The following is a 56,624-nucleotide window of genomic DNA, read 5'->3' as shown; positions in this document are numbered from 1 at the left end:
GAGCGCGCGGTCCGACCCGGCCGCGCGCCCGCGCGTCGGCTTCGTCTCCGACAAGCGTTTCAGGAGGGGCGTGCGCCACGGCGCGGCGCCGACGACGAGCACCGCATCGGCCCGGCCGACCGCCTCAGCCGGCGTCGAGGTCATGGCACCCACACGGCTCAGCGCGCCGAGCTCGGCATAGGTACCGACCGCACCGGCGGTATCGATGGAGGCGCCGATGCTCCCCGCGAGATCGTAGGCCGCGCGGATCGCGGCGACATCGGCGCTGAGGCCGGCGATCACCGGCGCGCGCGCCTTGGCGAGCAAGGATACGGCCGCCTCGATGGCGGTGCCCGCGTCCGTCGCGCCACCCTTCACCCAGGCTGCCATGCTCCCTCACGCGACGTTCTTGTTTGGCTTCGGAGCGGGCGACGGCCGTAAGACCGGACGAAGCGGGTTCACTCCCACAGGAAGAGTCCCGCCGGATCGGAATGGCTCACCCGCCCGGCAGGTCCAGGCAGGCGGCAACTCGGCGCGCCGTCGCTGGCCTAGGTTTGCATTCATCCGGCCGCCGCGGCAAGGGGGGTCGGAGCACACGCCGACCGATCGGCCGTACGATCCCGTTGCTTCGGCCGCGTGCCGCGTGGGACAAGCGCGCCGGTCGGGCGGTTCGCCGGCGGGTTTCGGGGGCATGGGCGTGGGCGAGGTTCCCGGGCGGAACGAGGCGGGTACGGCGCAGGGCGCCGTCCGGGTCGAGGCGCCGGCCCGGCTCCATTTCGGATTCCTGGACCTGCATGGCGGCCTGGGCCGGCGCTTCGGCAGCGTCGGGCTCGCCATCGACGCGCCGTCTCTAGCGCTCACGGCCCGGCGGGCCGCGCATCTCTCTGTGACCGGCGACGAAGCCGATCGGGTCCAAAGCTACGCCCAGGCGGCTGCCGCCCATCTCGGAAACCCGGACGCGGTCGCCATCCATGTCGAGCGGACGATCCCCGCGCATGCCGGCTTCGGATCCGGCACGCAGCTCGCCCTCGCGGTGGCGGCGGCCGTGGCCCGGCTCAATGGGGCCGCGTTTTCCGCAAAAACCTTCTCCGCCAGCCTCGATCGGGGCAACCGCTCGGGCGTCGGCCTATCCGCCTTCACGGAGGGCGGCCTGATCGTCGATGGCGGCCGCGGTGACGACGGCGCCCCGCCGCCGGTCACGGCGCGGCTCGCCTATCCCGAAGCCTGGCGGATCGTCCTCATCCTGGACCAGAGCATGGCCGGCGTTCATGGCACGCGGGAGGTGGAGGCGTTCCGCGACCTCCCGCGCTTCCCCGAGGCGCAGGCCGCCGAGATCTGCCGGATCGTGCTGATGCAGGTCCTGCCGGCGGCGGCGCTCGCCGAGCCGCAGGGTTTTGGCGCCGGCATCACCCGGATCCAGGATCTGATCGGCGACCATTTCGCCCCGCACCAGGGCGGCCGCTACGCCAGCGCCGCGGTGGCGCAGGCTTTGGCGAACGCCGCCGCGCAGGGCGTGCCCGGCTACGGCCAGTCGTCCTGGGGGCCGACCGGATTCGTGCTGATGCCCTCCGAAGCGGAGGCGCAGGCCCTCGTGGCCAGCCTCGATCGCGGCGGGCCGCTCCGCTTCCTGATCGCCCGAGGCCGCAACACCGGCGCCACGATAACCACGGCAGGCTGAACCGGCGCCCCCGGGCTTGACCGCGGCGTCCGCAGGGCGTTTTGGACGGACAGCAGGCGCAGATCGACGCGCGCCGCACGGGATAGGACGCCATGGCCCGCTCGATCCTCCACATGCTGACGCCGCTCCGGCATATGAGCCCGTTCGACGTGAACATGGCCGTCGATGCCGGCTTCGAGACGGTGGTGACCTACACGGAGGTCAGCCTCGCCGACGTGGTCTCGCTGACCCAGGATTCGATCTTTTCCCGGGCGCCGGCCGACGGCACCCGCACGGGCCTCTTCATCGGCGGCAAGAACGCCGAGGACGCCCTCGACATGGTCGACCGCGCCAAGAAGGCGTTCGTGCCGCCTTTCGTGAACCATGTCTTCGCCGATCCCGCCGGCTCGTTCACCACGGGCGCCGCCATGGTCGCGCAGGTCTCCCGGGCGCTGCGGCAGAAGTTCAACACCGACCTGACCGGCAAGCGCATCGTGATCTTCGGGGGCGCCGGCGTGGTCGCCTACGTGGCCGCGGTGATCGGCGCCCTCCAGGGCGCGCAGACCGTCCTGGTCGGCCACGACGGCGAGGAGCGGGTCTCGAAGATCGCCTTCACGATGAAGTGGCGCTTCGGCATCGAGGTCGGCGCCGTCGACGGCACGACGCCGGAGGATCGCCGCCTCGCCATCCGCGACGCCGACGTCATTCTCTCGGCCGGTCCGGCCGGAATCCCGATCCTCTCGGCCGAGGATCTGAAATCGGCCCCGAAGCTGCTCGTCGCTTCCGACGTGAACGCCGTGCCGCCGGCCGGCATTGCCGGGATCGACGTCAACGCGGTCGACGTGCCCCTGCCGGCCGGCAAGGGCGTCGGCATCGGCGCCCTGGCGGTGGGCAACGTGAAGTACCAGACGCAGCGCCGCCTGTTCGACCGGATGCTCGCCTCCGACACGCCGCTCTGCCTCGATTTCCGCGACGCCTACACCCTGGCGGTCGAGATCGCCGGCTGAGCCGGGCACCGGCGCATTCCGGCATGGCCCAGGCGATCCTGATCGCCGCGCAGGCCGGGCGCGCCCTCGCCGAGGCGGCCCGACGAGCGGGCCTGCGCCCCTACGTGGCCGACCTGTTCGGCGATTCCGACACGCTGGCGCTGAGCGAAGCCTACCGGCCGCTCCCGGGCCGCTTCGGCAGCCCGATCGCCGCTGAGGCGACCCTGGCGGCCATCGACGCACTGGCCGATGCAGCCGGATCGCCGATGGGCATCGTCCTGGGCAGCGGCTTCGAGGACGCCCCCGGCCTCGTCGCCCGCATCGCGGAAAACCATCGGCTGATTGGCGCCGATGCCGGCGCCATCGCGGCGCTCAAGGACCCCTTCGCATTCGCCGCGCTCTGCGCCCGGCTTGGCGTCCCGCATCCGGCGATTACGACGGACCCGCCGCCCGAGCGGTCCGGCTGGCTGCTCAAGCGGATCGGCGGCAGCGGCGGCAGCCATATCCGGCCGGCCACACGCGGCCCCGCGCCGGAGGGCCACTATTGTCAGGTTCGGGTCACCGGCCGGCCCTACGCGCTGAATGTCCTCGCCGATGGGCGCACGATCCGGGTGCTCGCCTGCACCGAGCAATGGTGCGTGCCGTCGCCGATCCGGCCCTATCGCTACGGCGGCGCACTCGCGAGCGGCGCTGCGGAGGCCCCGCCTCTCCCCGACGCGTTGCTCGCGACGGTCGCGGAGGCCGTTGAGAAGTTAGCTGCGGCGACGGGCCTGCGCGGGCTCGCCAGCGCAGATTTTCTGGCTGACGAAGCCGGCTGGTGGCTCACCGAGATCAACCCGCGGCCCGGCGCGACCCTCGATGTCTTGGATCGGCGGAGCACGCCCCTGCTGGCCGCCCATATCGAGGCCAGCCTCGGCGCCATGCCGGCGCTCGGCGCGCAACCGGCGGATGCGGCAGCCGCGCAGATCTGTTACGCGGAGCGCGAGCATGCGCCCGTTCCGGACTTGTCCTGGCCGGATCACGTGCGCGACCGCCCGCGCCCCGGCACGGCGGTCCGCCGCGACGCGCCCCTCTGCACGGTGCTTGCCCTTGGGGCCGACCGGCAGGCGGCGCTCGACAGTCTGAACACGCGGACGGCGCAGCTGCGCGCTGCCCTGGCCGCAAAGAAAACGCACCCCGAGGAAGCCCTGTGATGAGTGCCAGCCAATCCTATCCCAGCGTCAACGCGCTGACGGCGCCGCTGATCGAGCGGTTCGTGGCCGACGCCGCGACCCTGCGCCTGTCGGTCTCGCAGGCCGCCGGCGGGGCCCGGATGGTCGATGCCGGCGCGCAGGCGCGGGGCTCGATCGAGGCCGGGCGGCGCATCGCCGAGATCTGCCTCGGCGGCCTCGGCACCGTCACCATCGCCCCGAGCGGCCCGATCGCCTCCTGGCCGTATTCCGTGATCGTCCATGCGGCCGATCCGGTGCTCGCTTGCCTCGGCAGCCAGTATGCCGGCTGGAGCCTCGCCGACGAGGCCGGCGATTCCGGCTTCTTCGCCCTCGGCTCGGGCCCGGGCCGCGCGGTCGCGGCCGTCGAGGATTTGTATCAGGAGCTGGGCTACCGGGATTCGGCCACCAAGACCGCCCTGGTCCTCGAAGCGGCTGGCGGACCGCCCGAGAGCGTCGTCGCCAAGGTTGCCGAGGCCGCCGGTCTGCGCCCGGAAGATCTCACCTTCATCTTCGCCCCTACCCAGAGCCTGGCCGGCTCGACCCAAGTGGTCGCCCGGGTGCTGGAAGTGGCCCTGCACAAGGCCCACACGGTCGGCTTCGACCTCCACGCCATCGTCGACGGCATCGGCTCGGCGCCGCTCTCGCCGCCGCACCCGGACTTCATCAAGGCGATGGGCCGGACCAACGACGCGATCATTTATGGCGGCCGGGTCCAGCTCTTCGTCGACGCCGACGATGCCGACGCCAAGCTGCTCGCCGAGCAGATCCCCTCCACCACGTCGAGCGACCACGGCGCCCCGTTCGCCGAGATCTTTTCGCGTGTGAACGGCGATTTCTACAAGATCGACGGCGCCCTGTTCTCGCCGGCCGAAGCGATCGTCACCTCGGTGCGCACCGGCGCCACCTATCGCGGCGGCCGCCTGGAGCCGACGCTGGTGGATGCGTCGTTCGCATAGGCAGATCGGATCCTTCTGGCTGTACCTCATGAAAGATTGCGGCGTAACCGTACTTACGTCGCCGACCGCATGAAGCGCGGGTCCCCTCTCCTGTGCGGGAGAGGGACAGGGTGAGGGGTGCGACCTCTCCGGAAAAACCTCGTCCCTCACCCCAACCCTCTCCCGCACGGGAGAGGGGGTGCGTCGTGGCAAGCTTCCGTGATCGCGCCTCGAAACCATAACGACCGAAGCCTTCCCCTGAGCGGGAGGGCGATCGAGAGACTTCCATCCATGCGCATCGCCCTGGCGGCCGATAACGGCAATTGGCACAAGGCCCGGCTCCTGGCGGCCCTGCGGGCGCAGGGGGTCGAGCCAGTGCTGTTCTCCCTCGCCGACGTGATCGTCGCCACCGGCGGCGGCGAGCCCCTCCGGGTCCCGGGCTTTTCCGGCGCGCTGCCCGGCGGTGTCCTGTTGCGGACCATCGCGGGCGGCACCTTCGAGGCCACCACCATGCGGCTCGGCGTGCTGCACGCCCTGGTCTCGGCCGGCGTCACCGTCTGGAACGCGCCGACCGCCATCGAGCGCTCGGTGGACAAGGCGGCGACCTCGCTCCTCATCGCCCGGGCCGGCCTGCCGACGCCGGAGACCTGGGTGGTCTCGAAGCGCGAGGCCGCCGCCGAGATCGTCGGGCGCGAAGGCCGCCCGGGCGCGCCGCTGGTCCTGAAGCCGCTGTTCGGCTCGCAAGGGGAGGGGCTCGCGCTGATCGAGCAGCCCGAGGACCTGCCCGACGAGGAGGCGGTGGCCCGGGTCTACTATCTCCAGCGCTACGTGCCCCGGCGCGACGGCTTGTGGCGGGATTACCGCGTGTTCGTCTGCGACGGCCGGGCCATCGCCGGCATGATCCGCGAGGGCGACGGCTGGATCACCAACGTCCATCGCGGCGGCCGGCCGCTGCCCTGGGCGATGCCGCCCGCCGCCGCCGAAATGGCCGAGGCCGCTGCCGCCGCGGTCGGGGTCGATTATTCCGGCGTCGATCTCGTCGAGGACGGGGAGGGCGGCTTCGCGATCCTCGAAGTCAATTCCATGCCGGCCTGGTCGGGCCTCCAGACCGTGTGCGAGACCGACATCGCCGCCGCCGTGGTGCGGGGCTTTCTCGCTGCCGTCCGGGGCGCCAGCGTTCCGCGGCTCGTGGTGGCATGAGCGCCCTTGAGCCAGGTCTGATCGGCACGCTCTACCGTGCCGCCTGCCTGGCGGAGCTCGACGCGCTGAAGCCCGGCAACGTCCATGCCTACGCCGCCGGCCACCGCATGGTGGTGGCGGATTTCGTCACCAGCGCCGATGTCTCGGCGCCGGAGCTGGCCCGGGCCGGGTCGGGCGTCGGCGAACGGGTCCGGGCCGGGATCGCCGCCACCCTGGCGGCGGTCGCCCAGAACACCAATCTCGGGATTCTCCTGCTCTGCGCGCCCCTCGCGGTCGCTGCCGAGCGGGGCCGGACCGTCCGCGCCGTGCTGGATAATCTCGACGCTGCGGATTCGGCCACGGTGTTCGCGGCGATCCGGATCGCCAACCCGGGCGGCCTCGGGCGGGCCGCAAAGCACGACGTCGCGGCGGAGGCCCCCGCCTCCCTGCGCGCCGCCATGGCGGAAGCGGCCGACCGGGACCGCATCGCCCGCGCCTACGGCACCGGCTTCTCGGACATCAGCGCGATCGGGCTGCCGGCGCTCGCCGAGGCGCGTGCCCAGGGCCTCGATCCGTCCTGGTGCACGACGGCGATCCATCTCGCTTATCTGCGCTCCGTTCCGGACAGCCACATCGCCCGCAAGGCTGGCGCGTCGGTGGCCGAGGGCGTTCGCCGGGAGGTGGAAGCCGCACTCTCCGGGCTCGACCTCGCCGCCCGGCCGGTTGAGGCGCTGCTGGCCCTCGACGCGTCACTCAAGGCCCGCGGGCTCAACCCCGGCACCAGCGCGGATTTCACGGTGGCGACGCTGTACTGGGATGCGCTTGCATCGGCTGGGGCCGCCCTGGCGTGAAAGGTCGAAAAGTTCCCGCATTTCGAGGCCCGGAGCCAAAGAAATTCCTCACCTTCAGGGCCTTGCGCGGGTTGTGAGCCGCTGGGCCTCACTGTAGGGTCCGGCGCGCTGTCCGGCCCAACCGGCTCGGCCCATCCGGCACGGCCGGAGGGACGGGCGCCGATAACAAGGATGGCTTCCCGGCCGCTGGCCTCGTCCGGCGCCGCGGCCCTATTTCGGAATCCAGGGAGAGACACCGAATGGCGAAGATCACCAAGGTTCAGGTTGGCGAAGCCCTCGTCGGCGACGGCAACGAAGTCGCTCACATCGACCTGATCATCGGACCGCGCGGCTCGCCCGCCGAGACGGCTTTCTGCAACGGCCTCGTGAACAACAAGCACGGCTTTACCAGCCTGCTCGCGGTCATCGCGCCGAACCTGCCCTGCAAGCCGAACACCCTGATGTTCAACAAGGTCACCATCAACGACGCCCGTCAGGCCGTCCAGATGTTCGGCCCGGCCCAGCACGGCGTTGCCAAGGCCGTCCAGGACGCCGTTGCCGAAGGCATCATCCCGGCCGATGAGGCCGACGACCTGTTCATCCTGGTCGGCGTGTTCATCCACTGGGAAGCGGCCGACGACGCCAAAATCCAGAAGTACAACTACGAGGCCACCAAGCTCTCGATCCAGCGCGCCGTGAACGGCGAGCCGAAGGCCGCGACCGTCACCGAGCAGCGCAACTCGGCTCAGCACCCCTTCGCCGCCAATTAGATCGGGGACGGTCCTGGGCAGAGTGAGCCTCCGCCCGCACCGCGGGGCCTGCTCCAGCGACTGGCCTCGATCTTCTTAGGTCGATAACGACACCTACCGACGGGACGGCGCAAGCCGTCCCGTTTTTGGTTTCGGGCGCCCTCAAACCTGCCGTCGAGGCGGTCCGGTTGACGCGCCAGGTGGCACGGCCTAGAGGCAGCCCACCATGCCAAGCTTGCTCCGCACCGGATCGTATTACCCGCCGCTCCCATAGCGGCGGCCTGCTTATCATGCCCAACCGCTGCGTCGTCGGCGGTTGCTCCTGTTCTTGATCCGCCGACCTCGCGCCTGCCCGAGGTCCCCGTGTCATCCTCCCACATCACTCAGCTCCGCCCGGCCATCGGGATCATCGGCTTCGGCGCCTTCGGTCGCCTGATCGCCCGGCACCTCGCGCCGCATGGGGCGTTGCGCGTCTACGATCCGCGCCCGGCTGAGCCCGATGCCGAGACCTACGGTGCCATGCGGACCGGCCTTGAAGCGGCGGCACGCTGCCCAATCGTCATCCTCGCCGTTCCGGTTTCCCGCTTGGCCGAGGTCGTGGCCGCGATAGCCCCGCATCTCCGGCCCGGAACGCTGGTGGTCGATGTCGGCTCGGTGAAGATGCTGCCCGTCGCGATCATGCGGGCGGGATTGCCGGCCGGCGTCGAGATCCTCGGCACCCATCCCCTGTTCGGACCCCAGAGTGCCGTCGACGGGATAGCCGGCCTGAAGATCGCCGTGTGTCCGGTCTCGGGACGGCGGGGGCGTCGTGCCGCGGCTTTCCTTCGGAAGGTGCTGAAGCTCAAGGTGATCGTCACGACGCCGGAAGCCCACGACCGCGAGGCCGCAGCCGTTCAGGGCCTGACCCATCTGATCGCGCGGGTGCTCGTCGCCATGGAGCCGCTTCCCACGCAGATGACCACACGAAGCTTTTCACTGCTCATGCAGGCGGTCGACATGGTCCGGCATGATGCGCCCGAAGTCTTCGAGGCGATCGAGCGGTCGAACCCGTTTGCCGCGGAAGTCCGCCAGCGCTTCTTCAAGCTTGCCGCGCAAGTCGAGGCCGATCTCGCCCGGGACGACGATGCCCTGGCCCCCAGACAGCCGTCCATGACGATCGCCCGGACTCACGCTGGAGCGTGAAAGGATCGGGCCGCCCAAAAGAAAAGGGGCCGCCTCGCGGCGACCCCCTTCCTCATCTTGACGAGTGGCTTGGACTTAGAAGTCCATGCCGCCCATGCCGCCGCCGCCCGGCATCGCGGGGGCGCCGCCATCCTTCTTCGGCGCGTCGGCGACCATGGCCTCGGTGGTCACCAGCAGGCCGGCGACCGAAGCCGCGTCCTGCAGGGCGGTGCGCACGACCTTGGCCGGGTCGACGATGCCGGCCTGGATCATGTCGACATATTCCTCGGTCTGGGCGTTGAAGCCGTAGGTCTCCGAGGAGGTGTTGTCGGTGATCTTGCCGACGACGATCGAGCCTTCCACGCCCGCGTTCTGGGCGATCTGACGGATCGGGGCCTCAAGCGCCTTCAGCACGATCTTGATGCCGGCCTGGACGTCCGGAACGTCGGACTTCAGCTCGGCGACCGCCTTCTTGGCGCGCAGCAGGGCGGTGCCGCCGCCCGGGACGATGCCCTCTTCCACCGCAGCGCGGGTGGCGTTGAGGGCGTCGTCGACGCGGTCCTTCTTCTCCTTGACCTCGACCTCGGTCGCGCCGCCGACGCGGATCACCGCGACGCCGCCCGCGAGCTTGGCCAGACGCTCCTGGAGCTTCTCGCGGTCGTAGTCCGAGGTGGTCTCCTCGATCTGCGCCTTGATCTGCGAGATCCGACCCTCGATGTCCGCCTTCTCGCCGACGCCGTCGATGATCGTGGTCGTCTCCTTCTCGATCCGGACGCGCTTGGCCCGGCCGAGCATCGGGAGCGTCACGTTCTCGAGCTTGATGCCGAGATCCTCGGCGATCATCTGGCCCTTCGTGAGGATCGCGATGTCTTCCAGCATCGCCTTGCGACGATCACCGAAGCCCGGCGCCTTGACGGCCGCGACCTTCAGGCCGCCGCGCAGCTTGTTCACCACCAGCGTGGCAAGGGCCTCGCCCTCGATGTCCTCGGCGATGATCAGCAGCGGCTTGCCGGTCTGGACCACGGCCTCGAGCACCGGCAGCATCGCCTGCAGCGACGACAGCTTCTTCTCGTGGATCAGGATGTAGGGGTCTTCCAACTCGGCGACCATCTTCTCCGCGTTGGTGATGAAGTACGGGGAGAGGTAGCCGCGGTCGAACTGCATGCCCTCGACGACGTCGAGTTCGGTCTCGGCGGTCTTGGCCTCCTCGACCGTGATCACGCCCTCGTTGCCGACCTTCTGCATGGCGTGGGCGATCATCTCGCCGATCTCCTTGTCGCCATTGGCGGAGATCGTGCCGACCTGAGCGACCTCGTCGGAGGTCGAGACCTTCTTGGCGCGCGCGACGATGTCCTTCACCGCGGCGGCGGTGGCGAGGTCGATGCCGCGCTTCAGGTCCATCGGGTTGATGCCGGCGGCGACGTACTTGGCGCCCTCGCGGACGATGGCCTGGGCCAGCACGGTCGCGGTGGTGGTGCCGTCACCCGCGATGTCGTTGGTCTTCGAGGCCACTTCGCGCACCATCTGGGCGCCCATGTTCTCGAACTTGTCGGCGAGCTCGATCTCCTTGGCGACGGTGACGCCGTCCTTGGTGATCCGCGGGGCGCCAAAACTCTTCTCGATCACGACGTTGCGGCCCTTGGGGCCCAGCGTCACCTTCACCGCATCGGCGAGGATGTCGACGCCGCGCAGCATCTTATCGCGGGCGTCGGCGGAGAAACGAACGTCTTTCGCTGCCATGGTTTGCCTCTTGTGGTTGGATTGAACCCCAAGGCCTCGGACGGCCTCAAAGGGCTGGGACGGGTGAACCGATCAGAGGGCGACGACGCCCATGATGTCGGATTCCTTCATGATCAGGAGGTCCTGACCGTCGATCTTGACCTCGGTGCCGGACCACTTGCCGAACAGGACGCGGTCGCCGGCCTTGACGTCGAGCGCGTTGACGCGGCCCTGCTCGTCGCGCGCGCCGGGACCGACGGCGACGATCTCGCCCTCTTGCGGCTTCTCCTTGGCGGTATCCGGAATGATGATGCCGCCCTTGGTCTTCTCCTCGCTCTCGATGCGACGGACGACCACGCGGTCGTGCAGCGGACGGAACTTCATGAGCTGCCCTCTTGCTTCAAGTCTGCAGTTGGCGTTGATGCGGCCGGCGAGGCCGCGTCCGAGCCGGACTGTTAGCACTCTGTCTTGGCGAGTGCCAATGACGGCGGCGAGATAGCCCTCGCGCGGTTTCGAGTCAATGCTGTCGCACCCGCCCGCGACCGTGCGATGACGTGGCATTGGCCCCATTCTCCCCCATGGATAACGCGCTTTCATGCTGAGCCTGCACGGACCCGAGGGCGCGGTGACGCTCGACCCGGGCGGCCCGATCCCCGGCAACGCCGTCTGGCTCGATCTCAATGATCCGAGTTCCGAGGAGGCCGCCGCCGTCGAAGCCGCGACGGGCCTGCGCGTGCCCTCCCGGGCCGCGCTGTCGGAGGTGGAATCGTCCAGCCGGCTGCGGCGGGTGAAGGGCGGCCTGTCGCTGTCGACGCCGATGATCACGTTCGAGCGCAGCGACTCGCAGCTGAAGCCGCTCGGTTTTCTCCTGTCGAAGGACCACCTCGTCACCATCCGGTTCCACGACCTGCGTGCGATCGACTCCTCCGAGAAGCGGATCGCCGACGGCGATGGCAGCGTGACCCCGAGCGAGATCTTCCTGGTGATCCTGGAAGAGCTGGTCGACAGCCTCGCCGACGCCCTGGAGGACATGGCCTCCGAACTCGACCAGCTCTCCACCCGAATCTTCGACTTCGACGTGCGCGGCGCGAACCGGCGACGGCTGGAGAGCCCGCCGCCGCGCCGCCGCGATCTGGCGCTGCGGCGGATCCTGCGCGGGATCAGCAACCGCGGAAAGGTCTTGGGTAAGATCCGCGCCAGCCTGCTCGGACTGGAGCGAATCGTGCCGTTCGTGTCGGCTGCCTGCGACGGCCTGGGGCTGCCCGAGGATGGACGCTTCGAGACGATCCGGCGCGACATCGACTCCCTCGACGAGTTCGAGACGCGGCTCGCGGAGAACGTCCAGTTCCTCCTCGACGCGACGCTGGGGCTCATCAACATCGAGCAGAACAACGTCTTTCGCGTGCTCACCGTGGTGTCGGTGGTGGGCGTGCCGCCGACGCTGATCGCGTCGATGTACGGCATGAATTTCAAGCACATGCCGGAGCTGGACTGGGCCTACGGCTATCCCTACGCCCTCGGCCTGATCTTGTTCAGCGCTCTGGCGCCGATCGTTTATTTCCGGATACGCGGATGGTTCTGATATTCGTCCATCAATACCGACTGATCCAAGTTGCTGAAAGGTCATCAGCCGAATACACGTTTCATCGGCTATAGATCTTCGGATTGAATATTTTTCTGCGTATTTGATATTGCGGACATTATCGAAACGCCGCCAAATTAGTCAAAAATTAACGCCATATCGGATACATGCTCAATCGAGCAGCGTGGGCACTAAAATGTTCAAAAGATCCGTATATAGCGAGTCTCAGGCCAAGCTGGACGCCCTGGATCGATCGCTGGCGATCATCGAATTTTCGATGGACGGCAAGGTCATCGCCGCAAACCAGAATTTTCTGGATCTGATGAAGTACTCCTTGGCGGATGTACACGACAAGCATCATCGTATTTTCGTCGACGCCGCTTATGCTCAGAGCGCCGACTACACGGAGTTCTGGGCGAAGCTGAAAGGCGGCCACTACGTCACCGGCGAGTTCCTGCGCCTCGGCAAGGACGGCGCGGAGGTCTGGCTGGAAGCGACCTACAATCCCATCCTCGACGCCCGCGGCCAGCCGGTGAAGGTGGTCAAGTTCGCCTCCGACATCTCGGCCAAGAAGAACCAGATCGACCGCCTGATGTCGATGATCGACAATATGCCGGTCGCGGTGATGACCGCCGATCCGCGCAACGAGTTCAAGATCAATTACCTGAATGCCACCTCGCGCCGGACCCTCGGGCCGCTCGAGCAGTATCTGCCGATCAAGGTCGATCAGATGCTCGACCATTCGTTCGACGTGTTCCACAAGAACCCGCACCATCAGCGCACCATGCTTGCCGATGCGAGCCGGCTGCCGCACCGGACTAAGATCAAGGTCGGCCCGGAGACGCTCGACCTGCAGGTCACGGCGGTCAACGATAGCAAGGGCAATTATATCGGGCCGATGCTGACCTGGGCCATCGTATCCGCCCAGGTGAACATGGCGACCGACGTGAGCCGCGTGGTCGATGCCGTCGGATCGGCCGTCCGGCAGATGCAGCACTCGGCAGAGGGGCTGACGCAGTCCGCCGATTCCGCCCGCCAGAAGGCCTCGTCGGTGGCGGTCAATTCCGAGCAGATGAACAGCGCCATCCAGGAGATTTCCGGCCAGGTCGGACGGGTCTCGGAGCGCGCCCGGCAGATCGCGGTCCAGGCCGAGACCACGGACGCCACGATGCGGCGGCTGGCCGAGAATGCCCGTGAGGTCGACGCGGTGGTCGGCATGATCAAGTCGATCGCCGGCCAGACCAACCTGCTGGCGCTCAACGCCACGATCGAAGCCGCCCGCGCCGGCGTCGCCGGTCGGGGCTTCGCGGTGGTCGCCAGCGAGGTCAAGGCCCTGGCCGAGCAGACCGCCAAGGCGACGGGCGACATCACCCAGCAGGTCGCGGCGATCCAGAGCGCCACCGGCGAGGCGGTCGGGGCGATCGAGATGATCACCGCCGCCGTCGCCGAGCTCTCGAACCTGACCCTGGCGATGGCGAGCGCCGTCGAGGAGCAGGCAGTGTCGACCCACGAGATGTCCGGCAATATCGGCGGCGTCTCGAACGCCGCCAACGCCACCGGCCAGCTCGCCGAGGCCGTGCTCGGCGTCGCCGAGAGCCTGGCTGGACACTCGTCGGACCTCTCGGAGAGCGTCCAGCGGTTCATGAAGTCCGCTTGATCCCGCGGCAGGCGCGACTCGGGGCCGTGAAACGCGCACGCGGCCTCGTGCGTATCCCCGATACGCAATCCAGCGGAGGAGTTGAGCCGATCCCCTATGCTTTCAGGATGTTCCGGCGGCCGGTCCTCGTCGCGCTCGCGTGCGGCGTCCCGGCTCTCGCCGAAGCCGAACCGGCGCCCCTGGCGCCGCCGCCCGGGAGCGCGCCGATCATCAGCCTCGCCGCCCGGGGCGTGCAGATCTATGCCTGCACCGCCGGGGAGGAAGCCCCGGCCTGGGGCGCGGCCAAGCCCGAAGCCGACCTTTCCCAGGCCGACGGACGCGTCGTCGGCCGCCATTTCGAGGGCCCGACCTGGGAATCGCAGGACGGCTCCCGCGTGGTCGGATCCGTGATCGACCAAGCACCGGCACCGCAGCCCCAGGCCGTTGCGTGGCTGCTGCTCTCGGGCCAGGCCACCGGAACCGGGATGCTCGCCGGAACGCGCTACGTCCTGCGCCGGGATACGGCTGGCGGGGAGAAGCCGCCCGGCGGATGCACGCCCGGCCAGACCATGCGCGTGCCCTACACCGCAACTTACACGTTCTATCGCTGAGCGCCGGTCAGTCCCGGGCGAGCTGCGCCCGGCCGATGGAAAAAACCCGCCCGTCCCCGAGCAGGTGGGCCGTGAACCCGTTCGGGAACAGGCCCTCGATCGCGCGGTCGCGGACGTTCAGCCCGCCCGCAAAGGCGCCGAAGGCCGGCATCACCAAGCGGGTGCCGTCGGAGACGAAGCAGCGCCGGCGGACCGCGCGGCCACGCATCGCGACCTTGCCGCAAGGATGGAGATGACCGGCGATCTCGCCGGGCACGAGTTCGGGGCTCGGCTCGTGGCGCAGGATGAGCCCGCCGAGGGCCAGCGCGTCGGCGTAGCGGCCGCCAACGCCCTCGCTCACCGCCGCATCGTGGTTGCCGGCGATCCAGACCCAGTCCCGGCCCTCTTGCAGGGCCGCCACCATGGCCCGGTCGCCCGGCTCCATGCGCTCCGGCCCCCGGTGATCGTGGAAGGAATCGCCGAGCGCGACCACCCGGGCCGGATCGTGCCGGATCACCGCCTCGTGCAGGCAGGCCAGGGTCTCGCGGGTGTCGTAGGGCGGCAGGAACTGGCCGGTCCGGGCGGCGTAGGACGAGCCCTTCTCCAGGTGGAGATCGGACACGATCAGGGTGCGATGCTCCGGCAGCCACACGCCGCCGCAGAGGTCGAGCATCAGGGTCTCGCCCGCGAGCAGCAGGGTCGGGTGCTTGTGAGTCTTCTCGAGTCTCAGGCCGGCCGCCAAGATCGCATCCTCGGTCTCAAAGGGGGAGGGCGGATCGCCGGTCAGGACAGAGCCTCCTGAAGAAGCTCGGCCTCTGCCTCGGCCAGGATCTCGTCGGCACCCTCGCCGTAGACCCGCTCGCGCCCGATCTCGAGCATCACGGATACGGAGAGCGGCGAGACCCGATCGAGAGCCCTGTGGATGATTCGCCCCTGGATGCGCTCTAGCATCATGCCGAGGCGCCTCACGTCGAGGAGTCCGGTTGCCGCATCCTGCCGTGCCGCCCGGAGCAGGAGGTGGTCCGGCTGGTGCTTGCGCAGCACGTCGTAGATCAGGTCCGTGGAGATCGTGACCTGCCGGCCCGACTTCTTCAGCCCCGGATGGTGGCGCTCGATCAGCCCAGCGATCACCGCGCATTGCCGGAAGGTGCGCTTCATCATCGCCGATTCGTCGAGCCACGCCTCCAGGTCGTCGCCCAGCATGTCGACCGCGAACAGATCGCCGATGAAGTCGGGATCGAGCGCCGCCCGCTCGGACACGTCGCGGGTGGTCCAGATCGCGATGCCGTAATCGTTCGCCGCGAAGCCGAGGGGACGCAGGCCGTCGCGTTCCAGCCGGCGGGTGAGCAGCATGCCGAGCGTCTGGTGCGCCAGCCGCCCCTCGAACGGGAAGGCGGTGAGGTAATGGCGCTTGCCCCGCGGGAAGGTCTCGACCAGCAGGTCGCGCTCGCCCGGCAGGACCGAGCGGCGACGCTGCTGCTGCAGGTAATCGCCGATCTGCTTCGGCAGCCGGTCCCATTCGAACGGGTCGGCGATGATCGCCCGGACCCGCTCGGCCAAAAAGGTCGAGAGCGGGAATTTCGCGCCGGCATAGGAGGGGATCGCCGGGTCGGTTCCGAGCGGCGCGCGCGTCACCAGGGCCTCGTCCTCGGCCAGCCCCTCGAAGCGCAGGGTCTCGCCGGCGAACAGGAAGGTGTCGCCGATCGTGAGCGTGTCGGCGAACTCGTCCTCGATCTCGCCGAGCACGCGGCCACCCTTCGGCAGGACCGCGCCGGGCTTGCCGCGCAGGGTCCGGCCGAGACGCACCCGCACCCGCGCCGCCTCGACGATGGTGCCGACATTCATCCGGTAGGCCTGGGCGGTGCGGGCATCCCGCACCCGCCACAGCCCATCGGGCCCGCGCAGGATCTTGGCGAAGCGCTCATAGGCGCGCAGGGCGTAGCCGCCGGTCGCCACGTAATCGACGACCTGCTCGAACGATTCCCAGGTCAGGCCGGTATAAGGCGAAGCGGAGACGATCTCGTCATAGAGGCCCAGCGGATCGAACGCGTCGGCGCAGGCCATTCCGAGCACGTGCTGGGCGAGCACGTCGAGGGCGCCGAGCCGCGCGTCGGGGGTGTCCTGCGCAGCCTCCTCGACGGCGTCGAGCGCCGCCTGGCACTCCAGCATCTCGAAGCGGTTGCCCGGCACCAGATAGGCCTTCGACGGCTCGTCCATGCGGTGGTTGGCCCGGCCGATCCGCTGCATGATCCGGCTCGCGCCCTTGGGCGCCCCGACATTGACCACGAGATCGACGTTGCCCCAGTCGATGCCGAGATCGAGGGTCGCGGTGCAGACGATCGCCCGCAGCTGGCCCGCCGCCATGGCGGCCTCGACCCGGCGGCGCTGCTGCGCGTCCAGCGAGCCGTGATGGATCGCGATCGGCAGCGCGTCGTCGTTGAGCCGCCACAGCTCCTGGAAGGTGTATTCGGCCTGGAGCCGGGTGTTGACGAAGACCAGGGTCGTGCGGTGCTCGCGGATCAGGTCGTAGATCGCCGGCATCGAGTGCCAGGCTGTGTGCCCCGCAATCGGCAGCGACCGGCCGAGATCGAGCATGCGCAGGTCAGCCTTGGCGCCGCCCTGGACTGTGACGAGGTCGGCCATGGGGGACTTCGCATTCCCTCCCCCCTCTGCGGGGAAGGGAGGGAGAGGCGCCTGGGTCGTGCGTGCGACGTCATCGAGCGCCGAGACCGCGACGCGCCCCCTCTCCCGTGCGGGAGAGGGTTGGGGTGAGGGACCAGGGTTTTCCGGAGAGGTCGCATCCCTCTCCCTGTCCCTCTCCCGCACGGGAGAGGGGACCTGCGCCTCGTTCGGGGATGTGTGGATCCGACCGCCCGCAGAGGCGGGACCCAGCACCTGCGGCACCAGATATTTTCGCAATTCGTCCGGCTCTCGGACGGTGGCGGACAGGCCGATCGCCGCCAGGTCCGGGCTCAGACGGTGCAGCCGGGCGAGCGCCAGGGAGAGCAGGTCGCCGCGCTTCGAGGTCACGAGGGCGTGCAGCTCGTCGAGGATGACGCAGCGCAGGCCGGAGAAGAATTCGGCGGCGTCGCGATGGGCGATCAGCAGCGCCAGCTGCTCGGGCGTGGTCAGCAGGATGTCGGGCGGACGGCTGATCTGGCGGGTGCGCTTGTGCGCCGGGGTGTCGCCGGTCCGGGTCTCGACCCGCACCGGCAGGTCAATCTGGGCGATCGGCGCATCGAGGTTGCGGGCGATGTCGACCGCCAGCGCCTTCAGCGGCGAGATGTAGAGGGTGTGCAACCCCTTCGCGGCCTTGGGAGCGGGTTTTGCGCCCGCCCGCTCCGACAGGGCAACGAGGCTCGGCAAGAAGCCTGCGAGCGTCTTGCCGGCTCCGGTCGGCGCCACCAGCAGGGCCGAGCGGCCGGCGCGGACGATCCGCAGGAGATCGATCTGGTGCGGCCGGGGCGTCCAGCCACGCGCGGCGAACCACGCCCGGAAGGCCGGCGGCAGGATCTCGGACGGGTCGCTCAGGCCAGGGCCATCAGGAAACGGTCGCTCAGCTCCAGGGCACGCTCGCTCATCGCGCTCGGGTACCGAGCGAAGACGTGGCAGCCGCCCGGATAGATCGCGGTGTGGCCGCCATTGCCCGCCGCTGCCCAGCGCGCCGACATGTACAGCGTATCGTCCAGCAGCGGGTCAGCGGTGCCGATGGTGAACAGGGCGGGCGGCAGGCCCTTGAGGTCGGCATAGATCGGCGACACGTCCGGGCGGCGGCGATCGATCCCGTCGCGGACATAGCCGTCGGCGAATTTGGTCAGATCGAGGGTGTTCACGACGAGCCGCTCATCGCCCCAGTTGCGCACCGAGGGGGTCAGACCGAGATCGTAGAAGCCGGCATTGAGATTGGCGCCGCGGAACGCCCGCGGCTGGTTGTGCAGGTCGCGCAGACGCAGCAGCACCATCACGGCGAGATGGGCACCGACCGACTCGCCGCCGATCGTCAGTGCATGGATGCCGAATTCGGTTCGGCCCGGGCCAGCGAGCCAGAGCGCCGCGGCCTCGCAATCGAGGAGGGCGGCCGGGTAGGGATGCTCGGGGGCAAGCCGGTACTCCACCGACAGCACCACGAAACCGCAGGCATCGGCGATGCGCTCCAGCCAGGGATCCTGCTCGTCAGCGGCGCCCCAGACCCAGCCGCCGCGGTGAATGTGCAGATAGGCGCCCCGCAGCTTTGCGGCGGCCTTCGGGCGGATCACCCGGAGCTTGAGCGGACCACCGGGGCCCTCGATCGTCAGCCATTCGGCCCGGGCACTGTGCGGCATCGCCGGCGCCGCCTTGGTTCCGGCGCGGCGGCGGGTGCGCACCTCGTCGATCGGCAGCGACCAGGGATCGGGCAGGGCGGCGTACGCCGCGACGATCTCGGCATTGAGCCGAAGCGTCTCGGGATCGATCGTCGCCGGGTCGAACAAGGCGTGGTCGATCATGCTGGGTCTCGTCCCCGTCGGCTTTGTCCCGCGGCCATTCCCGGCATCTTGGCGGGACGGGTCTCGCTTGCCATCTCGGGTCCGTGGGTGAAACCCGCTAACGTTCGATCCGGGATCCGGTTTCGAGGCGGTGTGGTGCGACGGCCACGGTTCCGCCGGTTTCGTCGCCGATCCGGACAGCCTCTGGTTTCATGAGGACGCGATGCTCGTCGATCACGACCGGCGCCGACACGGTGCCCCGCCGCCGAACGACGCCTATGGCGCTGAGGTGTACCCACCGCGCGCCTCGGCGCTGCGCCGATTCCTCGGCGGCTCGCCCGCCGGCGTGTTCCTGCGCCTGCTGTTCCTGTCGGTGCTGGTCGGCGCCTTCATGTCGATGCTCGGCCTGACGCCGGGCCGGCTGTTCTGGCACATCTACGATTCGGCCCGGGCGCTCCTGGAGATCGGCCTCGCTTCGCTGCACGATTTCGGCGGCTGGATCGTCGCGGGCGCGGTCGTGGTCATCCCGCTCTGGCTGATCTCGCGCCTGTTCGCCGCCTCGCGCTGACCGGACAGTTCACGAATCGTTCACATCTGTTTAGGTCGCGGCATGACGCATCCGCCTGCCGCCTCACCGGTCTTGCCGACGCATCGCCGCGTGTTGGCTCTGGCCCTGCCGATGACGCTGGCCAACGTCACGACGCCGATGCTCGGCTTCGTCGGCGCCGCCGTGATCGGCCGGCTCGGCGACGCGGCCCTGCTCGGCGCGGTGGCGCTGGGGGCCGTGATCTTCGACGTGATCTTCTGGTCCTTCGGGGCACTCCGCATGGCGACCGCGGGCCTGACCGCCCAGGCGGTCGGCGCCCAGGATGAACCAGAAGTCGACCGCATCCTGGCCCGGGCGCTGGCGGCGGGCGCCGTGATCGGCCTGAGCCTCGTCGCGCTGCAATGGCCGATCGCCGAGGCCGCGTTCGCGGTGAGCGGCGCGAGCGCGGCGGTGATCGACGGCCTCGCGACCTATTTCCACATCCGCATCCTGTCCGCCCCGTTCGTGCTGGCGAGCTACGGCGTGCTCGGCTCGGTGGTGGGGCGTGGGCGGACCGATCTCGGCCTGCTGCTCCAGGTGGCGATCAACCTGGTCAATGTCGGCCTGACCCTGGCCTTCGTCCTCGGCTTCGGGATGGGACTCGCCGGCGCGGCGCTGGCGGCCTTGTGCGCGGAGGTGGCCGGGCTCGGCCTCGGGCTGATCGTGCTGGCGCGGCTCGGCTCACGCCCGTTCCGGGTGCCCCTGCGCGACCTCCGGAACGCGGCCGCGCTCCGCCGGACGCTCAGCGTCAACCTCGACGTGATCCTGCGCACCCTGGCGTTGATCACCGCCATCGTGCTGTTCTCGGCGCTGGGTGCCCGACAGGGCGACGTGGTCCTGGCGGCCAATTCCGTCCTGTGGAATCTCTTTTTGATCGGCGGGTTCTTCCTCGACGGCTTCGCCACGGCGGCCGAGACCCTGTGCGGGCAGGCGGTGGGCGCCCGGGACGCGGACGCGTTCCGGAGGGCCTCCAGCTTGAGTCTGTGCTGGTGTCTGGGCTTCGGGATCGGGGTCAGCTTGATCGCCTACGCGGGCGGCGCGGGCTTCATCGACTTCGTCACCACCAGCGAGCCAGTGCGCGAGACCGCCAGAACCTATCTGCCGCTCGCCGCTCTGGCGCCGCTCGCTGCCGCCGCGCCATTCGCCTATGACGGGATCTATGTCGGCGCCACCTGGACCCGGGCGATGCGCAACCTGATGGCGGGCGCACTCGCAGCCTACGGCGCTGTTCTGGCGCTGGTCCAGGGTCTGGGTCTCGGCAATACCGGCCTGTGGCTGGCCTTCGTGGCCTTCCTGGGGGCGCGGGGCCTGTTCCAGGCGATCGCGTTTCCAGGACTGGCCCGCGCAACGTTTCAGCGTCCGACGCCGTCGGCCGGCCGGAAAACGGCGTCAGAATTCGCGTAGTCGTCGCCAAAAGTTCGGCGCGGCGTCGATCAGTGCGGATCCTTCCAGGCCGTGGCGGCCGGCGGCGCTGCGCGGGCGACCGTCCCGGTGGTCCGCGGCAGTTCGGCTTCGGCCCGCCGCTGCGGCGCCCGGCGGAGGCTGCCATAGCGCCGGCCCCGGCGGACATGGCGCCGCCCACGCTCGGTCGAGTTGCCGACAAACCCGCCGACCACGGCACCGGCCACAGCCCCGATCGGACCACCCACCAGGGCGCCGGCGACCGCGCCGGAGCCGACCCCAAGGGTCGTCCGGCTTTGGGCCCGGGCGGGATCGGGCGCCCCGGCCAGGACCAGGCCGGCCAGGACGAAGACGGTCGAGAACAGGCGCATGGTATCGGATCCCGGGATCCAAGGATTGGACTCGGGCCGCCTTTATCCGTGAGAACATGACCAAAGCGCGGCCGGATACGGCGCGGCGGCGAGTAGTATCAAACGTCGCAGGGACTCACCGATCGAGCGATCGAAGGTGTGGCCAGCCCAATCCCGTGCTCTAGGGTGCAGTGCAACGAAGACCGGCCGTGGAGCGGCCGCACCCGGGAGATGCTCATGGCCACGACGACCGACCTGCGCCTGCGCCGGAGCGTGCTCTACATGCCCGGCTCGAACCAGCGGGCGCTCGACAAGGCCAAGACCCTGCCGGTGGACAGCATCATCCTCGACCTCGAGGACGCGGTCGGCCCGGAGGAGAAGGAGATCGCCCGCGAGCAGGTCTGCGCCGCGGTCAAGAGCGGCGCATACGGCAGCCGCGAGCTGGTGATCCGGGTCAACGCTCCTCAGACCCCCTGGGGGGAGGCCGACCTCCACGCCGCCATCGAGGCCAAGCCCGACGCGATCCTGATGCCGAAGGTGTCGTCCCCGGCGGTGCTGGAGAGCATCGCCGATCGGCTCGAATCCCTCGACGCCCCCGAGAGCATTGCCGTCTGGGCGATGATCGAGACGCCGGCCTCGATCCTCAACATCCAGGAGATCGCCCGGGCCAAGCGCGATCCGCGCAAGCGCCTGACCTGCCTGGTGCTCGGCACCAACGACCTCGCCAAGGACACCTGGGCCAAGATCGTGCCAGGCCGGGTGCCGATGCTGCCCTGGATGATGATGGCGCTGGCCGCCGCCCGGGCCGAGGGCTTGGCGATCCTCGACGGCGTCTACAACGACATCGCCGATACGGAGGGCTGCCGCGACGAGTGCCGCCAGGCCCGCGACCTCGGCTTCGACGGCAAGACCCTGATCCACCCGACTCAGCTGGAGCCGGCCAACGCCTCGTTCGCACCGACCGAGGAGGAGGTGCGCCGGGCCAAGCTGGTGATCGAGGCGTTCGAGCGCCCGGAATACGCCAAGCGCGGCGCGATCAAGCTCGAAGGCCGCCTCTACGAGCGCCAGCATCTCGGGGTGAACCGCCGAGCCGTCACTTGGTCCGAGGCGATCAAGGCCAAGGGGTTCTGAGCGCCAGCAGCGCGGAGAAGATCATGCTCACCGGCGGATGCTACTGCGGCGCAATCCGCTACGAGGCCCGGGCTGAGCCGTTCCATGAAACGATCTGCCATTGCACTGATTGCCGGCGGATCGTCGGGGCGGCGCAGGTCGCGTGGTTCTCGGTACCGCGCTCCGCGTTCCGGTTCGTCGCCGGGACGCCCACCGCGTTCCGGTCCAGCCCGGCGGTCCTTCGCCGGTTCTGCGGCACCTGCGGCACCTCCCTGACCTACGAAGCCGAGTCCGCACCCGACGAGATCGACATCACGACGGCGAGCCTCGACGAACCGAGCCGGGTCCCGCCGCGGGACCATACATGGGTTAGCAGCAAGCTCGACTGGGACCCGATCAGCGACGGGCTGCCGGCATTTTCGGGGGCGCGAGACAGCGACAGACCCTCGGGCTGATCCGGCCGTGCTTGTCGATCGCGCGGTACAGGTAGCGCCACGGACCGCACATTCGGATGTCGGTCTTACCCACGCGCACCGAGCCGCAATGCGGCTTGCGGAACCGGCGCAAGCCGCGCTCGATGGCGGGCGCGTGGGCCAGACCCAGCGATTGCCGGTGCCGTGATCGACCTCCATTCCGCGCTCCAGGAGCAATGCCTCGATATCGCGGTCGCTCAACGCGTAGCGCAGGGACCTGGAAACCGCCTGGACGATCAGGGCGGCCTGGAAGCGCCGGCTCCGGACGTCGCCGCGCGTGTCTCGCTTCAGCTTGAGGGCCAGCGTTGAGGATCATGGGCCGGCTCCTGGGATGGAGCGGCAGGCTCGGCAGCTAGGCCTGACGACCCGTGAAAGCCGGCGTGATCGCGTTTGCGACACGCCCGAGCCCTTCACGTCAGGTCAAACCTGCTCCGCCCAACGCCGGGACCAAACATCTGCGGATCTTCCGGCCACGGCTCTAAACGTACCGTTAACCTTAATCAGTGATTTCCCAGATCTTGAATGGTTTCGCGCGGACTGTACCTGGCGCGAAAGGATGGCAAACTATGCGGCTGATCGTCGGCACAATCATCGTCTTCGCCTGCGTCTTCGGCAGCTACGCGATGATGGGTGGCCATCTGCTCGTTCTGTGGCAGCCGTTCGAGTTCGTCATCATCCTCGGTGCGGCGATCGGGGCCTTCGTCATCGGCAACGTCGGGCCGGTGCTCAAGGCCGTGCCCGCCATGCTGGGCACGCTCGTGAAGGGTCCCAAATACACGCAGCAATGCTATGTCGAACTCCTGGGTATGCAGTATTCGTTGTTCAAACTTGCGAAGTCGAAGGGCGCGATGGCGCTCGAGCCACACATCGAAGATCCGGGCGCGTCGGCGCTGTTCAACGCCTTCCCGACCTTTGCAGCGAACCATCACGCGGTCGAATTCGTCTGCGATTACATGCGTATGGTCACGCTGGGCGCCAACAACGTCTACGAGATCGACGCTCTCATGGATGAGGAACTGCAGACGCACCACCAGGAGCAGGAGCGTGTCGTTTCGGCCATGCAGTCGCTCGCCGACGGAACACCGGCGCTGGGCATCGTCGCCGCCGTGCTCGGCGTGATCAAGACGATGGGGGCGATCAAGGAGCCGCCGGAGGTGCTGGGACATCTGATCGGCGGCGCGCTCGTCGGCACCTTCTTCGGCGTCTTCGTCGCCTACGGCTTCTTCGGGCCCATGGCGCAGTCGCTCAAGAGCCTCTTCGAGGCCGAATCCAAATACTTCCTGTCCCTCAAGGCGGGTCTGCTCGCCCATATCGGCGGCCAGCCGCCGGTGATGGCTGTCGAATTTGCCCGCAAGTCTCTGATGAGCGACGTCCGCCCGACCTTCAACGAAGTCGAAGCGGCGACCGCCGCTCTGCCCGCCCAGAACTGACCCGGTATCGAGCAGGGACCCGATGACCACGATCATCATCAAGAAGGTCAAGAAGGCCGCGCATGCGCACCACGGCGGCGCCTGGAAGATCGCCTATGCGGATTTCGTGACCGCCATGATGGCGTTCTTCCTGCTGATGTGGCTGATCAGCATGACGACGCAGGAGCAGAAGAACGGTCTGGCGGAATACTTCGCGCCGTCGGCTTCGAGCCCTGCAACCAGTGGCGCTGGCGGAATGCTCTACGGCACCGCCCTGGACACGTCGGGCAACAAGGCGTCCACGCCCCGCGACGCGGCGAGGGGCTCTGCCGAGCCGGAGGAGAGAGCGCGCCCGAACACGCCGGGCCGCGCCAGCGATGTCGATACCAACCGCCCGGCCGCCAGCGCGCAGGCCGATTACAGCGCCATAGCCAGCCTCCGGCAGGCGCTCCAGTCGATGCCCGACATCGCCGAGCTGTCGAAGAACATCGTGATCGAGCCGACCAAGGAGGGCGTGAACGTGTCCCTCGTGGACCAAGACGGCCGCTCCATGTTCCGCGAGGGCTCCGTCGACCCCAACGAGCGCACCCGTCGCGTGCTGGAGGCGCTCGCGCCCGCCCTGCGCAAGCTGCCCAACCGCCTGTCTGTCACCGGCCACACGGCCGCCGCGCGCCCGGGCTCGGCGCCGGCCGTCGAACCCTGGAACCTCACCGCCGGGCGTGCGCTCGCCGTACGCGAGATCCTGGCGGGTTCCGGGGTTCCCAACGACAACTTCATGTCCGTGGTGGGACGCGCCGACACCGAGCCGGTTTTCCCCGACAATCCCTACCTCGCGCCGAACCGACGGGTGACGATCACGCTGCTCCACGCGAACCCGCCGGCGCCCCCGAACCCGTTTCGCTGACGACACGGCATCTCGCCGCCTGAGAGCCGTTCTCGATCGCGTTACGATCGGGAACGGCTCTCAGTCCTTGATCGCGCGCGCGCTGACCCGCACGCTCCGCGATCAGGGCCGGCCGAGTGCGAGCCGCAACCTGTCCACCTTCCGGAGGAGCGGACGGGATCGTGCCGAGTCGCCGGATCGGCAGGGCAAGCGCCTGGATGACGATCAGGAATCTCTTCCCGAGACGACTGCACGAGGCTATTCTCAGCCCAAGAATGCGGCTGGCTGAGAGATGTCATGATGAGATTGTTCAAGCGCTCCGTCCTGACTGACGAACAGCGCCGTGTTTGGGCCAGAGACGGATTTCTAATACTGCGCGAATTTTTCGATCATCGGACCGTAGACGCAGTCAATTCGGAAGTGGCGGGCCTACTCCGAAACAGGGAGGCCTATCCCGATGTCAGCATCGACGTTTTGAGCGGCGCGAACGCCGGCAGGCGCATGAAGATCACGGACGTGCCGGAGGAATCATTTTCCGGTCCGATCAAGATCAACGATCTATTCTTGAACTCCGATATCGTTCGCGCCTGCACCCTGGACGAACGGCTTTCCACCATCCTCGGCGCGCTGCTGGATGGCGACCCGATGGTCTGCAATTCGCTGAACTTCATCTACGGCAGCACGCAGGGGGCACACTACGACAGTTGGTTCATGGCCCCTCCGGTCAAAGACAAGATGGTCGCCGTCTCGATATGCTTGGATGAAAATTCCGATGATAACGGGCCGGTGTTCCTCTATCCTGGCTCGCACACGATACCGCCCTACGTCTTCCCGCACGGCAAGATCGCCAAGCTGGATGCCGATCTCGGCCCCGCCCTGCGCTATGCGGAAGAAACGTCGCGCGCTATCGAGCCCGTCACGTTCTACGGGCAGCCCGGCGACGTGTTGATATGGCACGGGCAAGTTCTCCACGGCGGATCGCCGATCAAGAACCCTTCCCGCACCCGGCGCAGCCTGGTTACGCATTACTGGCGGGCGAAAGATTATACGTCGTCGTTGCGAACGAAGATCACGAAGAACGGCTATGTGATGAAGCGGGCGCATCAAGAAGCCGCTCATTGAGAGTCGGGACTTCGGATCACGGGGCACCGATTGAACTTCGATCGCGAACACGCGCCACCGGAATGGGCTCCAAAGCTCACCCCGAACCGCGTCCGAACAGGCTGCCGCAAGCTGGCCGCGGAGCTGACGCCCCAGGCGGCCGCGCTTCAAGCGCCGGAAAATGGCGGTGGAGCGCCGGCCGATCCGAAGTGGCTTCGGCGGCGGGGGGCTGAGAACGAACGTCCAACTGCCTTTAACATTGTCGTGTCACGAGAACGGTCTCTAAGATCTGCATAACCGGAGAACCACGACTTTGCCCCGCCTGCGCGTGCACATCCGTGCACTCTCGAAACCACGGCAGCGCGCAGGCAAGCCGGGCCTGTATCTGGCGGCGATTCTCGTGGCGAGCCCGGTCACGGCGCATGCCGACGACCTCAGCGTCCTGTTCGATCGCGACACCGTCTTCTCGGTCGGCGGATTCACTGGACTCGGCCCGCGCTTCCAGGGCAGCCGGGAGGCCGGGCTCTGGGGATTGCCCTACCTGTCGTTCCGCAAAGCCGACGAGCCGCGCGACTGGTGGTCTCCGGATGACGGCCTCGATGCGACGCTCCTGGGCGGTGGCCCGGTCCAGGTCGGCGCCGTTCTGGACTTCCGGGAAGGCCGCTCCCGCACCGACGACCATCGCCTCGCCGGCCTGCCACGCTTGCCGGCGACCGTCGGGCTCGGCCTGTTCGGGGAGGTCTGGCCGATCCCCGATACGCTCAGGTTGCGCGCCGAAATCACACAGGGCGTCCGCGCCCATGACGGGATCGTCGCCAAGCTCGGGGCCGATCTGGTCGGCCGTTTCGGCCGGTTCACGCTCAGCGCGGGACCGCGCTTCGTCGTCGGCGATGCCGCCGCCATGCATCTCGATTTCGACGTCCCGGTCGCCGCCGCCCTCGTGAATCCCGTCCTCGCCCCCTACCGGGCTTCCGCCGGAGCGCGCTCGGCCGGGGCGACGGCAACCGTGAGCTACGATTGGTCCGAAGCGTGGCAGGGGCTCGGCTATGTCCGCTACGACCGGTTGATCGCCTCGGCCGCGAACAGCCCGATCGTCCGGCGTATCGGCACCGCGAATGAACTCACGGTTGCAGTCGGCGCGATCTATTCATTCCGCATGACGCCCTGAACTCAGAATAAGACCAATCAAGCACAGCTTGCGCCGGCACGAAGATCACGCGTTCGTGATGACTGTTGCGAGTCTGGCACACTCAGGCAAAGTTTGCGTTTTACGCTGTCGCCGCAGGATTGTTTCCGAAGTTTTGCGCTACTCACTCTCCCGATCGAGCGGAGAGGACCGTTGGCACGCATTCTTCTGACGGGCGCGACCGGACTGATCGGCGGCGCTGTGCTTCATCAAGCACTCAGCCGCGACGATGATGCGAGCTGGGTTTGCCTCGTGCGGTGCACGAGCGTGGAGCAGGGGCGCCAGCGCGTCGCCGCGCGTCTGGAGCGTTTCACCGACGCGTTCACGGCCCAGCGCCTGGCGCGCAAGATCGAGATCGTGCCCGGCGATTTCACCCGCGCCGACCTCGACATGGATCCCCGGCTCGACGCCTGCACCCACGTTCTCCACCTCGCGGCCGACACGTCCTGGTGGGGCGGCGAGCGCGTGTTCCGGACCAACCATGACGGCACCCTGGCGCTCGCACGCCGCGCCCAGGCCATGCCGGGATTGCAGCGGTTCCTGCATGTCGGCACCGCCATGATCTGCGGTGCCGACGCACCGAGCCTCGTGGAGGAATACGCCTATCCCGCCGCCGATGCCCGGCACATCGTCGGCTACACGGAGTCGAAGGCGGCGACGGAGACTTCGCTGGCCGAGCAGTTCCCCGACCTGCCGATCGTCGTGGGACGTCCGTCGATCGTCGTCGGTCACGCGACGCTCGGCGCCGCGCCGAGCTCAAGCATCCTGTGGGTCCTGCGAGCCGCCGATGCCCTGCGCATGCTGCCCTGCAGCCTGGAGAGCTGCGTCGACATCGTTCCGGCCGACTGGGTCGCGGAGACCCTCATCGGCCTCCTGACGAAGCGCGATCTCAAGCACGCCCTCTATCATCTCTCCGCGGGCAAAGCCGGCCGGACGCGTTGGGCCGATGTGATCGCCGCCTTCGAGGCTGCGGAACCGAGCGACGGCATACGCGCATTCCAGCCCTTCGATCTCGACCGCGACTGCGCCCAGTTGCGCAAGCGCTTCGCGGCCGTTTTCGGCCTGGACGATGCGACGAAGCGGGCGATGCTGCGCGCCACCCGCGCCTATTACGCCTTCTGCGCGCTCGACCTCACCTTCGCCAACGACCGGCTGGTCGAGGAGGGGTTTGAGCAGGCTCCGTCGCTCGTTTCGTATCTGCCGGTGTGCCTGGCGAACTCGGCCGAGATCGAGGAGCAGTTCGTCGACGACATGGAGATGTTCGCGCCGAGTCCCGGAGCGGATGCATCGCATCCGGACCAGCCCCTGGCGGCGATCGCGTGACGCCGGTTGCGGCCCGCGCCGCGGTGAACGCGGCCGACATCCGGGCCGTTCTGGCCTGAAGGCCCGACCGGCTGGAGCGCTCGCCGCCGAAGTGCAGACCGGTTCGGCGGCGGCGAGCGAATCGAATCAAGGATCGAGAGCCGGCTCGTTACGACCGGCCCCTCGGCCGAGGTCGCGGACATCCGCCATCCTGACGGTCGGCGCCAGCGGCGCCTGCACGGCCTCGTGATGAGCGGACACCGCGCGGCACGATCGGACGCAGGTTTTGCGTTCGCCAGCGGGCCTCAACCCTGATGCCACGCGCCCGGCAGGTCCAGGGAAGCCCCGCCTCGCAGCAGGGCCGCCTGGTCTGCGCAGCGGAACACGGCCGCGCTCATCAGTATTCACGACAATATTCAAGCGCGGCTCGACGGATTGAGCCGGGGATGCAAAAATATTCGTCCGGCCGAATCGGCTGCATCCGGCTTCGCGTGTCCCTGGCGCGAAGCTGCACAGGAGGGGACGCCAGAATGAGCAGCGCGAATCCAGAGATGCCGGCCCCGGCTCCGGTAAAGGGCGGGCTCGTGGCCTACCTGACGGTGGACGGCGCCCTGAAGGCGGCCGAGTTCTACGTCCGTGCCTTCGGGGCCGAGATCGTCACCGCCATGCCGGCCGACGATCAGGGGCGGACCATGCACGTGCACGTCCATGTGAACGGGTCGTCGCTGATGCTGAGCGACGCCTTTCCAGAGCACGGCCATCCGCTGCAGGCGCCGCAGGGCTTCACCCTGATGCTGATGGTCGAGGGCATCGACGCGCGCTACGCCCAGGCGGTCGCGGCGGGCGCGACCGCCCTGATGGAGCCGGCCGAGATGTTCTGGGGCGACCGCTACGGCCAGCTGCGCGATCCGTTCGGAATCGTCTGGGCGATGAACCAACCGACACGCTGACCGTCCCCGCGGCCTCCGCAATCCCGGATGCAGGGTTTGACCATGACCGATCCGAACGGACGTGAACTCGTCCTCACTCGCAGCATCGCCGCGTCCCCGACCGCGCTCTACCGGGCCTGGACCGAACCGGACTTGCTGAGGCGTTGGTTCGCGCCGAGCCCCTTCGTGGTCACGGAGGCCGAGACCGACCTCCGGCCCGGGGGCGCCACCCGGATCGTGATGCGCGGCCCCGACGGCACGGAATTCCCAAGCGCGGGGATCTATCTCGAACTGGTCGAGAACGCCCGCATCGTGTTCACGGACGCGTATGTGCGGGCCTGGGAGCCCTCAACAAAGCCGTTCTTCACCGGCATCATCACCTTCGAGCCCGAGGGCGACGCCACCCGCTACACCGCCCGCGCCCTGCACTGGTCGGCCGACGATTGCACGGCGCACGAGGCCATGGGCTTCCACGACGGCTGGGGCCGCTGCGCCGATCAGCTCGCGGCGCTTGCCGCCGGCTTGTAGCCCCGATCCCAGCCGCACGGAGGGACCGTCATGTCGAAGGTCAGCACCTGCCTGTGGTTCGCCCGCGACGCCGAGGCGGCGGCGCGCTTCTACGTCTCACTGGTGCCCGGCTCCAGCCTCGGGGAGATCCTGCGGGCACCGGGTCCCTGGCCCGGGGGCGAGCCCGGTGACGTGATCCTGATCACCTTCACCCTCGGAGGCCAGAGCTTCCAGGCCCTGAACGGCGGCGCGCCGGCCGAGTACGGCACCGCCGCCTCGATCGCCGTCGCCTGCGTCGACCAAGCCGAGATCGACCGCCTCTGGCACGCCCTGATCGCAGAGGGCGGGACGGAGATCATGTGCGGCTGGCTGCGCGACCGCTGGGGCGTGCCCTGGCAGATTTTTCCCGAGATCCTACCGCGCCTGCTCACTGACGCCGATCCCGCCGTGGCGGCCCGGGTGTTCACGGCCATGCAGACTATGGTCAAGCTCGACGTCGCGGCGCTCGAAGCCGCCGCCTACACCGCATCGTAGCGCGTCCGTTGGGTGCGCGAATCACGGCTGGTGACAGTGACCCGGCCGGCCTCCTCCAGCGCGGCGACAGCACGGAGCACCAGGGCGTGCTCCACCGCGAAGGTGCGGGCGAAGGCGCGGCTGTCGCCGGGCAGGCCGAGAGCGAGGGCCGCCAGCAGCCCCGCTTCCAGCGGATCCATCCCGGGATGCGTGGCGGTGATGCGGTCGAGGGCGGCGACGAACGCCGCCTCGTCGAGCGGGCGATCCATCGGCTGGCTCATAGGGTGTCCGGGTCGGCGCCCCGCTGCCTGACCGTCATGGCGAGCGAAGCGAAGCAACCCAGCATGGCGCCACCTTCTTCAGATGGCGCGATGCCCTCGGTCACTTCGCTCCGCGCGTGATGACGATGAACCGGCCGGAGCGTTCGACCGGAAGCCCTGTCATGCCGCCGCACGGGCTTCCAGGGTGACGAGCACCGATTTCGAGGTCGGCGTGTCGCTCCTCTCGCCGAAGGTCGAGAGCGGCACCAGCACGTTCAGCTCGGGATAGTAGCCGGCCACCGCGCCCCGGGGCATGTCGAACGGCACGAGCCGGAAATCCTCGGCCCGCCGGGTCACGCCGTCGGCGTGGAGCCCGACGATGTCGACGCGCTCGCCCAGCCGGCCGCGGATCTCGGCGAGGTCGTCCGGATGCGCGAACAAGACCTTCCGCTCGCCGTAGACGCCGCGATAGCGATCATCGAGGCCGTAGATCGTGGTGTTGTACTGGTCGTGGCTGCGGAAGGTCTGCAGCACGAACGTGTTCTGCGACTTCTTCGCGACCTGATGCTCGGTCTCGGCCGGCAGGGCGTCGGCGGAAAAGTTGGCGCGGCCGGTGGCGGTCTCGAACACCCGCTCGGCGGCGAGGTTGCGCAGCATGAAGCCGCGGGGCTTGCGCACCCGGGTGTTGTACTCGGAGAAGCCCGGGATCGTTGCGGCGATCGCCTCGCGGATCCGGTCGTAATCGGCCGAGAGCCCGGCCCAGTCGATCGCGGCCGAGCCGACGGTGGCCTGGGCGATGCCGGCGATGATCGCGATCTCGGAGCGCAGCTCCTTCGAGGCCGGCTTGTTGATGCCCCCCGAGCCGTGGACCATGCTCATCGAATCCTCGACGGTCACGATCTGGGTCTTGCCCGCCGCGTTCCGGTCGATCTCGGTGCGCCCCATGCAGGGCAACAGGTAGCCGATCGCGCCCGGCACCAGATGGGCGTGGTTGAGCTTGGTCGCGATGTGGACCGTCAGGCGGCAGGAGGCCAGCGCCTGCGCCACCACCGGGGTATCCGGGGTCGCCCTCAGGAAGTTGCCGCCGAGGCCGATGAACGCCTTCGACGTGCCGTCGCGCATCGCCCGGATCGCCGCCAGGACGTTGTGGCCGTGCTTGCGCGGCATGGCGAGGCCGAAATGCCGCTCCAGCGATTCGAGGAAGGCCACGGACGGGCGCTCGTTGATCCCGACCGTGCGGTCGCCCTGCACGTTGGAATGGCCGCGCACCGGGCACAGGCCGGCGCCGGGCCGGCCGATATGGCCGCGCAGGAACAGCAGATTGGCGATCTCCCGCACGGTCGCCACCGAGTGGCGGTGCTGGGTCACGCCCATCGCCCAGGTGGCGATCACCCGCTCGGCGCCGAGATAGACGTCCGCCATGGCGGAGATGTCGTCGTAGGTCAGGCCTGACTGGTCGAGGATCGCCTCCCAGCTCGTGGCGTCCACAGCCGCGCGATAGGCGTCGAGCCCGGCGGTGTGATGCTCCAGGAAAGCCCGGTCGAGGAGCGAGGGCCGGCCGGAAGCGAGTGCCTCGGCGTCGCGGGCAAACACGATCTTGGCGATGCCCCGGAAGGCCGCCATGTCGCCGCCGGAGCGGGGCTGGAGGTAGTGGCTGGCGATGGCGCCACTGGCACCGCGCAGCATCTCGACGGTGTTCTGCGGGTCGGCGAAGCGCTCGAGCCCGCGCTCGCGCACGGGGTTCAGAACCACGACCTTGGCGCCGCGCTCGGCCGCCCGGCGCAGGTCGCCGAGCATGCGCGGATGGTTGGTGCCGGGATTCTGGCCGACGCAGAAGATCGCGTCCGCCTTCTCGAAATCCTCCAGCAGGACCGTGCCCTTGCCGATGCCGATGGCGTCGATCAGCGCGACGCCGCTGGCCTCGTGGCACATGTTCGAGCAGTCGGGGAAGTTGTTGGTCCCGTAGGCGCGGGCGAACAGCTGGTAGAGATAGGCGGCCTCGTTCGAGGCGCGGCCGGAGGTGTAGAACTCGGCCTGGTCGGGATGGTCGAGGCCGCGGAGCGTCGCGCCGATCTCGGCGAAGGCCTCGTCCCAGCTCACCGGCAGGTAGCGGTCGCTCGCCGCATCGTAGCGCATCGGGTGGGTGAGGCGGCCCTCGCCCTCCAGGGCGTAGTCGCTCCACGTCCGCAGCTCGGTGAGCGTGTGGCGGGCGAAGAAGGACGGCGGCGTGCGCTTGTCGGTGGCCTCCCAGGAGACCGCCTTCACGCCGTTCTCGCAGAACTCGAAGGACGAGCCGTGCTCCGGGTCGCCCCAGGCGCAGCCCGGGCAATCGAACCCGTCCGGCTGGTTGGCCTTCAGCAGGGCGCGCGCCCCCGACAGCGGCGCGCGCGAGCCGAGCAGGTGCTTGCCGCAACTCTTCAGAGCACCCCAGCCGCCGGCGGCGGATGAGCGCTTCGGAGCCCCGTCAGGCTGGGCCATGGAGTGTCCTGGATGTTCTCTGAAAGCGAGATCGGCTCGCCAATTCGCAACCGCGAGATAAGCGGCTTGACGGGCCCCTCACAATGGAGGGCGCGTGCAGGCCCCTCATGCGCGGGGCACAGGCTAAGTCACAGCTTGCGAAAGTCTTTCTAAATTGGCGGGTGGAACGCTCGGTTGCGCTCGGACTGGGTCGCCGAAAGCTCGATTCCGATCCGTCATTGCGAGCGCAGCGAAGCAACCTAGGGATACGCTACGTTCGGCGCTCGCGCGCCGCAATGGGTTGCTTCGCTGCGCTCGCAAGGACGATGAGCGGGTGGGAAGAGCCCGAACGAACGGCCCTCACGCCGCGTGGGCCAGTTCCTCCGCGTCGCGGCCGACGACCTGATGGAGGACGGCGACGCCGTCCGCCGCCATGCTCTTCAGCAGGCCGGCCTTGATGCGATCCACCAGACCCGGCCCGTCATAGACCAGCGCCGAATAGAGCTGGATCAGGCTCGCCCCGGCCAGAATCTTCGTCCAGGCGGCCTCGGCGGAATCGACGCCGCCGACGCCGACCAGCGGCAGCTTGTCGCCGACCCGGAGCCGGGTCTGCGCCAGCATCCGGGTCGCCGGGCCGAACAGCGGCCGGCCGGAGAGGCCGCCGGTCTCCCGGGCGAGGCTCTTTTCCCGAAGGTTTTGGGGCCGCGCCACCGTGGTGTTCGAGACCACCAAAGCCTGGACGCCGCGCTTCAGCGCCGTGGCGCAGATCGCGTCCAGGGCGTCGAGGGCCAGGTCGGGGGCGATCTTCAGGAACACCGCCGCGCGGGCGCCAGCCGCGTCGCGGGCCTCGACCGTGCGGGCGAGCAGCTCGTCCAAGAAGGCCTCGCCCTGGAGGTCGCGCAGGCCCGGCGTGTTGGGTGAGGAGACGTTGACGGTGACGAAATCGACCAGCGGGGCAAGGGTCCGGGTGCAGGCGACGTAATCGGCCAGCCGGTCGGTGGACTCCTTGTTGGCCCCGATATTGACTCCGACGATGCCCGGACGGCCGGCCCGGGCCCGGAGCCGCCCGGCCACCACGTCCAACCCCTCGCTGTTGAGGCCGTAGCGGTTGATCACGGCCCGGTCGGCGGCGAGGCGGAACGCCCGGGGTTGCGGATTGCCCGGCTGGGGCCGCGGCACCACGCCGCCGACCTCCACGAAGCCGAAGCCGAGGCTGAGCATCGCGTCCGGCACACGGGCGCCCTTGTCGAAGCCGGCCGCCAGGCCGACCGGATTGGGAAACCGCCGCCCAAGAAGGTCCACGGCGAGCCGCGGGTCGTCGGCCGTCGGCTTCCCCACCGGCAGCAGGGCCAGGGCGCGCAGGGTCAGGTCGTGGGCGCGCTCGGCATCGAGCCGGTGCAGCAGCGGGCGGACCAGCGGGAAGGCGGCGGCGATCATGGGCGCGGGATCCCCGCGGGCAGGACATGCTGCCCATCCTGGCCCAGGGGCATCTCCTCGACCGACACCACCGCCGCGAGGGGCAGGTCGCCGTAGAGATGCGGGAACAGGGCACCGCCGCGCGAGGGCTCGTAGACCAGGGCCGCGCCCAGCCTCTCGGCCTCGACGGCGATCAGCAGCAGGTCGCCCTGGCCGGCGAAGTGGCGGGATGCCGTCTCGGCGGTCTGCTCGGCGGTGGAGAAGTGGATGAAGCCGTCGGCCTGATCGACGGGCGCGCCGGTGAATCGGCCCGCCGCCTCGGCCTCGCGCCAGAGGGCACGCGGACAGATCTTGTAGATGAGCGGCATCGTCATTCCCCGGGGGTCGGCGCGTCCATAGCCCATCGCCCCCGGGACCGGAACCAGGGCGGAGGGCAGCATTGGGCGACCGGGACGGGACCGATAGACTATGCCGGCGGAGGGGGTCGTGAAGGGGTCTATCCCACCCCAGCCCTCATCCTGAGGTGGCGTAGCGAAGCGGAGCCCTCGAAGGAGGCCTCCAGGGATCGCTTTGCTGTCTGGAGGGCTCCTTCGAGGCCCCGCGATCTTTGATCGCCGGGCACCTCAGGATGAGGGGGGTTGGGTTGGATGGGCGTCGATCAGAGTGACGCCCGAGAGACGGCGTTGACCACCGGCAACACCCGGAAACCAGATCGATTCCAAGGGCGATTGCATTCTGCAGGTTGTAGTTCTACTTTCCTACGACTAGGCTGAGCGTCATAGAACCGCGTCCGAAACCGCTGCTTCGGACGGGCGCGTGACGGTTTTCAGTATTCCGCACCTCTCCGGCGGGTTCGGTCCGCATCCTCCGGGGAGACTGCTTCCGTGCCCCCGAGGCAGCCGGGTGCCGGCTGGCGAGACGGGGGCGCCGGCCCGACGAGGTTGAGCCGCCGAGCCCGACATGCTGTCTCACGAGCAGATCTGGAACGCCATCGACCGCCTGGCGGAGCGCCACGGCTATTCCGCCTCCGGGCTCGCCCGGCGCGCCGGCCTCGACGCCACGAGCTTCAACCGCTCCAAACGGATCGGCGCCGACGGGCGCAAGCGCTGGCCCTCCACGGAATCCGTCTCGAAGGTCCTGGCCGCCACCGGCGCCAGCCTGGACGAGTTTCTGCGGCTGATCGAGGCCAGGGAGATACCCGCCCGCACTATGGTGCCCCTGATCGGCCTGACCCAGGCCGGGGCCGGGCGCCTCTTCACCGACGAGGGCATGCCCACCGGCGGCGCCGGCTGGGAGGAGATCGAGTTCCCGGATCTCGGCGAGGAGCGCGCCTTCGCGCTGGAGATCCAGGGCGATTCCATGCAGCCGTTGTTCCGCGACGGCGACGTGCTGATCGTCTCGCCCACCGCCAGCGTCCGCAAGGGCGACCGCGTCGTGGTGCGCCTCCATGGCGGCGAGGTCCTCGCCAAGGAGTTGAAGCGCCGCACCGCCCGGACCGTGGAGCTGGTCTCGCTCAACCCGGAGCACGAGGACCGTGTCCTTAACATCGGCGAGGTCGCCTGGATGGCCCGGGTGATGTGGGTCCGCCAGTAGGCCGCGTCCCGCCGAGAACACACCCGCCGCACTTGGCCCCGCCGCACTTGGCCCGGCCGCGGTTCGTCGCTATCGCGGGCCTCGTCGCGGGTTTCCCGCACCCGCTCAGCTCGGACGCAGCATGACGCAGCCCGGGACGGATCACGGCGCGGAAGGTGAGGGGCCGCTCAAGGGCCAAGCCCGCGCGCTCCTCGACGCGCTGCCCACGCCGACGTTTCTCGTCGATGCCCGCGGTCGGATTCGCTACGCCAACCCGGCCTTCGAGCGCCTCACCGGGCATCCGGCCCGGGCGCTGGCCGAGCGCGGCCTCGACCTGATCCTGGCGACCCGCGGGTCAGTGCCCGATTTTTCAGGCGACGCGCCGCAGGAATTCCTAGCTTTGCGCTCCGATGGGACCAGCTTCTGGGCGAACCTCACCGCGGGGCGGCTGCCCGATGGCGACGAAACAATCTGCCAGATCCTCGACGTGACCGCGCGGCGCGAGGCCGAAGGCGCGCTGGCGCTGTCGCGGCAGCGCGAGGCCCTGGGGCTTTTGACCAACAGCGTCGCCCACGAGTTCAACAACTTCCTCCAGATCCTGATCGGCTACATCGACGGCCTGAAGCGCCGGCTGGGCGATAGGCCCGAGCCGTTCATCCAGCGGGCGCTCGTGCGGTCAGCCGACGCCACCGAGCGGGCCGCGATCCTGACCCGCCAGCTCCTGGCCTATTCCCGCCGAATCGCCCCGGACGTGCGGCCGGTGGACCTCGACGCCATCGTAGCGGATCTGGCTCAGCGCCTCGCCCCGGACCTGCCGGCCGGGATCCGCCTCACGGTCAACACCACGCCCGGCCTGCCGCGGGCGATCAGCAACCCGACCCAGATCGAGTTCGCCCTGCGGCATCTGGTCGCCAATGCCGGCGAGGCCATGCCGAGCGGCGGCACCCTCACGCTCTCGACCTTCCGGGTCGATCCGAACGACCGGGCCATGTACCAGCCCGGGCCGGGCACGGTCGGGATCACGGTGAGCGATACCGGGACGGGCATGTCGCCCGAGATGCTGGCCCGGGCGCTGGCGCCGTTCCAGACCAGCCGCGAGGCCGGACGGGGCGCGGGCCTCGCCATCGTCCACGGCCTGATGAAGCGCCAAAACGGCACGATCACCCTGGACAGCCGGGCCGGGGAGGGCACCGAGGTGCGCCTAGCCTTCCCGGCCGCGCCGGACCGAACGCTGCACTGAGGCAACGGCCGGCGACAAACGTCATCACGACGTCGAGAGGCGCGGACTAAAACCCGCGCTGAGCCGTCACCATATGATCGTCGGCGATCTCCGCCATTCGGTTCTCGTCCTCAGAGGCGCGTACATGCTCACCCAATTCTCGCGCCGTCGGCGCACGGCCGCCTTCCTGGCGCTGGCCGCTGCCCTGACCGTCGCGGCCCCCGTCGCAGAAGCCCGTCCGGGCGGCGGCGGATCCTTCGGTTCGCGCGGCTCGCGGACTTACACCGCCCCCTCGGCCACGCCGACGGCGCCGGGCGGCGGCATGACCATGCAGCGGTCCCAGACCGCGCCGTCTCCCGGCATGTCCAATCCCGGGATGCAGGCGCCGGCCGCGCCGGGGCGTCGCTTCGGCGGCGGCTTCTTCGCGGGCCTGCTCGGCGCCGGCCTGCTCGGCGCCCTTCTCGGCGGCGGCTTCTTCGGCGGCCTCGGCGGCCTCGCCTCCATGATCGGCCTGCTGTTCCAGGTCGGCCTCGTGGTGCTGGTCGTCATGCTGGCGGTGCGGTTCTTCCGCCGCCGCAGCGAGCCGGCCGGCGCCGGTGCGCCCTACGCCCGCTCGACGCTGGACGGCGGCTCGAACCCAGGTGGCCCGATGGGCGGCCCGAACCCGACAGCCGGTTCCTTCGGCGGCGCCCGCCCGGTGCAGACCCGCAAGGTCGAGATCAGCCCGGCCGATTACCAGGCGTTCGAACGCCTGCTCGGCGACATCCAGGACGCCTATTCCCGCGAGGATCGCGTGACTTTGGGCAACCTGACGACGCCCGAGATGGCCGGCTACTTCGACGAGGAGCTGCGCAACAACGCCGCTCAGGGCGTGGTCAACAAGATCACGGACGTGCAGCTGCTGCAGGGCGACCTCGCGGAAGCTTGGGGCGAGGACCGCACCGACTACGCCACCGTGGCGATGCGCTACGCCCTCAAGGACGTCATGGTCGACCGCGCCAGCGGCCGGATCGTGAAGACCGAGCCGGCCCCGGAGGCGACGGAGCTCTGGACCTTCCAGCGCCAGCCCGGCCGCGGCTGGGTGCTCTCGGCAATCCAGCAGACCCGCTAGTTTCGGGCCTTGGCGTCCCGGCCGCTTAGGCCGGGGCGCAGTTTTCGAGCCGGCGCCGCTTCCGCGGCGCCGGTTTTTTTATATTTTTTTGGCCACGCGCCGGATCGGGCGTTCCGGCAGCCGTAGGATCAAACCCGTCATTCCGGGGCGCCGCAGGCGAGCCCGGACCCGAAGGGGCCGCCGGAGGCGGCAATCCAGAGCCGCCAGGGGTGCAAAGTCTTGCTCCACCTGCGTTTCTGGGTTCCTGGCTCCGCTTCGCGGCCCCGGAATGACGGGGTGGAGGTCGAAACCGAAGCGCGATCTCGGAACGCTCGGCCGACTGTTTTACCGTCCGCGCGCCGCGTCCCACAGGTTGGCGAGGGTGACGAACCCGGCCACCGGCACCTCCTCGGCCCGGGCCGTCTCCAGAATCTTGGCCGCCGCCAGCAGCGCGCCGGGCTCGGGGGTCAGCGCCTTCAGGCTCTGGCGGAGCATCTTGCGGCGCTGGCCGAACGCCGCCCGGGTGACGGCTTCGAGGGCGCCCGCCCGGCAGGGCAGGGGCTGCGCCCGCGGCACCAGCCTCACGACGCTGGACGTGACCTTCGGCGGCGGCACGAAGGCCGAGGGGCTCACATCGAACAGGATGTCGGCTTCCGTGCGCCAGCCGCACAGCACGCCGAGCCGGCCGTAATCGGCCCGGGTCTCCGGCCCGGCGACAATGCGCTCGGCGACCTCGCGCTGGAACATCAGCACCGCCTGGTCCCACCAGGGCGGCCAGGCCTCGCCGTCGAGCCAGCCGGTCAGGAGCGCCGTACCGACATTGTAGGGCAGGTTCGCCACGATCCGGGCGGGGCCAGTGCCGATCAGCGGCCGCGGATCGAAGGCCAACGCGTCGGCATCCACCACCTCGAGCCGGCCGGGATAATGCGCGGCGATCTCGGCCAGAGCCGGCAAGGCCCGGGGATCGCGCTCGATCGCCACGACCCGGGACGCGCCCTCGGCCAGCAGCGCCCGGGTCAGGCCGCCGGGGCCCGGCCCGACCTCGACCACGGTGACACCGTCGAGCGGCCCTGCCGCACGGGCGATCCGCCCCGTCAGATTCAGATCGTACAAAAAATTCTGGCCGAGGGCCTTCTTGGGCTCCAGCCCGTGCCGGGCGACGACCTCGCGCAACGGCGGCAGACCGTCTCCGTCGCTCACAGCTCGTCCTCGGCGTCGAAATGCTGGGCGCCCGATGCGCGTGGCCGCCCGGCATAGATGCTGAACGGGATGATGTCGGCGCCGGCAGGCCCCTGACCGGTGCGCGCCGCCTCGGTGTCGGCGAGCCGCCGGGCCAGCTGCAGGGCGGCGATCAGGCTGTCGGGCCGGGCGGCACCGGTTCCGGCGATGTCGAAGGCGGTGCCGTGGTCGGGCGAGGTCCGCACGAAGGGCAGCCCGAGGGTGACGTTGACGCCGTCGTCGAACGCGATGGTCTTGATCGGGATCAGCGCCTGGTCGTGAGTCGGCGCCAAAGCGACATCGTAAGTCGCCCGGGCCCGGGCGTGGAACAGGGTGTCGGCCGGGAGCGGGCCGCGGATGTCGATGCCGGCGGCCCGCAGCCGTGCCACCGCGGGGGCGAGCACGTCGCGGTCCTCGTGACCGATCGTCCCGGCCTCGCCGGCATGCGGGTTAAGGCCGGCCAGAACCAGGCGCGGCTCCGGCAGGCCGAACCGGTCGCGCAGGTCCCGGGCGACGATCCGGGCGGTTTCCTCCACGAGCTCCTGGGTGAGCAGGCCCGGCACGTCCTTCAGCGGCACGTGGATCGTCACCGGCACCACGGCGAGATCGTCGCTCCAGATCATCATCACCGGGCGCGGCGGCGTGCGGCCCGGCGGGACCGAGAGGGTGGCCAGGAACTCGGTATGGCCGGGATGGGCGAAGCCCGCCCGGGTCAGCACGAACTTGGCGATCGGGCTGGTCACCACCGCGCTGGCGCGCTTGGCCGCCACGAAGGCGACGGCGGCGGTGATGGACTCGATGACCGCCCCCGCATTGGCGGAATCCGGCGCGCCGGGCTCGGCGGAGATTTTGGCGCCACTCGGCAGCGGCACGACGGGCAGCGCCCGGGGAAACACCTCGGCGGCGGTCTCGGGGTCGACCTCGGCCACCGGGACGAGCCGGTGGAGGCGGTTCGCCAGGCGCTCGATGAAATCCGGATCGGCGACCAGGAAGAACGGCGGCAGCGGATTCGCGCCGCCGCGTCCAAGCCAGGCGCTGAGTGCCAGCTCCGGGCCGATCCCGGCTGGGTCTCCAAGGGTGAGGGCGAGAGGCGGCATTTTGGGTCTATAGCGCCGGCGGGGCCGGGGCGCATCTTTTTGGCGGGGGTGACGGCGCGTCACGCTTGGCCGGCGAGGTTTGCGGTCTAGGCACTTCTCCCTCCCCCCTCTGCGGGGGAGGGTGGGCCGGCCGTCAGGCCGGGTCGGGAGAGGGGAGCGGCGGTGCAGGATCGGGCTTCGCCCGTCATGCCAGTCGCTCGCTTTCCTGAACCCGGGCTCCCCTCTCCCGACCCCTGCTAACGCAGGGGCCACCCTCCCCCGCAGAGGGGGGAGGGACGGCGTGCGTTAAGTCGGGGCCGGATCCCCCAAAAACTACCGCACCGTGGCGATGCCGTCCGCGGTGGTGGCGGTGCCGACGTTCTGGCGGAGATCCGCCTCGCCCAGGGTCTTCAGCTCGAGGCGGAGCAGCACGGTCTGGTTGCGCTCGCGGACGCCCGTCGCGGTGGCGATCGGCGAGTTGATGTAGTTGAGCGAGATGGTCGTGCACTCGTCCTGGTAGCCGCCGCCGAAGCTCGCGCCCGAGAGGTAGAACCGGCCCGGGTTCTCGTAGGTCGGGACCGTGCCGATCGGGTTGGACAGGTACGACGACAAGGCGTCCGTGTAGGTGTTGCGCACGTCGAGATAGTGCGTGAGGTCCACCAGCAGCGAGCCCGAGATGAACCAGTTCGGCGTGATGTTGTAGGTGGCGGTGGCGGTCACGCCCTCACGGTAGTGGCTGTAGCCGAGCAGCGGCTGCGCCTCATAGTATGAGTAGAAGGCCGAGACCGTGAGCGGCAGGAACGGCGCGAACCGCGCCGTCGCGCCGGTCTCAAGACGGGAGACGTGGAAATCCGCCTGGTTGAACCGCGCCCGGGTGATGAAGGTGATGTTCTGGTTCGGCGAGACCTGGAACCGCCCGACGAAGTCGGAGCGCTGGGTCTCCAGGCCTGAATCGAGCCCGACATTGGCGATGTCGCCCCGGCGGAACGAGTTCACCCCGGCGAGCTGGATCGACTCGCCGAACATGATGTTGGTGTACCAGCCCGACGGCGTGACCACGGAATATTGGCCACCGAGATTGGTGCGGACGCCGCCCTCGACCCGGTCGTAGCCCGAGAACTTGTCCCACTCGAACAGCGAGGTGTCGTCGAACACCAGGCTCTGGGCATCCTCGTTCGGCAGGCGGCCGATCCGGGTCTCGGACGGGCGCGCGATGATCTGGCCGATCGGCTCCAGGGTGTGGACGCCCAGCGCGCCGAAATTGGCGACGAACGGGTAGCGGTAATCGAGCCCGATCGCCGGCATCACCCGGCCGGCGAAGCCGTCGTCGATCTTGGCGACCTGGGGGGCGAGGTCGTTCTGGTAGCCGGAGAAGCTCGGATTGGTGAAGAACGCGTCGGTGCGCAGATAGGCGAACGGCGTGAACTTCTGGCCCCACTCGTCGATGAAGCTCCGGCGCCAGGACAGCTCGGCTGAGGCGCGCGTGTTGGTGCCGGCGAGCCCGTCGATCGCGCAGAGACCGCGCTGGAAGTAGGTGCAGGTCTGGTAGAGCGGGAAGCTGACGCCGTTCACGCTCGGCGAGAACAGGTAGCTCGAGGTGCGGGGCAGCCCCTGAAACTGGGTGGTCTCACGGGTCAGGCTGGTGATGTTGGCCTGGAACCGAACCTCGCCGCCGATCTCCGACGGACCGTTGACGCGCTTGTCATAGTCAATCACCGGCGCGACCACCGGCTGCTGCTTCTGCCAGTCGAAGCTCGACAGGCCCTTGAAGTAGTAGCCCCGCGCCTCGAACCATGACCGGTCGCCCTGGCCGACCAGGTAGGCGGTCGAGGTCGCCTCGCGGAAATAATCCGTGGTGATGTTCTGGTTGCGGATCCGGTAATTGTCGAGGAACCACTTGTCGGTGACGCCGACGAGGTCCCAGCCGGTCCGCCACCGGTCGTTGATGTAGAACCGCCCCTGCGACTCCACCGAGCCGCGGAAATCGCGCTCGCCGGCGCCGAGCGGGCTGGGCAGGAACGCCGACGGCGTCGTCTGCGAGATGCCCGAGACGCGGATGTTGTAGAAGCCGTTGTCGATCCGCTGGCGGAACTCGGCCTGGCCGAGCACGCCCTGGCGGCTCAGCAGGGTCGGGGTGATGGTCAGGTCGTAGTTCGGCGCGAGATTGATGAAGTACGGCAGCGACACGCCCCGGCCGAGCGCCGTGGTCGAGATGAAGCGCGGCGTCAGGAAGCCGGTCTTGCGCCGCACGGTCGGGTCGGCGGCCTCGAAATACGGCAGGTACGCGACCGGGATCCCGGCGATCTCCAGCGTGGAATCGTCGAAGTAGATCGTGTGGGTCTCGTTGTCGTGAATGATCTTCTTGGCGCGGATCTGCCAGAGCGGCGGCGTCTCCGGATTGTCCTTGCACGGCTCGCAGGCGGTGTAGCTTCCGGCCTCGAAGCTGGTCTGCTCGCCGCTCAGGCGCTCGGCCCGCGGCGCGGAGAAGCGCGTGCGCACCGTTTCGGCGCGCCGCTGCACGGTCTGCTGCCCCCGGAACGCGTCGACGAAACCGGTCTTGAAATCGTCGGTGAGCTCCATGCGCTCGCCGGTCACGACGCCGCCATCGGCCTCGGTGAGCCGGACATTGCCCTGGGCGAAGACCCGGCCGGTGCCGCGGTCGTAGCGCACGCTGTCGGCCTGGAGGGTCCGCGGGCCGTAATGCAGCTCGGCGTTGCCCCGGGCGGTCACCGTGTTGTGATCGTTGTCGTAGATCAGCTCGCCGGCCTCGACGAGCAGCTTGTCGCCCGGCTTGCCGAGCTTCGGAGCCGGGAGCCCCTGCGCATGCGCCGAGACGCCCCCGGCCAGCGGCGCGGCGAGCGCCAGCGCAGCCAGGAGGGCCGTCTTCCGCAGGATGTGGGCGACCTTACGCAACGCGCGACCCAACCCCTGTGACGTGATCCGCCACCAACCTCACACACCCGTCTCCCGTCCCGCGATGGATCACGGGCGTCAGCCGTCTTCCTGGTACAGAAGCGTAAGCGTACCGAGAAGACTGCCTACCACGGCCGGGAACCAGGCCGCCACCGGTGCGGCGACGAGTCCGGACGCGCCGAGCCCCTCCATGACCTGTCGGACCACGTAGAGGGCGAAGCCCGCCGCCACACCGCCGAGGACGAGTTTACCGACCCCACCAAAGCGGAAGAACCGTAAGGAAACGGTTGCGGCGACGATCACCATCGCCAGGAACAGGACCGGTCGCGCCCACAGGACATCGTACTGAAGACGGTATCGGGTGGCGTCGAGACCGGCCCGTTCGGTCCGTGCGATGGTTGTGGGAAGTTGCCAGAAAGGCACAGATTCCGGGGGGGTGAAGCGCTGCCGGACCTGCCCGGGGTCGAGGTTCGAGGCGATCAGGTAGGTGTCGAACGACTCGGGCGGCGCGTCCGGGGCGAGCAGGCGCACGTCCGAGAGCTCCCAGTAGCCGTCATGGAGCGTCGCCCGAGCGGCCATGATCTGCTCGGCGAACTTGCCGGCCGCATCGAAGGTGAAAACCGAGACGCCGGCCAGCGTGGTTGTGCCCTCGATGGCGGTCTCGGCCCGGATGATCGCCTCGCCGTCGAGGCCGCGCTGGCGGATCCAGAGGTCCTTGCCGGAGCCGGCCTTGGTCGATTTGGCGAAAATCTTCGCCTCGATCTCGGTGGAGCGCTGCTTCAGCAGGGCCGAGACCGGGTTGTAGATCCCGACCGCCACCGCCCCGAGCGCCAGGGCCACGAAGAAACCGGGCTGGAGGAACTGCCACGCAGAAATTCCGGCCGCCCGGGCGACCACCAGTTCCAGCTTGCGCGAGAGCTGGAGCAGGGCGGCCATCGAGCCGAACAGGACCGCGAAGGGCAACACGCCCTCGGCCACCGCGGGGGTGCGGTAGAGCGAGAGCTGCGCCATCAACCCGGTGGAAGCGCCCTCGGCCTCGCCGGCGCGGCGCAGCAGCTCGACGAAGTCGAGGGTGTAGACCAGGGCGAACACGGTGACGAAGACGCCGAGCACCGTGCGGGCGAACCGGGCGGCGAAGTAGCGCCCGAGGGTCGGACCGATCAGCATCGGGGGCTCAGCGTGCCGGGACGAGGCGCGGGGCGCGGAACAGGGCGCGCAGGGCGCCCGCCAGCGCCACGTTGTAGGCACGCACCCGCGGCCCGAAGAAGATCAGCAGGCACGACAGAGCGATCGCCAGGATCGGCGCCCCGTAGATCGCCGTCACCGCCCCGGCGCTGCGCGTGGCCGCGCTCACCGCGGCGAAGCCCGCGATCCGCAACCCGACCACGGCCAGGATCGCCCCGGCGATGGCCAGCCCGCGGCCCTGGCGGGTGGTGCGCGGGTCGCCGAGTGCCGCGAAGGCGATGAAGACGAGGGCCAGGGGGTAGAGGCAGGCCGAGAGCCGGTCGTGGAGTTCCGCCCGGAACCGCCCCTTCTGGAGCTTGTAGTAGCCCTCGGTCTGGTCGGGGAACAGGAGCTGGGCGGTCGAGCGCTCGCGCGGCTTGTAGACCGTGTCGGAATCCGGCGGCGCGAAGGCCGCGAGGTCGATCGTGTAGCGCTCGAAGGTCAGGATCGAGGAATCCCGAGAGTCCTTCTGCTGCTGGTGGACGCTGCCGTTCTCCAGGATCAGGAAGCTCTGCCCGTCGATATCGGCGGCGGTGCCGCGATCGGCCAGGTAGACCTTGGTCTTGCCGGCCTCCCGCCGGTCCTGGATGAACAGGCCTTTGAGCACGCCGCCCGGCCCGCGCTCGCGGAAATGGAAGGTGATGCCGTTGTCGAGCTGGGTGAACTGGCCCTCCTTGACGACGTTCGCGATGAAGTCGCCCCGGACCCGAGTGATCACGTCGCGCAATTCCTGGAAGCTCGCCGGCATCACCACCAGCACCAGGAAGCCGACCAGAAAGCTCACGAACAGCGCCAGGGTCAGGAAAGGCCGCAGCAGCGCGCGCGGGGGCATGCCGGCCGCCGACATCACGATCAACTCAGAGTCGCCGTTGAGCTTGTTCAGCGCGTAGACGGCGCCGATGAACAGGGCCACGGGCGCGATCACCACGATCAGCGTCGGCAGCGACAGCCCGGTGACGAACAAGAAGACCAGGAGCGTCTGCCCCTTGGCAGTCACCAGATCGAGCTCGCGCAGGGCCTGCGTCAGCCAGATCGTGCCGGTGAGGCCGATCAGGCAGGCGAGGCTGGCGCCCAGGGCGATCCGAAAGATGTAGCGCTCGATCTGCCTCATTGGCCCGGCAGTCCCGCCCGTTCCCTCGCCCCCGGGCTCGGCAGGGACCCGACAAAAGGGGCGATTCCAGGGCTGTCGCGCCGCGTTGCGTTTGCCGCCTCACCGGCTACACAGAGCGGACCACGCCCTGCGGCACGGCCCGAGCGTGGGAACGGCTGCGGAACATTGGGCAGGACGACGGGTATGGCGGACGGTATCGAGATCGGTTTCGGCCCCCTGGAGCAGGGCGGCCAGGGCCCGGGGGGATCGGGCGATCTCGTGGTGTTCGTCGGCGACGACCTCGCCCTCGGATCGGCGGCGCGCACGGCGCTCGGCAGCGCGGGCGCGGACCTCGTGGCGAAGGCTGCGGCCTCGGAAAAATTCAAGGGCCGCTCGCTCAGTGCCCTGAGCCTGCCGGCGCCGGCGGGGGTCCATGCCGACCGGCTGGTGGTGGTCGGGCTGGGCTCCGAGAAGGACCGGGCTAAGATCGACTGGCCGGTGCTCGGCGGCTTCACCGCCAGCAAGGTCTCGAGCCGCTCGGCCCGGGTGGTGCTCGATTGGCCGGGCACGACGGTGAGCGCCGAGCAGGCCGGCGAGTTCGCCCTCGGGGCGCGCCTGCGCACCTACACGTTCGACCGCTACAAGACCAAGAAGAAGCCCGACGCCGAGGAAAAGGGCGGCACCGCGCTCACCCTGCTGCTCGCCGAGCACGGCACGGCGTCGCGCGAGGGCGAGGCTGCCCGGACCCTGTCCGAGGGCGTGATCCTGGCCCGCGACCTCGTGAACGAGCCGCCGAACGTGCTCTTCCCGGAAGAGTTCGCCCGGCGCGCCTCGGAGCTGTCGAAGCTCGGCGTCGAGATCGAGGTGCTGGAGCCGGCCAAGATGCGTGAACTCGGCATGGGCGCGCTCCTCGCCGTGGCGCAGGGCTCGGTCCGCGAGCCGCGGGTGGTGATCATGCGCTGGAACGGCGGCCCGGCCGGCGAGGCGCCCATCGCCTTCATCGGCAAGGGCGTGGTGTTCGATTCCGGCGGCGTCTCGATCAAGCCGGGCGGCGGCATGGAGGACATGAAGGGCGACATGGGCGGCGCGGCCGCGGTGGTTGGCGCGCTCCACGCGCTCGCGTCCCGCAAGGCCCGCTGCAACGTCGTCGGCGCCATCGGCATCGTCGAGAACATGCCGGATGGCGGCTCCTACCGCCCCTCCGACATCATCACCTCTATGTCCGGCCAGACCATCGAGGTGATCAACACCGACGCGGAAGGCCGCCTCGTGCTGGCCGACGTGATCACGCACATCGTCCGCAGCGCCAAGCCGAAGGCCATGGTCGACCTCGCGACCCTGACCGGGGCGATCATCGTGGCGCTCGGCCAGGACATCGCCGGGATGTTCTCCAACGATGACGCGCTCGCCGCCAACATCAACGCCGCCGGCGAGGCCACCGGCGAGAAGGTCTGGCGGATGCCGCTGATCCCGGCCTACGACAAGGCGATCGACTCCAAGTTCGCCGACATGAAGAACACCGGCGGCCGCCACGGCGGCGCTGCCACCGCGGCCTCGTTCATCAAGCGCTACGTCGAGGAGGTGCCGTGGGCGCATCTCGACATAGCGGGCGTGGCGATGTCGTCGAACGCCAGCGAGATCAACCGCAGCTGGGGCGCCGGCTGGGGCGTGCGCCTGCTCGACCGGCTGGTGCGGGACCATTACGAGGCGCGGTGAGGCGGATCGCGGGCGCGACGCTACCGCGCCCGCGGGACTCGACCGAGGCTAGCTCAGTCGTGACTCACGCCTATCCAACCCACCCCCCTCATCCTGAGGTGGCGACGCGCAGCGGCGCCCTCGAAGGAGACTTCCAGGGATCGCGTGGCTGGCTGGAGGGCTCCTTCGAGGCTCGCTTCGCTCACGCCTCAGGATGAGGGGGGGTGGGTTGGAGGAGCGCCGATCAAGCGTCGTGGAGCGGAGCCGTCGCGCATGACCGGACGCATGTGTCTGTGAGAACCACAAAAAGAAACCTCCTCGCAGCGGCGATCCCGATCCTGGCCATGCTCGCCGCGCTGGCGCTGGTGGCAGTCACCGGCCTCAGCCAGCGCTCGGGCGTGCCGGAGGCGTTCGAGCCCTGGATCTACGGCTACTTCATCACTCGCTATCCGCTCTTCGCCCTCGCGCTGGTCTACGGGCTCGCGCATCTCGCGACGGTGGCGGCCGGCCCGGGGCCGGCGTCCGCACTCCGAAGACTCCTGTTCGCAACTGCCGGCGCCGCGGCCCTCGTCGTGGTCGGGCTCTACCCGACCTTCGGGGGGCTGATCCTGCGCGGCGGCTTCGCCACCGGCGGGATGGCGTTCCTGACCCATCAACCCCTGTGGCTGGCCTACGGGCTCGGCGCCGGGGTCGCGGCGGCGCTGTTCGGCGGGATCCTCGGCCTGTTCGCGATCGCGGCCAACCGGCCCCTCCGCCCGAGTCTCCGGCGAATCGGGGCCGGCCTGCTGGCCTTCCTGGCCCTCTGGTTCGGCGCCTGCGTGATCGGTCTCTCCGGCGATCTCGGGATCGGGGCCTGGCCGCGCCGGGCCTTCCGCCCTGCCGAGGCGGGCCTCGCCGCGCTGCTGCTCGTCGTCGCCGCATTGCCGCACGCCCTGCTCACGACATTGAGCCGGCTTCGCCGAAGCGCCTGAGGCCGCCGCCTTGCTAGTGGCCGCCCGTTCGCCCACAGTCGGGCGGTTCTGCGTAGGGACGGGACGCGGCCGTCGAGAGCCGTGCCCGCGGGAGACGACGCGATGCGCGAGGCCAGCGTGATCGAACAGGGCACGGCGGCGCGCCGGCATGGGTCCGAGCCGGATCCCGCCTTCACGAACCTGTCGCCGCGGCCGTGGCTCGCTTCTTACCCGCCAGGCGTCCCGGCCGAGATCGATGTCGAGTCGCTCGGCACCCTGGTCGATCTGTTCGAGACCAGCGTCACCGCCTTCGCCGATCGCCCGGCGATCCTGTGCTTCGGCTCGACCCTAACCTATGCGAGCCTGGGCAAGCAGGCCCGGGCACTCGCCGCCTGGCTGCGCGCGCAGGGCCTCGCCAAGGGCGACCGCGTCGCGATCATGCTGCCGAACGTGCCGGCCTACGCGGTGGCTTTGTTCGGCGTGCTCTCGGCCGGCGGGACGGTGGTCAACGTCAACCCGCTCTACACGCCCCGGGAATTCGCACAGCAGATCAACGATTCCGGCGCCCGGTTCCTGATCGTGCTGGAGAATTTCGGCGCGACCGTCGCGGGCGCTCTCGCGGATGTCACGCTGGAGCGCGTCCTTCTCGTCGGCCCGGGTGACGGGCTCGGGCTCAAAGGTCACGTGATCAACCTCGCCAGCCGCCACGTGCGCAAGGCCGTGCCGCCGTTTCGACTGCCGGAGGGGCTGGCGCTGCCGTTCACGACGGCCCTGCGCCGGGGCAGCGGCATGCCGCACGCCTCCGTGCCGGTCGATCCGGAGGATCTGGCCTTCCTGCAATATACCGGCGGGACCACGGGGGTCGCCAAGGCGGCGATGCTCACCCACCGCAACGTCATGGCCAATGTCGAGCAGTCGCAGCTGTTCTTCAATTCGAAGGATCCGAGCATCCTCCGCTGCGCCGTCACGGCCCTGCCGCTCTACCACATCTTCGCGCTGACGGCCTGCTTCTTCCAGTTCATGCGCAACGGCGGGTCCTGCCTGCTGATCCCCAATCCGCGCGACTGCGACGGCATGGTGAAGACCCTGAGCCGCCACCGCTTCACGCATCTGATGGGCGTGAACACGCTGTTCAACGTGCTGATCAACCACCCGAAGATCCACACGGTCGATTTCTCCCATCTCGATTTCGTGGTCGGCGGCGGGACTGCGGTGCAGCGGCCGGTGGCCGAGCGCTGGAAGGCGCTCACCGGCAACACCATCCTGGAGGGCTACGGCCTGTCGGAGACGTCGCCGGTGGTGAGCGCCAACCCGCCCGGCATGAAGGAATTCTCCGGGACGATCGGCTTCCCGTTCCCGTCCACCGAGGTCTCGATCCGCGATGCCGCCGGCAAGCCGGTGCCGCGGGGCCAGCCGGGTGAGATCTGCGTGCGCGGCCCCCAGGTGATGCGCGGCTACTGGAACAAGCCGGAGGAGACCGCACGGGCGATGACGTCGGACGGCTTCTTCCGCACCGGTGACATCGCCGTGATGGAGCCGGACGGCCAGATCAAGATCGTCGACCGGATGAAGGACATGATCCTCGTCTCCGGGTTCAACGTCTACCCGAACGAGGTCGAGGAGGTGCTGGCCGCCCATCCGGGGGTGCTCGAATGCGCCGTGGTCGGTGCGCCGAGCGAGGAGACCGGCGAGATGGTCGTGGCCCACGTGGTCATGAAGGATCCGGCCGTTTCGACCGACGCCCTGCGGGCCCATGCCCGCACCCAGCTCACCGGCTACAAGGTGCCCCGCCGGGTGGTGCTGCACGACGCGCTGCCCAAGACCAATGTCGGCAAGGTGCTGCGCCGGGTCCTGCGCGACGAGACGCCCCCGGGCTGAGCCTGTCTCGCCCGCGGCGGATCGTCATCGCCACGACAGGTAACCGCCCGTCCCCGATCGCCGAATGGTGAGCCTGCGGCGCTTGCGCCCCTGTCGGCCCCGGCCGATCTGTGGGTTGTTCGCGCAGAACAGGCGAGGAGACGGCGATGGTGATCCGAAGCAGGCGCGGGTGGGAGATCCCGGAGAGTCAGGCTACGCCCGAGGCCGTTTTCCTCAACCGGCGGGCTCTGATCGGCGCCGCGGCCGGGCTCGCCGCCGGCTCCGTGCTCGGCGGCCGGAGCGCCTTCGCGGCGACCGACGCGACACTCTATCCGGCGCCGCGCAACCCCGCTTACACCCTCGACCGGCCGCTGACCCCGGAGCGGTTCAGCGGCGACTACAACAACTTCTACGAGTTCGGCACGTCCAAGACGGTGCTGCCGGCCGCCAACGCGCTCAAGACGCAGCCCTGGACGCTGAAGATCGACGGCCTCGTCGAGAAGCCGTTCGAGATCGGCGTCGACGACCTGATCCGGAAGATCGGCCTGGAGGAGCGGCTCTATCGCCACCGCTGCGTCGAGGCGTGGTCCATGTCGGTGCCGTGGACCGGTTTCCCCCTCTCGAAGCTGGTGGCGCTCGCCAAGCCGACATCGGGCGCGAAGTACATCCGCTTCGAGACCTTCATGGACAAGGCGATGGCGCCCGGACAGCGCGCCTTCTACTACCCTTGGCCGTATATCGAGGGGCTGACCCTGGCCGAGGCCGGCAACGACCTCGCCTTCATGGTCACCGGAATCTACGGCAAGCCGCTGCCCAACCAGTTCGGCGCCCCGATCCGCGTTGCGGTGCCGTGGAAATACGGGTTCAAGTCGGCCAAATCGCTGGTGAAGGTGTCGTTCACTGCCGAGCGCCCCAAGACCTTCTGGGAGGGGCTGCAGGCCTCGGAGTACGGCTTCTGGGCCAACGTGAACCCGGCGGTGTCGCACCCGCGCTGGAGCCAGGCTTCGGAGCGCGTGCTGGGCACCGACGAGCGCGTGCCGACGCTGATCTACAACGGCTACGGCGAGCAGGTCGCGGGGCTCTACAAGGGCCTGGAGGGCGAGCGGCTGTTCGTGTGAAAGACCAAGGGATCCCAAAGGGCCTGTGGCCTAGACCTTTCGAGATGTTGGACCCGGACCGTCCCGCCTCCCGCAGGCACCGGATCCTCGCAGTGTCAGTTCCATCAACCGCCCTGTCATTCCGGGGCCGCGAAGCGGAGCCCGGAATCCAGAACCATAGGTGGAGCTAGCTTTTGCACCGTCGGCGGCTCTGGATTCCGGGCTCGCCTGCGGCGCCCCGGAATGACGGGATGGCGGCTGAACTTACAGAGCCGGTTCCGAACGCACGGCCCTGATGCCTCAGGGCCTATTTGACCGGTCATTCCTATTCTCAACCTCATCCTGAGGCGGCGTAGCGGAGCGGAGCCCTCGAAGGAGCCCTCCAGCCGGCCGGGCGATCCTTGGAGGGCTCCTTCGAGGCTGCTGCGCAGCACCTCAGGATGAGGGGTGAGATGAGGATCTCCATCGATCAGAAACGTCATTCGACTGTGATCGCGCAGTCAAACTGGCTCTCAGTCTCTCATCACAGTGGCGATCAGTAGGTCCAGCGCTGCGCCTTCGAGACCAGGAAGTCGCGGAAGGCCTGAACCCGGGCGACCGAGCGCATTTCCTCAGCATAGACCAGATAGCTCTCCAGGCTCGGCATCTCGGTGTCGCGCAGGACCTGGGTGAGCTGCTGGTCGCCGTCCACCGCGTAGTCGGGCAGGATGCCGATGCCGGCGCCCGCCTCCATGGCCCGCTGGAGCGCGCCGATATTGTTCACGGTCAGGTGGACGCTGCGCCGGTCGCGGCCCTCGCGCCCGGCATCGGCCAGCCAATGGGCCGCCAGCAGGTAGGACGGCTCGTTGCCGCCGAACGAGACCAGGCGGTGATCGTCGAGTTCCTCGATGCTCTTGGGCTCGCCGAAGCGCTTGACGTAATCGACGCTCGCGTAGGCGTGGTAATGCACGGTGAACAGCCGGCGCTGGATCAGGTCCGGCTGGGCCGGGCGGCGCATGCGGATCGCCACGTCGGCCTCGCGCATGGCGAGGTCGAGCTCCTCGTTGGTCAGGATCAGCTCGATGCGGACATCCGGGTAGAGGTCCAGGAACTCGCCGACCCGTTGCGACAGCCACGAGGTCCCGAGCCCCACGGTGGTGGTCACCTTGAGGTCGCCGGTCGGCCGCTCGGAGGTCTCTACCAGCCGCGCCCGGGTGTTCTCAAGGCGCAGCTTCATGTCCCGGGCGGCGCGGAACAGCAGGTCGCCCTGCTCGGTCAGGATCAACCCGCGGGCGTGGCGGTGGAACAGCGGTGCCTTCAGCTCGCGCTCCAGGGCGCTGATCTGGCGGCTGACCGCCGACTGGCTGAGGCCGATATCGTCGCCCGCCTTGGTGAAGCTGCCCGCCTCCGCGACGTTCAGGAAGATCCGGATCTTGTCCCAATCCAAGGCGAGAACCCCCACCAACGCGAATCCGCACCCGACGCCCGGCTCGGACCGAGCCGCACTTGCGTCGGGCGATGGACCAGGCGATGCGCGTGCGACCGACGCCAAGGGGGCGCGGCCGGCGCTGCAGGGGCATGCAACGATTGCAGCCCTGCCCGGTCAGAACCCCTATGCGCCCGGCGCATGGTCGGATGCAAGCGCTGAGATCGCGATCTTGTTGACAGGCCTTTGGTCCAACAGGGCGGAGCGGTCCGCGCTGCGTGGTCTCACTCCGCCGCAGCGGCCTGGAGTGGCGTCTCGCCGATCTCCAGGTTGGCGAGGAATTTCTCCGCTTCCAGGGCCGCCATGCAGCCCATGCCGGCGGCCGTAATCGCCTGCCGGTAAACGTCGTCGGTGACGTCGCCCGCGGCGAACACGCCGGGGATCTCGGTCTCGGTGGTCCCGGGCTTCACCGACAGGTAGCCGCCGTGGCGCATCAGCAATTGGCCCTCGAAGATCGCGGTAGCCGGCTGGTGGCCGATCGCCACGAAGATGCCGTCGGCCGGCACGTCGCTGATCTCGCCCGAGCGCGGGTCCTTGAGCCGGACATGGGTGACGGTCGCGGCCGGCTTCTGGACGCCGCAGATCTCGGCGACCTCCCGGTGCCACAGCACCTCGACATTCGGATGCTTGAACAGCCGCTCCTGAAGAATCCGCTCGGCCCGGAAGCTGTCACGGCGATGCACGACCGTGACCTTCTTGGCGATGTTGGCGAGGTACAAAGCCTCCTCGACGGCGGTGTTGCCGCCGCCGACCACCACGACCTCCTTGCCGCGGAAGAAGAAGCCGTCGCAGGTCGCGCAGGCCGAGACGCCGCCGCCCTGGAACGCCGCCTCCGAGGGAAGGCCGAGCCACTTCGCCTGGGCGCCGGTGGCGATGATCAGGGCGTCGCAGGAATAGGTCTCACCGGAATCGGCCACCAGCCGGAACGGCCGCTGCTTGAGATCGACCGAGGTGATGTATTCCGAGACGATCTTCGTCCCGACATGCTCGGCCTGCAGCCGCATCTGCTCCATGAGCCACGGCCCCTGGATCGCCTCGGCGAAGCCGGGATAGTTCTCGACATCCGTGGTGATCATCAGCTGGCCGCCGGGCTGGAAGCCGGAGATCAGCAGCGGCTCGACCATCGCGCGGGCCGCGTAGATCGCGGCCGTGTAGCCGGCCGGGCCGGATCCGACGATCACGAGCTTGGCGTGCGTGTGGGCCATCTCTCTCGTTCCCTTCAGACCGAATCCGCAATGCGGTGCGCAGCGTAAGCCTTGGCGAGCGCCTCGGCTATCACCGGGGTGGCGTCGATCGGCTTGTACGGCAGGTCGACTAAGCGACCGGTGAACGGCCGCAGCGCACCCGCGATCGCCAGGCCGGCGAACATCCGCCGGTGCCGGATATAGGTGCGCGGCAGGTCGAACAGCAGGACCGGCGCACCGGTCGCCACCGCCTCGCTGACCATGTTGGCCGAATCCGATGTGACCACGATCGCCTCGGCGAGCGCCAGCATGGCGACGTAGGGGTTGTCGCCGGTGCCGTCCCACAGGAAGCCCCCGGTCTCGGCGGTCAGTGTCTTGACCGCGTCGCGCAGCGGGTTGGGCGTCCGGCGTGAGATTGTCACCATCAGCCGGCAGCCCTGATCGATCAGCCCGCGCAGTTCGGTGACGAGGCGCTGCATGTCGGTCTTGCGGTAGCTCAGGTGTCGGCTGTCGCCGCCGACCAGCACCGCCACCCGTGGGCCGTCGAGGCTGGCGAGCCGCGGATCCGGATGAGCGCGGGCCTGAGCCAGTCGGGCGGCGGTGACGAGGTGCGGCGCAGTCAGGGTGGTGAAGACGTTGGGGCCGCGCAGGTCGTCGTAATCCGGCACCCAGATGAAATCGGCGCTGTCCGCCCCGGTCCGCGGATCCTTGAGGAAGGCCGTGAAGGTCCGCCCCTGCGTCGCGTTGCGCAGCGCTCGGAGATACGGCACCGCCCGGCGGCCCGAGGCGATCAGCAGGTCCGGATAGGGTCCGGACAGGGCGCCGTTGCGGCGGCGCGGGCTCTCGCGCGGATCGATCGGCCCCCAGGGGGCGATCCAGCCGAACGGCCCCGCGGCCGGCACCTGGCGGATCTCGAACGGGACCCCGAGGGTCTCGGCGATGCCGACGCACTGGTTCTCGTCGCCGGCCTTGCCGTCGGTGATGATCCAGGCCCGGGCCTGGGACAGTTCGGGAAGGGGCTCGCGCCGCGCGGATGTCTGGGCCGGGAGGGCGGGCTTCGCCTCCGACACGTCGATGCTGCTCATCGGAAACGCCTTACACCGCAGGCCGGGCTTGGGCTAATCCCGCGGCAGATCGCGGGCGAGCCACTGGGCGTAGATGTCAGCGATGGCCGCCAGACGCCGCGCCTCGAAGTCCGGGGCGTACCAGGCGCCGCCATAGCTCGACGGCGTCGCGGTCATCTGCGGGTGCCGCCCGAGCACCTGGCCGTTGCGGCCGACGAGCAGCGCCTCGCCCTCTAGGTAGTCGGTCTCGAAGTTGCCGCCCCGGCCGCGGAACGCGCCGCCGCCGACATAGGGCCGCAGCGACAGGGCCTTCACCACGACGACGAGGCGGGGCCCGCCGCCACCGATCCGGTCGGCCAAAGTCTTGCGCAGGGCTCCGGTCAGGTCGGCGGCCAGCGCCTCGGCCTGGAAGCCGGCGCCGGCAGCCCGCAGGGGCCGCACGTCGACCCGGACATCCGAGAAGAGGGCGGTCGGCGGAAAATCGCCGGCCGCGGCTGCTGCCCCCGCGAAGCCGCAGAGGACGAGGCCGGCGAGCCGGCCCCAGAGACGCGATAGCATGCGCTCAGCCGCCGAACTGGACGCCGACGACCTCGTAGGACTTGCCGCCGCCCGGCGTCGTGACCTCGACCGTGTCGCCGACCCCCTTGCCGATGAGCGCGCGGGCGATCGGCGACGTGATCGAGACGCGCCCGGCATGCACGTCGGCCTCGGGCTCGCCGACGATCTGGTAGGTCTTCTCTTCCTCCGTGTCCTCGTCCACGAGTTTCACGGTGGCGCCGAACTTGATCTTGTCGCCGGACAGCTTCGAGACATCGATGATCTCGGCACGCGCGATCATGCTCTCGAGCTCCATCACGCGCCCCTCATTGTGGGACTGCGCCTCCTTGGCGGCGTGATACTCAGCGTTCTCGGACAGGTCTCCGTGCGCGCGGGCCTCGGCGATCGCCGCGACGATGCGCTGGCGCTCTACCTGCTGGCGGTGCTTCAGCTCCTCCTCGAGAGCCGCGAAACCGCGTACCGTGATCGGAACCTTGTCTATCGTCATCGTCTCGCGCCACAATGAAGAGGCCCGGCCGAGAGTGGAGCACTCTCCCCGGGCCACGAAGTTAAGTCAGCGGGACCCTGAGGCTCAGGCCGCGAAGTATTCTTGCAAGGCGCGAACCTGGAGATCGCCTTCTAGATAGGCCTTGATCCCTTCGGCCGCCGCCATCGCGCCGGCTAGAGTGGTGTAATACGGCACCTTATGCAAGAGGGCCGCACGCCGGAGCGAGCGCGAGTCCGAGAGCGCGCCGGCGCCCTCCGTCGTGTTCAGCACGAGCTGGATGTCGCCGTTCTTGATCGAGTCGACCA

General features: G+C 69.2%; 52 protein-coding genes and 1 pseudogene (2 of these 53 running past the window's edge). 30 read left to right on the top strand and 23 right to left on the bottom strand.

Annotated features, from left to right (window positions below):
- Positions 1–369: the 5' end (the start) of a formyltransferase gene (locus MKL20_RS16940; RefSeq protein WP_244037639.1), read on the bottom strand. 711 nt of this gene lie to the left of the window's left edge; the window shows 369 of its 1,080 coding nt (coding positions 1–369); the start codon lies at positions 367–369; its stop codon lies off the left edge, out of view.
- 307 nt (positions 370–676) lie between these two features.
- Here MKL20_RS16940 and MKL20_RS16935 point away from each other — a divergent pair, with 307 nt between their 5' ends.
- The 8 genes from MKL20_RS16935 (at position 677) to MKL20_RS16900 (ending at position 8,708) form a co-directional block, all read left to right on the top strand.
- Complete coding sequence (locus MKL20_RS16935) at positions 677–1,657, top strand: beta-ribofuranosylaminobenzene 5'-phosphate synthase family protein (RefSeq protein WP_244037638.1); 981 nt, start codon at positions 677–679, stop codon at positions 1,655–1,657.
- A gap of 92 nt (positions 1,658–1,749) precedes the next feature.
- A complete protein-coding gene (locus tag MKL20_RS16930; protein WP_244037637.1) occupies positions 1,750–2,643 on the top strand; it encodes an NAD(P)-dependent methylenetetrahydromethanopterin dehydrogenase in 894 nt (297 codons plus the stop codon).
- Positions 2,644–2,666: 23 nt separating this feature from the next.
- A complete protein-coding gene (locus tag MKL20_RS16925; RefSeq protein WP_244037636.1) occupies positions 2,667–3,815 on the top strand; it encodes an ATP-grasp domain-containing protein in 1,149 nt (382 codons plus the stop codon).
- Positions 3,815–4,789, top strand: coding sequence for a methenyltetrahydromethanopterin cyclohydrolase (gene mch / locus MKL20_RS16920; protein WP_244037635.1), 975 nt, complete (start codon positions 3,815–3,817; stop codon positions 4,787–4,789). Before MKL20_RS16925 ends, mch begins: the two co-directional genes overlap by 1 nt.
- Positions 4,790–5,059: 270 nt before the next feature.
- On the top strand, positions 5,060–5,968 hold the full coding sequence (locus MKL20_RS16915) for a RimK family alpha-L-glutamate ligase (protein WP_244037634.1): 909 nt from the start codon (positions 5,060–5,062) through the stop codon (positions 5,966–5,968).
- The gene (locus MKL20_RS16910; protein ID WP_244037633.1) at positions 5,965–6,798 is read left to right on the top strand and encodes a triphosphoribosyl-dephospho-CoA synthase; all 834 of its coding nucleotides are present in this window, start codon (positions 5,965–5,967) and stop codon (positions 6,796–6,798) included. The genes MKL20_RS16915 and MKL20_RS16910 overlap by 4 nt, the downstream gene beginning before the upstream one ends.
- Before the next feature lie 239 nt (positions 6,799–7,037).
- A complete protein-coding gene (gene fae / locus MKL20_RS16905) occupies positions 7,038–7,547 on the top strand; it encodes a 5,6,7,8-tetrahydromethanopterin hydro-lyase (RefSeq protein ID WP_243946719.1) in 510 nt (169 codons plus the stop codon).
- A 342-nt stretch (positions 7,548–7,889) separates the two neighbouring features.
- Positions 7,890–8,708 carry a prephenate dehydrogenase/arogenate dehydrogenase family protein gene (locus MKL20_RS16900; RefSeq protein ID WP_244037632.1) on the top strand — a complete coding sequence of 273 codons (819 nt, stop codon included), beginning with the start codon at positions 7,890–7,892 and terminating at the stop codon, positions 8,706–8,708.
- Positions 8,709–8,783: 75 nt separating this feature from the next.
- Here MKL20_RS16900 and groL read toward each other — a convergent pair whose 3' ends face one another.
- Together groL and groES are read right to left on the bottom strand one after the other, a co-directional pair.
- The gene (gene groL / locus MKL20_RS16895; protein WP_244037631.1) at positions 8,784–10,427 is read right to left on the bottom strand and encodes a chaperonin GroEL; all 1,644 of its coding nucleotides are present in this window, start codon (positions 10,425–10,427) and stop codon (positions 8,784–8,786) included.
- A 72-nt stretch (positions 10,428–10,499) separates the two neighbouring features.
- Positions 10,500–10,790 (bottom strand): co-chaperone GroES, encoded by a 291-nt coding sequence (gene groES, locus MKL20_RS16890; RefSeq protein ID WP_007567860.1) that lies wholly within the window; start codon positions 10,788–10,790, stop codon positions 10,500–10,502.
- Positions 10,791–11,001: 211 nt separating this feature from the next.
- Here groES and MKL20_RS16885 point away from each other — a divergent pair, with 211 nt between their 5' ends.
- The 3 genes from MKL20_RS16885 to MKL20_RS16875 all read left to right on the top strand — a co-directional run bounded on the left by MKL20_RS16885 (position 11,002) and on the right by MKL20_RS16875 (position 14,235).
- Positions 11,002–11,988 carry a CorA family divalent cation transporter gene (locus tag MKL20_RS16885; RefSeq protein ID WP_244037630.1) on the top strand — a complete coding sequence of 329 codons (987 nt, stop codon included), beginning with the start codon at positions 11,002–11,004 and terminating at the stop codon, positions 11,986–11,988.
- 196 nt (positions 11,989–12,184) lie between these two features.
- Entirely contained in the window at positions 12,185–13,645 is a 1,461-nt protein-coding gene (locus tag MKL20_RS16880) for a methyl-accepting chemotaxis protein (RefSeq protein WP_244037629.1), read from the top strand.
- A 26-nt stretch (positions 13,646–13,671) separates the two neighbouring features.
- On the top strand, positions 13,672–14,235 hold the full coding sequence (locus tag MKL20_RS16875) for a DUF3455 domain-containing protein (RefSeq protein ID WP_244037628.1): 564 nt from the start codon (positions 13,672–13,674) through the stop codon (positions 14,233–14,235).
- A gap of 7 nt (positions 14,236–14,242) precedes the next feature.
- On the opposite strand, the gene pdeM is transcribed toward MKL20_RS16875, so the two are convergent.
- The 3 genes from pdeM to MKL20_RS16860 are packed head-to-tail and all read right to left on the bottom strand — an operon-like array spanning position 14,243 to position 18,698.
- Positions 14,243–14,956 (bottom strand): ligase-associated DNA damage response endonuclease PdeM, encoded by a 714-nt coding sequence (gene pdeM, locus MKL20_RS16870; protein ID WP_244037627.1) that lies wholly within the window; start codon positions 14,954–14,956, stop codon positions 14,243–14,245.
- 41 nt (positions 14,957–14,997) lie between these two features.
- Positions 14,998–17,745 carry a ligase-associated DNA damage response DEXH box helicase gene (locus tag MKL20_RS16865; protein ID WP_244037680.1) on the bottom strand — a complete coding sequence of 916 codons (2,748 nt, stop codon included), beginning with the start codon at positions 17,743–17,745 and terminating at the stop codon, positions 14,998–15,000.
- Positions 17,742–18,698 carry an alpha/beta hydrolase gene (locus tag MKL20_RS16860; RefSeq protein ID WP_244037626.1) on the bottom strand — a complete coding sequence of 319 codons (957 nt, stop codon included), beginning with the start codon at positions 18,696–18,698 and terminating at the stop codon, positions 17,742–17,744. The genes MKL20_RS16865 and MKL20_RS16860 overlap by 4 nt, the downstream gene beginning before the upstream one ends.
- 202 nt (positions 18,699–18,900) lie before the next feature.
- On the opposite strand from MKL20_RS16860, the gene MKL20_RS16855 reads away from it, so the two are divergent.
- Together MKL20_RS16855 and MKL20_RS16850 are read left to right on the top strand one after the other, a co-directional pair.
- Entirely contained in the window at positions 18,901–19,245 is a 345-nt protein-coding gene (locus MKL20_RS16855; protein ID WP_243970409.1) for a DUF6460 domain-containing protein, read from the top strand.
- A gap of 42 nt (positions 19,246–19,287) precedes the next feature.
- Positions 19,288–20,667, top strand: coding sequence for an MATE family efflux transporter (locus MKL20_RS16850; RefSeq protein WP_244037625.1), 1,380 nt, complete (start codon positions 19,288–19,290; stop codon positions 20,665–20,667).
- Positions 20,668–20,696: 29 nt separating this feature from the next.
- Here MKL20_RS16850 and MKL20_RS16845 read toward each other — a convergent pair whose 3' ends face one another.
- On the bottom strand, positions 20,697–21,035 hold the full coding sequence (locus MKL20_RS16845) for a hypothetical protein (RefSeq protein ID WP_244037624.1): 339 nt from the start codon (positions 21,033–21,035) through the stop codon (positions 20,697–20,699).
- A gap of 216 nt (positions 21,036–21,251) precedes the next feature.
- Here MKL20_RS16845 and MKL20_RS16840 point away from each other — a divergent pair, with 216 nt between their 5' ends.
- Together MKL20_RS16840 and MKL20_RS16835 are read left to right on the top strand one after the other, a co-directional pair.
- Positions 21,252–22,145, top strand: coding sequence for an HpcH/HpaI aldolase/citrate lyase family protein (locus MKL20_RS16840; RefSeq protein WP_243970403.1), 894 nt, complete (start codon positions 21,252–21,254; stop codon positions 22,143–22,145).
- 23 nt (positions 22,146–22,168) lie between these two features.
- On the top strand, positions 22,169–22,579 hold the full coding sequence (locus MKL20_RS16835; RefSeq protein ID WP_244037623.1) for a GFA family protein: 411 nt from the start codon (positions 22,169–22,171) through the stop codon (positions 22,577–22,579).
- Between the two features lie 4 nt (positions 22,580–22,583).
- On the opposite strand, the pseudogene MKL20_RS16830 reads toward MKL20_RS16835, so the two are convergent.
- Positions 22,584–22,900, bottom strand: a pseudogene (locus tag MKL20_RS16830) (IS6 family transposase); the annotation flags it as partial.
- Between the two features lie 263 nt (positions 22,901–23,163).
- Here MKL20_RS16830 and motA point away from each other — a divergent pair.
- The 8 genes from motA to MKL20_RS16790 all read left to right on the top strand — a co-directional run bounded on the left by motA (position 23,164) and on the right by MKL20_RS16790 (position 30,448).
- Entirely contained in the window at positions 23,164–24,027 is an 864-nt protein-coding gene (motA, locus tag MKL20_RS16825; protein WP_244037622.1) for a flagellar motor stator protein MotA, read from the top strand.
- A 22-nt stretch (positions 24,028–24,049) separates the two neighbouring features.
- On the top strand, positions 24,050–24,910 hold the full coding sequence (locus MKL20_RS16820; protein WP_244037621.1) for a flagellar motor protein MotB: 861 nt from the start codon (positions 24,050–24,052) through the stop codon (positions 24,908–24,910).
- Positions 24,911–25,186: 276 nt separating this feature from the next.
- On the top strand, positions 25,187–26,011 hold the full coding sequence (locus MKL20_RS16815) for a phytanoyl-CoA dioxygenase family protein (RefSeq protein ID WP_244037620.1): 825 nt from the start codon (positions 25,187–25,189) through the stop codon (positions 26,009–26,011).
- A 292-nt stretch (positions 26,012–26,303) separates the two neighbouring features.
- Positions 26,304–27,158, top strand: coding sequence for a MipA/OmpV family protein (locus tag MKL20_RS16810; protein ID WP_244037619.1), 855 nt, complete (start codon positions 26,304–26,306; stop codon positions 27,156–27,158).
- Positions 27,159–27,329: 171 nt separating this feature from the next.
- Positions 27,330–28,499, top strand: coding sequence for an SDR family oxidoreductase (locus MKL20_RS16805; protein ID WP_244037618.1), 1,170 nt, complete (start codon positions 27,330–27,332; stop codon positions 28,497–28,499).
- Between the two features lie 509 nt (positions 28,500–29,008).
- On the top strand, positions 29,009–29,428 hold the full coding sequence (locus MKL20_RS16800; RefSeq protein WP_244037617.1) for a VOC family protein: 420 nt from the start codon (positions 29,009–29,011) through the stop codon (positions 29,426–29,428).
- 42 nt (positions 29,429–29,470) lie between these two features.
- On the top strand, positions 29,471–29,935 hold the full coding sequence (locus tag MKL20_RS16795) for an SRPBCC family protein (RefSeq protein ID WP_244037616.1): 465 nt from the start codon (positions 29,471–29,473) through the stop codon (positions 29,933–29,935).
- Between the two features lie 30 nt (positions 29,936–29,965).
- Positions 29,966–30,448: a VOC family protein gene (locus MKL20_RS16790; RefSeq protein WP_244037615.1), complete on the top strand. Its 483-nt coding sequence runs from the start codon at positions 29,966–29,968 to the stop codon at positions 30,446–30,448.
- On the opposite strand, the gene MKL20_RS16785 is transcribed toward MKL20_RS16790, so the two are convergent.
- The 4 genes from MKL20_RS16785 to MKL20_RS16770 all read right to left on the bottom strand — a co-directional run bounded on the left by MKL20_RS16785 (position 30,433) and on the right by MKL20_RS16770 (position 34,928).
- Positions 30,433–30,696, bottom strand: a complete 264-nt coding sequence (locus MKL20_RS16785) for a hypothetical protein (protein ID WP_244037614.1) — start codon at positions 30,694–30,696, stop codon at positions 30,433–30,435. The two genes, MKL20_RS16790 and MKL20_RS16785, sit on opposite strands and share 16 nt — an antisense overlap.
- 171 nt (positions 30,697–30,867) lie before the next feature.
- A complete protein-coding gene (locus tag MKL20_RS16780) occupies positions 30,868–33,165 on the bottom strand; it encodes an FdhF/YdeP family oxidoreductase (RefSeq protein WP_244037613.1) in 2,298 nt (765 codons plus the stop codon).
- A gap of 339 nt (positions 33,166–33,504) precedes the next feature.
- A complete protein-coding gene (locus MKL20_RS16775) occupies positions 33,505–34,581 on the bottom strand; it encodes a quinone-dependent dihydroorotate dehydrogenase (protein WP_244037612.1) in 1,077 nt (358 codons plus the stop codon).
- Complete coding sequence (locus MKL20_RS16770) at positions 34,578–34,928, bottom strand: DUF952 domain-containing protein (RefSeq protein ID WP_244037679.1); 351 nt, start codon at positions 34,926–34,928, stop codon at positions 34,578–34,580. The genes MKL20_RS16775 and MKL20_RS16770 overlap by 4 nt, the downstream gene beginning before the upstream one ends.
- Positions 34,929–35,520: 592 nt before the next feature.
- On the opposite strand from MKL20_RS16770, the gene MKL20_RS16765 reads away from it, so the two are divergent.
- The 3 genes from MKL20_RS16765 to MKL20_RS16755 all read left to right on the top strand — a co-directional run bounded on the left by MKL20_RS16765 (position 35,521) and on the right by MKL20_RS16755 (position 38,462).
- A complete protein-coding gene (locus tag MKL20_RS16765; RefSeq protein ID WP_007567824.1) occupies positions 35,521–36,153 on the top strand; it encodes a helix-turn-helix transcriptional regulator in 633 nt (210 codons plus the stop codon).
- A 121-nt stretch (positions 36,154–36,274) separates the two neighbouring features.
- The gene (locus tag MKL20_RS16760) at positions 36,275–37,372 is read left to right on the top strand and encodes a two-component system sensor histidine kinase NtrB (RefSeq protein ID WP_244037611.1); all 1,098 of its coding nucleotides are present in this window, start codon (positions 36,275–36,277) and stop codon (positions 37,370–37,372) included.
- A 124-nt stretch (positions 37,373–37,496) separates the two neighbouring features.
- Complete coding sequence (locus MKL20_RS16755; protein WP_244037610.1) at positions 37,497–38,462, top strand: Tim44 domain-containing protein; 966 nt, start codon at positions 37,497–37,499, stop codon at positions 38,460–38,462.
- 324 nt (positions 38,463–38,786) lie between these two features.
- Here the strand turns inward: MKL20_RS16755 and rsmA are convergent, their stop codons facing one another.
- The 5 genes from rsmA to lptF form a co-directional block, all read right to left on the bottom strand.
- A complete protein-coding gene (gene rsmA / locus MKL20_RS16750) occupies positions 38,787–39,641 on the bottom strand; it encodes a 16S rRNA (adenine(1518)-N(6)/adenine(1519)-N(6))-dimethyltransferase RsmA (RefSeq protein ID WP_244037609.1) in 855 nt (284 codons plus the stop codon).
- Positions 39,638–40,756 (bottom strand): 4-hydroxythreonine-4-phosphate dehydrogenase PdxA, encoded by a 1,119-nt coding sequence (pdxA, locus tag MKL20_RS16745; RefSeq protein ID WP_244037608.1) that lies wholly within the window; start codon positions 40,754–40,756, stop codon positions 39,638–39,640. Before pdxA ends, rsmA begins: the two co-directional genes overlap by 4 nt.
- A gap of 312 nt (positions 40,757–41,068) precedes the next feature.
- A complete protein-coding gene (locus MKL20_RS16740) occupies positions 41,069–43,648 on the bottom strand; it encodes an LPS-assembly protein LptD (protein ID WP_244037607.1) in 2,580 nt (859 codons plus the stop codon).
- A 78-nt stretch (positions 43,649–43,726) separates the two neighbouring features.
- Positions 43,727–44,815 (bottom strand): LPS export ABC transporter permease LptG, encoded by a 1,089-nt coding sequence (gene lptG / locus MKL20_RS16735; RefSeq protein WP_244037606.1) that lies wholly within the window; start codon positions 44,813–44,815, stop codon positions 43,727–43,729.
- Between the two features lie 7 nt (positions 44,816–44,822).
- Positions 44,823–45,983, bottom strand: coding sequence for an LPS export ABC transporter permease LptF (gene lptF, locus MKL20_RS16730; RefSeq protein ID WP_244037605.1), 1,161 nt, complete (start codon positions 45,981–45,983; stop codon positions 44,823–44,825).
- Between the two features lie 183 nt (positions 45,984–46,166).
- Between lptF and MKL20_RS16725 the strand changes: the two genes are divergently transcribed.
- The 4 genes from MKL20_RS16725 to msrP all read left to right on the top strand — a co-directional run bounded on the left by MKL20_RS16725 (position 46,167) and on the right by msrP (position 51,582).
- A complete protein-coding gene (locus tag MKL20_RS16725) occupies positions 46,167–47,678 on the top strand; it encodes a leucyl aminopeptidase (protein WP_244037604.1) in 1,512 nt (503 codons plus the stop codon).
- Between the two features lie 266 nt (positions 47,679–47,944).
- Positions 47,945–48,628, top strand: coding sequence for a hypothetical protein (locus MKL20_RS16720; RefSeq protein WP_244037603.1), 684 nt, complete (start codon positions 47,945–47,947; stop codon positions 48,626–48,628).
- Positions 48,629–48,730: 102 nt separating this feature from the next.
- Entirely contained in the window at positions 48,731–50,485 is a 1,755-nt protein-coding gene (locus tag MKL20_RS16715; RefSeq protein ID WP_244037602.1) for an AMP-binding protein, read from the top strand.
- Positions 50,486–50,631: 146 nt separating this feature from the next.
- Positions 50,632–51,582, top strand: coding sequence for a protein-methionine-sulfoxide reductase catalytic subunit MsrP (msrP, locus tag MKL20_RS16710; protein ID WP_244037601.1), 951 nt, complete (start codon positions 50,632–50,634; stop codon positions 51,580–51,582).
- A gap of 514 nt (positions 51,583–52,096) precedes the next feature.
- Here the strand turns inward: msrP and MKL20_RS16705 are convergent.
- From MKL20_RS16705 to carB, 6 genes are all read right to left on the bottom strand, one after another.
- Positions 52,097–52,987, bottom strand: a complete 891-nt coding sequence (locus MKL20_RS16705; RefSeq protein WP_243949111.1) for a LysR family transcriptional regulator — start codon at positions 52,985–52,987, stop codon at positions 52,097–52,099.
- 263 nt (positions 52,988–53,250) lie between these two features.
- Entirely contained in the window at positions 53,251–54,231 is a 981-nt protein-coding gene (trxB, locus tag MKL20_RS16700; protein WP_244037600.1) for a thioredoxin-disulfide reductase, read from the bottom strand.
- A gap of 14 nt (positions 54,232–54,245) precedes the next feature.
- Complete coding sequence (locus MKL20_RS16695; RefSeq protein WP_244037599.1) at positions 54,246–55,295, bottom strand: mitochondrial fission ELM1 family protein; 1,050 nt, start codon at positions 55,293–55,295, stop codon at positions 54,246–54,248.
- Between the two features lie 33 nt (positions 55,296–55,328).
- Complete coding sequence (locus MKL20_RS16690) at positions 55,329–55,832, bottom strand: hypothetical protein (RefSeq protein WP_244037598.1); 504 nt, start codon at positions 55,830–55,832, stop codon at positions 55,329–55,331.
- Between the two features lie 4 nt (positions 55,833–55,836).
- A complete protein-coding gene (gene greA / locus MKL20_RS16685) occupies positions 55,837–56,313 on the bottom strand; it encodes a transcription elongation factor GreA (RefSeq protein ID WP_187277678.1) in 477 nt (158 codons plus the stop codon).
- 90 nt (positions 56,314–56,403) lie between these two features.
- Positions 56,404–56,624, bottom strand: the end of a protein-coding gene (carB, locus tag MKL20_RS16680; RefSeq protein WP_244037597.1) for a carbamoyl-phosphate synthase large subunit. 3,253 nt of this gene lie beyond the right edge of the window; the window shows 221 of its 3,474 coding nt (coding positions 3,254–3,474); its start codon lies beyond the right edge, outside the window; the stop codon is at positions 56,404–56,406.

Source organism: Methylobacterium sp. E-066, assembly GCF_022829635.1.
Lineage (GTDB): Bacteria > Pseudomonadota > Alphaproteobacteria > Rhizobiales > Beijerinckiaceae > Methylobacterium.
This window is presented reverse-complemented; position numbering and strand designations above follow the sequence as displayed.

Bases quoted from the DNA above. Each gene is read 5' to 3' on its own strand.
- MKL20_RS16880 (WP_244037629.1), top strand. From the start codon at position 12,185: ATGTTCAAAAGATCCGTATATAGCGAGTCTCAGGCCAAGCTGGACGCC.
- MKL20_RS16845 (WP_244037624.1), bottom strand. From the start codon at position 21,035: ATGCGCCTGTTCTCGACCGTCTTCGTCCTGGCCGGCCTGGTCCTGGCC.
- MKL20_RS16690 (WP_244037598.1), bottom strand. From the start codon at position 55,832: ATGCTATCGCGTCTCTGGGGCCGGCTCGCCGGCCTCGTCCTCTGCGGC.
- MKL20_RS16925 (WP_244037636.1), top strand. From the start codon at position 2,667: ATGGCCCAGGCGATCCTGATCGCCGCGCAGGCCGGGCGCGCCCTCGCC.
- MKL20_RS16770 (WP_244037679.1), bottom strand. From the start codon at position 34,928: ATGCCGCTCATCTACAAGATCTGTCCGCGTGCCCTCTGGCGCGAGGCC.
- MKL20_RS16850 (WP_244037625.1), top strand. From the start codon at position 19,288: ATGACGCATCCGCCTGCCGCCTCACCGGTCTTGCCGACGCATCGCCGC.
- MKL20_RS16835 (WP_244037623.1), top strand. From the start codon at position 22,169: ATGCTCACCGGCGGATGCTACTGCGGCGCAATCCGCTACGAGGCCCGG.
- MKL20_RS16840 (WP_243970403.1), top strand. From the start codon at position 21,252: ATGGCCACGACGACCGACCTGCGCCTGCGCCGGAGCGTGCTCTACATG.
- MKL20_RS16915 (WP_244037634.1), top strand. From the start codon at position 5,060: ATGCGCATCGCCCTGGCGGCCGATAACGGCAATTGGCACAAGGCCCGG.
- MKL20_RS16930 (WP_244037637.1), top strand. From the start codon at position 1,750: ATGGCCCGCTCGATCCTCCACATGCTGACGCCGCTCCGGCATATGAGC.
- groES (WP_007567860.1), bottom strand. From the start codon at position 10,790: ATGAAGTTCCGTCCGCTGCACGACCGCGTGGTCGTCCGTCGCATCGAG.
- groL (WP_244037631.1), bottom strand. From the start codon at position 10,427: ATGGCAGCGAAAGACGTTCGTTTCTCCGCCGACGCCCGCGATAAGATG.
- msrP (WP_244037601.1), top strand. From the start codon at position 50,632: ATGGTGATCCGAAGCAGGCGCGGGTGGGAGATCCCGGAGAGTCAGGCT.
- mch (WP_244037635.1), top strand. From the start codon at position 3,815: ATGAGTGCCAGCCAATCCTATCCCAGCGTCAACGCGCTGACGGCGCCG.
- MKL20_RS16780 (WP_244037613.1), bottom strand. From the start codon at position 33,165: ATGGCCCAGCCTGACGGGGCTCCGAAGCGCTCATCCGCCGCCGGCGGC.
- MKL20_RS16795 (WP_244037616.1), top strand. From the start codon at position 29,471: ATGACCGATCCGAACGGACGTGAACTCGTCCTCACTCGCAGCATCGCC.
- MKL20_RS16790 (WP_244037615.1), top strand. From the start codon at position 29,966: ATGTCGAAGGTCAGCACCTGCCTGTGGTTCGCCCGCGACGCCGAGGCG.
- trxB (WP_244037600.1), bottom strand. From the start codon at position 54,231: ATGGCCCACACGCACGCCAAGCTCGTGATCGTCGGATCCGGCCCGGCC.
- MKL20_RS16785 (WP_244037614.1), bottom strand. From the start codon at position 30,696: ATGGATCGCCCGCTCGACGAGGCGGCGTTCGTCGCCGCCCTCGACCGC.
- MKL20_RS16760 (WP_244037611.1), top strand. From the start codon at position 36,275: ATGACGCAGCCCGGGACGGATCACGGCGCGGAAGGTGAGGGGCCGCTC.
- MKL20_RS16885 (WP_244037630.1), top strand. From the start codon at position 11,002: ATGCTGAGCCTGCACGGACCCGAGGGCGCGGTGACGCTCGACCCGGGC.
- MKL20_RS16860 (WP_244037626.1), bottom strand. From the start codon at position 18,698: ATGATCGACCACGCCTTGTTCGACCCGGCGACGATCGATCCCGAGACG.
- fae (WP_243946719.1), top strand. From the start codon at position 7,038: ATGGCGAAGATCACCAAGGTTCAGGTTGGCGAAGCCCTCGTCGGCGAC.
- MKL20_RS16820 (WP_244037621.1), top strand. From the start codon at position 24,050: ATGACCACGATCATCATCAAGAAGGTCAAGAAGGCCGCGCATGCGCAC.
- MKL20_RS16800 (WP_244037617.1), top strand. From the start codon at position 29,009: ATGAGCAGCGCGAATCCAGAGATGCCGGCCCCGGCTCCGGTAAAGGGC.
- MKL20_RS16765 (WP_007567824.1), top strand. From the start codon at position 35,521: ATGCTGTCTCACGAGCAGATCTGGAACGCCATCGACCGCCTGGCGGAG.
- MKL20_RS16725 (WP_244037604.1), top strand. From the start codon at position 46,167: ATGGCGGACGGTATCGAGATCGGTTTCGGCCCCCTGGAGCAGGGCGGC.
- MKL20_RS16855 (WP_243970409.1), top strand. From the start codon at position 18,901: ATGCTCGTCGATCACGACCGGCGCCGACACGGTGCCCCGCCGCCGAAC.
- MKL20_RS16815 (WP_244037620.1), top strand. From the start codon at position 25,187: ATGATGAGATTGTTCAAGCGCTCCGTCCTGACTGACGAACAGCGCCGT.
- MKL20_RS16755 (WP_244037610.1), top strand. From the start codon at position 37,497: ATGCTCACCCAATTCTCGCGCCGTCGGCGCACGGCCGCCTTCCTGGCG.
- MKL20_RS16775 (WP_244037612.1), bottom strand. From the start codon at position 34,581: ATGATCGCCGCCGCCTTCCCGCTGGTCCGCCCGCTGCTGCACCGGCTC.
- lptF (WP_244037605.1), bottom strand. From the start codon at position 45,983: ATGAGGCAGATCGAGCGCTACATCTTTCGGATCGCCCTGGGCGCCAGC.
- MKL20_RS16695 (WP_244037599.1), bottom strand. From the start codon at position 55,295: ATGAGCAGCATCGACGTGTCGGAGGCGAAGCCCGCCCTCCCGGCCCAG.
- MKL20_RS16910 (WP_244037633.1), top strand. From the start codon at position 5,965: ATGAGCGCCCTTGAGCCAGGTCTGATCGGCACGCTCTACCGTGCCGCC.
- MKL20_RS16715 (WP_244037602.1), top strand. From the start codon at position 48,731: ATGCGCGAGGCCAGCGTGATCGAACAGGGCACGGCGGCGCGCCGGCAT.
- pdxA (WP_244037608.1), bottom strand. From the start codon at position 40,756: ATGCCGCCTCTCGCCCTCACCCTTGGAGACCCAGCCGGGATCGGCCCG.
- motA (WP_244037622.1), top strand. From the start codon at position 23,164: ATGCGGCTGATCGTCGGCACAATCATCGTCTTCGCCTGCGTCTTCGGC.
- lptG (WP_244037606.1), bottom strand. From the start codon at position 44,815: ATGCTGATCGGTCCGACCCTCGGGCGCTACTTCGCCGCCCGGTTCGCC.